This window comes from Arenibacter nanhaiticus, assembly GCF_900141935.1.
Taxonomy (GTDB): domain Bacteria; phylum Bacteroidota; class Bacteroidia; order Flavobacteriales; family Flavobacteriaceae; genus Arenibacter; species Arenibacter nanhaiticus.
This window is the reverse complement of record NZ_FQYX01000005.1, coordinates 115344-173014: the sequence shown is the minus strand read 5'-3', so window position 1 is coordinate 173014 and position 57671 is coordinate 115344. Positions and strand designations below refer to the sequence as shown.

At 39.4% G+C, this 57671-nt stretch carries 44 protein-coding genes (2 of these 44 cut by a window edge); 23 read left to right on the top strand and 21 right to left on the bottom strand.

The features are described from left to right. From ilvB to BUA16_RS05140, 5 genes are all read left to right on the top strand, one after another. Positions 1–576, top strand: partial view of a biosynthetic-type acetolactate synthase large subunit gene (gene ilvB / locus BUA16_RS05160; RefSeq protein WP_072763570.1) — the final stretch only. Its footprint begins 1158 nt before the window's first position; 576 of the gene's 1734 nt are visible here — the last part of the coding sequence; its start codon lies off the left edge, out of view; the stop codon is at positions 574–576. Between the two features lie 51 nt (positions 577–627). Beyond that, entirely contained in the window at positions 628–1152 is a 525-nt protein-coding gene (gene ilvN, locus BUA16_RS05155) for an acetolactate synthase small subunit (protein WP_072763601.1), read from the top strand. Between the two features lie 47 nt (positions 1153–1199). Further along, positions 1200–2675 (top strand): ketol-acid reductoisomerase, encoded by a 1476-nt coding sequence (gene ilvC / locus BUA16_RS05150; RefSeq protein ID WP_072763569.1) that lies wholly within the window; start codon positions 1200–1202, stop codon positions 2673–2675. Positions 2676–3060: 385 nt separating this feature from the next. Next, complete coding sequence (ilvA, locus tag BUA16_RS05145; RefSeq protein ID WP_072763568.1) at positions 3061–4314, top strand: threonine ammonia-lyase IlvA; 1254 nt, start codon at positions 3061–3063, stop codon at positions 4312–4314. Between the two features lie 164 nt (positions 4315–4478). Beyond that, positions 4479–6065 (top strand): NADP-dependent glyceraldehyde-3-phosphate dehydrogenase, encoded by a 1587-nt coding sequence (locus BUA16_RS05140; protein ID WP_072763567.1) that lies wholly within the window; start codon positions 4479–4481, stop codon positions 6063–6065. Between the two features lie 78 nt (positions 6066–6143). Here the strand turns inward: BUA16_RS05140 and BUA16_RS05135 are convergent, their stop codons facing one another. Together BUA16_RS05135 and BUA16_RS05130 are read right to left on the bottom strand one after the other, a co-directional pair. Beyond that, a complete protein-coding gene (locus BUA16_RS05135; RefSeq protein ID WP_072763566.1) occupies positions 6144–7901 on the bottom strand; it encodes a PAS domain-containing hybrid sensor histidine kinase/response regulator in 1758 nt (585 codons plus the stop codon). Continuing rightward, positions 7898–9025, bottom strand: a complete 1128-nt coding sequence (locus BUA16_RS05130; protein ID WP_072763565.1) for an FIST signal transduction protein — start codon at positions 9023–9025, stop codon at positions 7898–7900. Before BUA16_RS05130 ends, BUA16_RS05135 begins: the two co-directional genes overlap by 4 nt. 391 nt (positions 9026–9416) lie before the next feature. Here BUA16_RS05130 and BUA16_RS05125 point away from each other — a divergent pair, with 391 nt between their 5' ends. After that, positions 9417–10622, top strand: a complete 1206-nt coding sequence (locus tag BUA16_RS05125) for an MFS transporter (protein ID WP_072763564.1) — start codon at positions 9417–9419, stop codon at positions 10620–10622. A gap of 314 nt (positions 10623–10936) precedes the next feature. On the opposite strand, the gene leuB is transcribed toward BUA16_RS05125, so the two are convergent. The 5 genes from leuB to recG all read right to left on the bottom strand — a co-directional run bounded on the left by leuB (position 10937) and on the right by recG (position 18445). Beyond that, on the bottom strand, positions 10937–11992 hold the full coding sequence (gene leuB, locus BUA16_RS05120; RefSeq protein WP_072763563.1) for a 3-isopropylmalate dehydrogenase: 1056 nt from the start codon (positions 11990–11992) through the stop codon (positions 10937–10939). A 118-nt stretch (positions 11993–12110) separates the two neighbouring features. Beyond that, a complete protein-coding gene (locus tag BUA16_RS05115) occupies positions 12111–13628 on the bottom strand; it encodes an alpha-isopropylmalate synthase regulatory domain-containing protein (RefSeq protein ID WP_072763562.1) in 1518 nt (505 codons plus the stop codon). A 94-nt stretch (positions 13629–13722) separates the two neighbouring features. Then, positions 13723–14319, bottom strand: coding sequence for a 3-isopropylmalate dehydratase small subunit (gene leuD, locus BUA16_RS05110; protein WP_072763561.1), 597 nt, complete (start codon positions 14317–14319; stop codon positions 13723–13725). A gap of 78 nt (positions 14320–14397) precedes the next feature. Further along, complete coding sequence (leuC, locus tag BUA16_RS05105; protein WP_072763560.1) at positions 14398–15792, bottom strand: 3-isopropylmalate dehydratase large subunit; 1395 nt, start codon at positions 15790–15792, stop codon at positions 14398–14400. Between the two features lie 553 nt (positions 15793–16345). After that, positions 16346–18445: an ATP-dependent DNA helicase RecG gene (gene recG / locus BUA16_RS05100; RefSeq protein WP_072763559.1), complete on the bottom strand. Its 2100-nt coding sequence runs from the start codon at positions 18443–18445 to the stop codon at positions 16346–16348. A gap of 300 nt (positions 18446–18745) precedes the next feature. Here recG and BUA16_RS05095 point away from each other — a divergent pair, with 300 nt between their 5' ends. From BUA16_RS05095 to BUA16_RS05085, 3 genes are read left to right on the top strand one after another with little or no spacing between them, the layout of a single operon-like run. Next, complete coding sequence (locus BUA16_RS05095; protein ID WP_072763558.1) at positions 18746–20830, top strand: M1 family metallopeptidase; 2085 nt, start codon at positions 18746–18748, stop codon at positions 20828–20830. Then, entirely contained in the window at positions 20827–21753 is a 927-nt protein-coding gene (locus tag BUA16_RS05090; protein ID WP_072763557.1) for a patatin-like phospholipase family protein, read from the top strand. Before BUA16_RS05095 ends, BUA16_RS05090 begins: the two co-directional genes overlap by 4 nt. Then, a complete protein-coding gene (locus tag BUA16_RS05085; protein ID WP_072763556.1) occupies positions 21734–22630 on the top strand; it encodes a patatin-like phospholipase family protein in 897 nt (298 codons plus the stop codon). The genes BUA16_RS05090 and BUA16_RS05085 overlap by 20 nt, the downstream gene beginning before the upstream one ends. A gap of 4 nt (positions 22631–22634) precedes the next feature. Here the strand turns inward: BUA16_RS05085 and BUA16_RS05080 are convergent, their stop codons facing one another. From BUA16_RS05080 to BUA16_RS05070, 3 genes are all read right to left on the bottom strand, one after another. After that, positions 22635–23153 (bottom strand): DUF7935 family protein, encoded by a 519-nt coding sequence (locus BUA16_RS05080; RefSeq protein ID WP_072763600.1) that lies wholly within the window; start codon positions 23151–23153, stop codon positions 22635–22637. A 126-nt stretch (positions 23154–23279) separates the two neighbouring features. After that, positions 23280–24089 carry an OmpA family protein gene (locus tag BUA16_RS05075; protein ID WP_072763555.1) on the bottom strand — a complete coding sequence of 270 codons (810 nt, stop codon included), beginning with the start codon at positions 24087–24089 and terminating at the stop codon, positions 23280–23282. 78 nt (positions 24090–24167) lie between these two features. Continuing rightward, complete coding sequence (locus BUA16_RS05070) at positions 24168–25802, bottom strand: FMN-binding glutamate synthase family protein (protein WP_072763554.1); 1635 nt, start codon at positions 25800–25802, stop codon at positions 24168–24170. Between the two features lie 460 nt (positions 25803–26262). On the opposite strand from BUA16_RS05070, the gene BUA16_RS05065 reads away from it, so the two are divergent. Further along, positions 26263–28584: an ATP-dependent helicase gene (locus tag BUA16_RS05065; protein WP_072763553.1), complete on the top strand. Its 2322-nt coding sequence runs from the start codon at positions 26263–26265 to the stop codon at positions 28582–28584. A 327-nt stretch (positions 28585–28911) separates the two neighbouring features. Beyond that, positions 28912–29532 carry an L-threonylcarbamoyladenylate synthase gene (locus BUA16_RS05060; RefSeq protein WP_072763552.1) on the top strand — a complete coding sequence of 207 codons (621 nt, stop codon included), beginning with the start codon at positions 28912–28914 and terminating at the stop codon, positions 29530–29532. Positions 29533–30013: 481 nt separating this feature from the next. Here the strand turns inward: BUA16_RS05060 and BUA16_RS05055 are convergent, their stop codons facing one another. From BUA16_RS05055 to BUA16_RS05045, 3 genes are all read right to left on the bottom strand, one after another. Beyond that, positions 30014–30853, bottom strand: coding sequence for an OmpA/MotB family protein (locus BUA16_RS05055; RefSeq protein ID WP_072763551.1), 840 nt, complete (start codon positions 30851–30853; stop codon positions 30014–30016). 104 nt (positions 30854–30957) lie between these two features. Further along, positions 30958–31962 (bottom strand): glycosyltransferase family 2 protein, encoded by a 1005-nt coding sequence (locus BUA16_RS05050; protein WP_072763550.1) that lies wholly within the window; start codon positions 31960–31962, stop codon positions 30958–30960. Between the two features lie 222 nt (positions 31963–32184). After that, positions 32185–32634, bottom strand: coding sequence for a type I restriction enzyme HsdR N-terminal domain-containing protein (locus BUA16_RS05045; protein ID WP_072763549.1), 450 nt, complete (start codon positions 32632–32634; stop codon positions 32185–32187). Positions 32635–32660: 26 nt separating this feature from the next. Here BUA16_RS05045 and holA point away from each other — a divergent pair, with 26 nt between their 5' ends. After that, positions 32661–33659 carry a DNA polymerase III subunit delta gene (holA, locus tag BUA16_RS05040; RefSeq protein WP_072763548.1) on the top strand — a complete coding sequence of 333 codons (999 nt, stop codon included), beginning with the start codon at positions 32661–32663 and terminating at the stop codon, positions 33657–33659. 40 nt (positions 33660–33699) lie between these two features. Here holA and BUA16_RS05035 read toward each other — a convergent pair whose 3' ends face one another. The 5 genes from BUA16_RS05035 to uvrA form a co-directional block, all read right to left on the bottom strand. Continuing rightward, positions 33700–34077 (bottom strand): DoxX family protein, encoded by a 378-nt coding sequence (locus tag BUA16_RS05035; RefSeq protein WP_072763547.1) that lies wholly within the window; start codon positions 34075–34077, stop codon positions 33700–33702. Positions 34078–34236: 159 nt separating this feature from the next. Beyond that, the gene (locus BUA16_RS05030) at positions 34237–36648 is read right to left on the bottom strand and encodes an alpha-ketoacid dehydrogenase subunit alpha/beta (protein ID WP_072763546.1); all 2412 of its coding nucleotides are present in this window, start codon (positions 36646–36648) and stop codon (positions 34237–34239) included. A gap of 161 nt (positions 36649–36809) precedes the next feature. Continuing rightward, positions 36810–39605, bottom strand: a complete 2796-nt coding sequence (locus tag BUA16_RS05025; protein WP_072763545.1) for a gluzincin family metallopeptidase — start codon at positions 39603–39605, stop codon at positions 36810–36812. Between the two features lie 64 nt (positions 39606–39669). Beyond that, the gene (locus BUA16_RS05020) at positions 39670–40356 is read right to left on the bottom strand and encodes an LOG family protein (protein WP_072763544.1); all 687 of its coding nucleotides are present in this window, start codon (positions 40354–40356) and stop codon (positions 39670–39672) included. A gap of 92 nt (positions 40357–40448) precedes the next feature. Beyond that, complete coding sequence (uvrA, locus tag BUA16_RS05015; protein WP_072763543.1) at positions 40449–43283, bottom strand: excinuclease ABC subunit UvrA; 2835 nt, start codon at positions 43281–43283, stop codon at positions 40449–40451. Positions 43284–43406: 123 nt separating this feature from the next. Here uvrA and BUA16_RS05010 point away from each other — a divergent pair, with 123 nt between their 5' ends. After that, positions 43407–43934 (top strand): hypothetical protein, encoded by a 528-nt coding sequence (locus tag BUA16_RS05010; RefSeq protein WP_072763542.1) that lies wholly within the window; start codon positions 43407–43409, stop codon positions 43932–43934. A gap of 220 nt (positions 43935–44154) precedes the next feature. Here BUA16_RS05010 and BUA16_RS05005 read toward each other — a convergent pair whose 3' ends face one another. Together BUA16_RS05005 and BUA16_RS05000 are read right to left on the bottom strand one after the other, a co-directional pair. Continuing rightward, complete coding sequence (locus tag BUA16_RS05005; protein ID WP_072763541.1) at positions 44155–44868, bottom strand: TIGR03915 family putative DNA repair protein; 714 nt, start codon at positions 44866–44868, stop codon at positions 44155–44157. 2 nt (positions 44869–44870) lie between these two features. Continuing rightward, positions 44871–45059 carry a hypothetical protein gene (locus tag BUA16_RS05000; protein WP_072763540.1) on the bottom strand — a complete coding sequence of 63 codons (189 nt, stop codon included), beginning with the start codon at positions 45057–45059 and terminating at the stop codon, positions 44871–44873. Positions 45060–45238: 179 nt separating this feature from the next. On the opposite strand from BUA16_RS05000, the gene BUA16_RS04995 reads away from it, so the two are divergent. From BUA16_RS04995 to BUA16_RS04970, 6 genes are all read left to right on the top strand, one after another. Further along, positions 45239–46006, top strand: a complete 768-nt coding sequence (locus BUA16_RS04995; protein ID WP_072763599.1) for an XRE family transcriptional regulator — start codon at positions 45239–45241, stop codon at positions 46004–46006. A gap of 527 nt (positions 46007–46533) precedes the next feature. After that, the gene (locus tag BUA16_RS04990; protein ID WP_084668438.1) at positions 46534–48513 is read left to right on the top strand and encodes a tetratricopeptide repeat-containing sensor histidine kinase; all 1980 of its coding nucleotides are present in this window, start codon (positions 46534–46536) and stop codon (positions 48511–48513) included. Between the two features lie 21 nt (positions 48514–48534). Beyond that, positions 48535–49215 carry a metal-dependent hydrolase gene (locus tag BUA16_RS04985; protein ID WP_072763539.1) on the top strand — a complete coding sequence of 227 codons (681 nt, stop codon included), beginning with the start codon at positions 48535–48537 and terminating at the stop codon, positions 49213–49215. 912 nt (positions 49216–50127) lie between these two features. After that, positions 50128–51180, top strand: a complete 1053-nt coding sequence (locus BUA16_RS04980; protein WP_072763538.1) for an o-succinylbenzoate synthase — start codon at positions 50128–50130, stop codon at positions 51178–51180. Then, positions 51171–52112 (top strand): CPBP family intramembrane glutamic endopeptidase, encoded by a 942-nt coding sequence (locus tag BUA16_RS04975; protein ID WP_072763537.1) that lies wholly within the window; start codon positions 51171–51173, stop codon positions 52110–52112. Before BUA16_RS04980 ends, BUA16_RS04975 begins: the two co-directional genes overlap by 10 nt. Positions 52113–52119: 7 nt before the next feature. After that, positions 52120–53193, top strand: a complete 1074-nt coding sequence (locus tag BUA16_RS04970) for an AMP-binding protein (RefSeq protein WP_072763536.1) — start codon at positions 52120–52122, stop codon at positions 53191–53193. 19 nt (positions 53194–53212) lie between these two features. Here the strand turns inward: BUA16_RS04970 and BUA16_RS04965 are convergent, their stop codons facing one another. Continuing rightward, positions 53213–54841: an acyl-CoA carboxylase subunit beta gene (locus BUA16_RS04965; protein WP_072763535.1), complete on the bottom strand. Its 1629-nt coding sequence runs from the start codon at positions 54839–54841 to the stop codon at positions 53213–53215. A 73-nt stretch (positions 54842–54914) separates the two neighbouring features. Here BUA16_RS04965 and BUA16_RS19130 point away from each other — a divergent pair, with 73 nt between their 5' ends. From BUA16_RS19130 to ettA, 4 genes are all read left to right on the top strand, one after another. Then, on the top strand, positions 54915–55313 hold the full coding sequence (locus BUA16_RS19130; RefSeq protein ID WP_317045384.1) for a Gfo/Idh/MocA family protein: 399 nt from the start codon (positions 54915–54917) through the stop codon (positions 55311–55313). Between the two features lie 12 nt (positions 55314–55325). Next, positions 55326–55898, top strand: a complete 573-nt coding sequence (locus tag BUA16_RS19125) for a Gfo/Idh/MocA family protein (RefSeq protein ID WP_317045383.1) — start codon at positions 55326–55328, stop codon at positions 55896–55898. Positions 55899–55972: 74 nt separating this feature from the next. Continuing rightward, positions 55973–56155: a CAL67264 family membrane protein gene (locus tag BUA16_RS04955; protein ID WP_072763534.1), complete on the top strand. Its 183-nt coding sequence runs from the start codon at positions 55973–55975 to the stop codon at positions 56153–56155. A 220-nt stretch (positions 56156–56375) separates the two neighbouring features. Next, on the top strand, positions 56376–57671 hold the 5' portion of the coding sequence (gene ettA, locus BUA16_RS04950; RefSeq protein WP_072763533.1) for an energy-dependent translational throttle protein EttA. Its footprint extends 396 nt past the window's final position; the window shows 1296 of its 1692 coding nt (coding positions 1–1296); it begins with the start codon at positions 56376–56378; its stop codon lies off the right edge, out of view.

Here is a 57671-nt window from a genome sequence, read left to right as displayed (position 1 = left end):
GCCGAGGTGATAGAAGAAATAAATATTGCTTCCGATCATAATGCTATAATTGTTTCGGATGTAGGGCAACACCAAATGATCGCTTGCCGATATGCCAAGTTTAAGCAATCTAAAAGTAACGTTACTTCTGGTGGACTAGGAACTATGGGCTTTGCCCTTCCTGCGGCCATAGGCGCTAAAATGGGTGCCATGGATAGGGAAGTAGTAGCCATTATAGGCGATGGAGGGTACCAGATGACCATTCAGGAATTGGGGACCATTTTCCAAAATAAAACCCCAGTGAAGATCGTAGTGCTTAATAACGAGCATTTGGGAATGGTACGCCAATGGCAAGAATTGTTCTTTGAAAAGAGGTATGCCTCTACAGTGATGACCAATCCCGATTTTGTAAAAATAGCCGAAGGATACCATATCGAGTCCAAAAGAATAAGTGAACGAAAGGACTTAAAAGCAACTATCCAAGAAATGTTAGCTTCCAAAGATGCTTATTTTCTAGAGGTTTGCGTGGAAAAGGAAGACAACGTTTTTCCGATGATCCCTGCAGGCGCTTCAGTTTCCGAAGTACGGTTGAAATAAATAATAAAATAATTAAAGAAGCCATAGCAGCAAGCAATGGCGGAGAGGAATATGGAAAAAAAATGGTTTACGATTTCAGTGTACTCGGAAAACAATGTAGGGTTGCTGAATAGAATTTCGGGGATATTTTTAAAACGTCATATCAATATAGAGAGTCTAAATGTTTCTAAATCAGAAATAGAAAACGTTTCTAAATTTACCATAGTGGTCTATACCACTCCAGAATGGGTCCATAATATTGTGGGGCAGATAGAAAAACAAATTGAAGTGATCAAGGCTTTTAGCCATAGCGATGAGGAAACTATCTATCAGGAATCTGCGCTTTTTAAAATTGCTTCTTCTTTGTTGTTCGACGAAAGAAATATTCAGAACATTATTAAAGAAAGCAATGCTCAGATCGTAACGGTTTCTAGGGACTTTTTCGTATTGTCAAAATCGGGCAGAAGAAGCGAAATCGAGGAAATGTACGAACAGTTAAAGCCTTTTGGAATTATGCAGTTTGTGCGCTCTGGAAGGATTGCTGTCTCCAAAGCAGAAATGCAGATTTCGAAATTAATAAAAGAATTTAATCAATAAATTATAAACTCCGATCGCTATCGGAAATTAAAAAACGCGTTTAAAAAATGGCAAATTATTTCAATACACTATCTCTAAGAGAACAGTTGACCCAATTAGGGAAATGTAGGTTTATGGAATCTTCTGAATTTTCAGATGGTGTATCAGCTTTGAAGGGTAAAAAAATCGTTATCGTTGGTTGTGGGGCTCAAGGGCTAAACCAAGGATTGAATATGCGCGATTCTGGATTAGATATTGCTTATACTCTTAGAGAAGCGGCGATTAAAGAGAAAAGACAATCTTATTTAAATGCAACGGAAAACGGATTTACAGTAGGTACGTACGAGGAATTGGTGCCATCAGCAGACCTAGTGGTAAACCTTACTCCAGACAAACAGCATACAGCAGTAGTATCTGCAATTATGCCTTTGATGAAAAAAGGAGCGACCTTGTCGTACTCTCATGGTTTTAATATCGTAGAAGAAGGTATGCAGATCCGTGAGGATTTGACCGTCATCATGGTGGCGCCTAAATGCCCAGGATCTGAAGTACGTGAAGAATTTAAAAGAGGTTTTGGTGTACCTACCCTAATAGCAGTACATCCTGATAACGATCCTCAAGAAAAAGGTTTGGCCGAAGCCAAAGCATATGCAGTAGCAACAGGTGGCCATAAGGCAGGGGTACTAGAGTCTTCCTTTGTGGCAGAAGTAAAATCTGATTTAATGGGGGAACAAACCATTTTATGTGGACTTTTACAAACAGGATCTATTCTTTGCTTTGATAAAATGATCGAAAAAGGAATCGATGCAGGCTATGCTTCTAAATTGATCCAGTACGGATGGGAAACTATTACCGAAGGATTGAAATACGGAGGAATTACCCATATGATGGATCGTTTGTCGAATCCAGCAAAAATTAAGGCTTTTGAACTTTCAGAAGAACTAAAAGATATCATGCGTCCCTTGTTCCAAAAGCATATGGATGATATTATGGAAGGACATTTCTCTAAAACCATGATGGAAGACTGGGCAAATGACGATAAAAACCTATTGACCTGGAGAGCCGCCACTGGAGAAACGGCCTTTGAAAAGACAGCAGCCGGAAACGACGAAATTTCTGAACAGGAATTCTACGATAATGGTGTGCTTATGGTAGCCATGGTAAGAGCAGGTGTGGAATTGGCCTTTGAGGCAATGACGGAATCCGGAATTATTGCAGAGTCGGCATATTACGAATCTTTGCACGAAACTCCATTAATTGCCAATACCATTGCAAGAAAGAAATTGTTCGAAATGAACAGAGTGATCTCTGATACTGCAGAATACGGTTGTTACCTTTTTGATCATGCTTGTAAGCCTTTATTGGCCGACTTTATGACTACTGTAGAAACTGATGTTATAGGAAAGCCATTTGCCGACCCAAATAATTTAGGGGTAGATAACGCTAAGCTTATTGCCGTTAATAAAGCCTTGAGAGAGCATCCGGTAGAAGTTGTCGGAGCAAGACTTCGCGCATCTATGACAGCGATGAAGCCGATAGTGTAACACACTCTTGGAAGAAAAATTTAAAACCTGTCTTGTGTTCGTTACTCGACAGGTTTTATTTTTTTGAATGTTGATTTTAATGATTCCCAATACAATACAAGTACCACTACTGCAAGCGGTCTCTTTGATGGCCTTGGAACGGGGCTTTCTTGAAGAGCTACAATAAATTAGCTGGCAGCTTTAAAAGAGAAGGCGGTTTGACACGCCTGAGAATAAGAAAATTAAAAAAGACCGTCGCTGGTCCCTCCCTAAGTAATAAAAGCCTAAGAGGGAACAGCATGAAAGAGGGTGGTTTAATATAAACCTATAACACTGCGGTAGCCACTATTGCAAAAGCAATTCTTCACCGTTTTAACCTCTCAATACAAATACTAAAGAAAAGAATATGACCCCATATTTTCCCAATATAGAAGATGTCCGTAAGGCAGCAATAACCATTCGCCAAGTTGCAGACATTACCCCATTAACCCAAAGCATTCGCTATTCCAAAGAATTTGATGCTAATATTCTGCTGAAAAGAGAAGATTTACATCGTGTAAGGAGCTATAAAATACGAGGAGCCTTTAATAAAATCAGTTCCCTTTCCAAAGAAGAGCTAATTAATGGCGTTGTTTGTGCCAGTGCCGGAAACCACGCCCAAGGGGTTGCCTTTGCATGCAACCATCTGGGTATTCAAGGTACTATATATATGCCTGCCGTAACTCCAAAACAAAAGGTAGAACAAACCAAGTTGTTTGGGGGAGATTGGGTTACCGTTGTATTGGAAGGAGATACTTTTGACGATTCTTCAAAGGCGGCGATGAAATTTTGTGCCGAATATAAAAAAACCTTTGTCCATCCCTTCGACGATCCAAAAATAATTGAAGGCCAAGCGACCGTAGGGCTCGAAATATTAGAACAGGCCAAGACCCCAATAGATTACCTTTTCGTAGCCGTGGGCGGAGGAGGTCTTGCCTCGGGCTTATGTGGTGTGTTTAAAACCTTGTCGCCAAATACAAAAATTATTGGCGTGGAACCTCAAGGAGCACCATCCATGAAAACTTCCATGGAAAAGGGCGTCAATACAAAATTAAATCAAATTGATAAGTTTATAGATGGAGCCGCCGTGCAACGAGTAGGCGATTATACCTTTTCTATCTGTAAGGAGTACTTACACGATATGGTCACCGTGGCAGAGGGGAAGGTGTGCCAAACAATATTGGACCTCTACAATAGGGATGCCATAGTGGTAGAACCAGCAGGAGCGTTGACAATAAGTGTATTGGATGATTTTAAAGAAGAAATCAAAGGAAAAAATGTTGTTTGTATTGTCAGTGGAAGTAATAACGATATAACAAGGACCGCAGAGATAAAAGAACGCGCCTTGTTATTTGGAAAATTAAAGCATTACTTCATCGTTCGATTCCCGCAACGTCCTGGTGCCCTAAAGCAGTTTGTGGCAGAAATATTGGGACCTAATGACGATATTACCCATTTTGAGTATTCAAAAAAATCGAGTAAGGAAAATGCTCCGGCAGTCGTAGGAATCGAGTTAAAAAGCCCCGAAGATTTGGAGCCACTTGTACAACGAATGAAAGAGAAAAACTTTTTTGGGGAGTATATTAACGATAAGCCAGATTTGTTCCAATATTTGATTTAATCACATTTGATTCTATTTTTATTATAAAGTCAAAAACTAAAACGTTTTCGTTTTAATAATGCCTTTGCTCCCCTAATTTATATGTTAAAAGACAATCAGAATTACTAAATTAGCAATTAGAGCATTTTGGAATTAGGATTCCATCAAAAATTAAAAGATATATTATGAACAACACAGATATCGCCGAGGAATATAAAATCACCTCTCTTATTCACCAAAAATCTTATTTGGTCAATGGAGTGTTAAAACCATGGGAAGGAAAGTCTACTGAAGTGTATTCTACTATTTCATCGACAGAAGAGTATGCTCCTACACTTTTGGGATCTATTCCGGATATGGGTGAAGAAGAAGCCCTGGGAGCGTTGGATGCTGCCCTATTGGCATACAATAGAGGACAGGGAGCTTGGCCGACCATGAGAGTCAAGGAGCGAATAGAATGTATGGAGATCTTTGTGAAAAAGATGAAGACCAAACGAGAAGAAATCGTAAAGCTCTTGATGTGGGAAATAGGTAAATCGCTTCCAGATTCGCAAAAGGAATTCGATAGGACCGTAGATTATATAGAAGATACCATTGAAGATTATAAGCAGTTAGATAGGAATTCTTCCAAGTTTCAGAAACACGATGGCGTGTACGCCCATATAAAAAGAGGACCTGTTGGAGTGGTGCTTTGTTTAGGGCCGTATAACTATCCCTTAAATGAAACTTTTGCCCTATTGATTCCGGCTATCATGATGGGGAATACCACTATTTTTAAACCTGCAAAACATGGCGTTTTGTTAATAACCCCTCTATTGGAGGCTTTTCAGACTAGTTTTCCTAGAGGAGTCGTCAATATAATTTTCGGTCGCGGGAGAGCAGTCGCTAGCCCCATAATGAAAACAGGAAAGGTTGATGTATTGGCATTGATCGGGAACAGTAAATCTGCCAATGCCCTACAGAATCAACATCCAAAAAGCAATAGATTGCGATTGGTATTGGGCTTAGAGGCAAAAAACCCTGCTATTATTTTACCAGATGCAGACCTAGACCTTACTATAAACGAATGTATAGCCGGGACCTTGTCTTTTAACGGACAACGCTGTACGGCCTTAAAAATAATTTATGTACATAAGGATATAGCCAAAGAATTTAATAAGCGTTTTGCCAAAAAAGTTGATGCTTTGAAATTTGGAAACCCTTGGGAAAATGGAGTGCAGTTAACACCATTGCCAGAACCAGAAAAACCGGCATATATTCAGGAACTAATAGACGATGCCGTGGCCAAAGGGGCAACAATATTAAATGAAAGAGGAGGCCAGCGTTTTGATAATTATATTTGGCCAGCAGTACTATATCCTGTAACCAGTGACATGCGAGTGTATCAAGAAGAACAATTTGGACCCATAATTCCAATTGTGCCCTTTACGGATATCGAGGAGCCTTTAGATGATATGGCCGAATCTAATTACGGGCAACAGGTAAGTTTGTTCGGTAAGGATGTTTACGCCTTAGCACCCTTAATAGATACCTTGGTGAACTTGGTGTGTAGAGTAAACCTAAACAGCTCTTGCCAACGTGGACCAGATGTATACCCATTTACAGGAAGAAAAGACTCTGCCCAATCGACCCTTAGTGTACACGATGCCCTGCGGTCTTTTTCGGTCAGGACGTTTGTAGCCTTTAAGGATAACGAATTGAACACAGACACTGTAGAAAAGTTGTTAGATACTAAACTATCCAATTTTATAAGTACAGATTATATTTTATAAAAGTTACTGTCGACAGCTGTAATGTACAAGAATGCCCCTAATTCTTTTAAAAGAAAGAATCGGGGGCATTTTTTATAGTTACTTGTGTTGTGCTATTATTTGAGACAGGGTAGTGTTGAGTTTAAAGGGGTCGAAGGGTTTCAAGATCAGCCCGTCAATACCATATTTTTCGGTTTCTTTTTTGACATCCATACCAATAGAGGCCGAAAAAGCGTAGATAGGAGTTGTTTTGTTAGGTGTATTGTCTGTTTCCCGAATCAATTTACTGGCTATAAATCCGTTCAGTACCGGCATATGTAGATCCATTAAAATAAGATCATAGGGGTTTACTTTCGCTTTTTCCAAGGCAATCAGACCATTCTCTGCTGTATGGTAGTCGACACGCCATTTGGTCAAGAATTTTGAGAGCACCATCATGTTGATCTTATTGTCGTCTACCGCCAAAATCTTTATCCCGTCTAGGGAATGGTACTGTTCAAAACCTAACTGATACTGGTTGCCGATATTCTCAATTTCTTCGTTTGAAATTGCTTTCGGAAGTGTAAGCGCAAAACTAAAGGTAGATCCCTTTCCTAGCTGACTTTTCAAATGTATGCTACTGTTCATTCGCTCTAACAATTGTTTACAAATAGCCAGCCCTAAGCCTGTTCCGCCATATTTTCTTGTGGTATCGGAATTGGCCTGGGTAAAGGATTGGAATATTTTTTCCTGTTTAAGGGCGGGTATTCCTATCCCGGTATCTACGACCTTACATTCCAATACCTGAAAGTCTTCCGTATCCTGCACTACTTCAATGTCTAGGAGTACCTTTCCCTGCTCCGTAAATTTTATGGCATTATTGATCAGGTTCGAGAAAATTTGGGTAATCCTGGTGCTGTCCCCAATAAAACTAGGGGCCAAGGCACTGTCTTTCTTTATGTTGAGTCGTATTCCTTTGCTTTTGGCGATATTGTTAAAAATACTATGAATACCGTCCAAAAGGTGGTGAATGCTAAAATTGGCTTCCTCTAGCTCTAACACCCCCGATGTTATTTTGTTAAAATCTAAAATGTCGTTTACCAAACAGAGCAAATGGGCCGAGGAGTGTTTTAAGGTTTCCATGTTTTCCATTTGATCGGGTCTAGGGTTTTCTAAAAGCAAGAGATGGCTTATTCCTATTACCGCACTCAGGGGTGTTCTTATTTCGTGCGACATGGTAGACAAGAATTCGTCCTTAGCCTTGTTAGCCCTAGATTCCTTTTCTTTGGCTTCTGTTAAGGCTAGTTCTGTTTCCTTGAGCGTACTGATATCGACGATGGTTCCTATAAAACCTTCGGCCTTGCCTTTTTTAGAGGGAATGCTTTTTAATGAAAATTCGAGCCATTTTATCCGACCCTCCGCGGTTTTAAATTGTATGGTTTTAGCAAAAACATTGAGGCTTTCGCGATTAAATTCTATTAAGAGATCGTATGGTTTTCCCTCTTCGTCTTTTAGGTAATTAGTATAGGGGTGCCCCAAACAATCCTGTACTTTTAATCCGGTTAAATTTTCCCAAGCCGGATTGAGATAGGACCAATTTCCATCAAGGTCCATTTCAAAGATGATATCTTTTATATTCTCTGCAATTTTTGATAATTGCCCGCTAATGGTTTCAACGCTTTTTTTAAGCTGTTGATTGGCCTCAAATAGCTCTTGGGAACTCAGTTCAAGAATGTGCTCTGTATGAAGAATATCCTTGTCAAATTCTTTATAGGCCAGATCAATTTGGCCGAGTAAGGGGGTTATCCGCATTAGGGTTTGTTCATCTAAATCGGCCTTGGCTAACTGTCTTTTTAATAATCGGTGAAAGTCTTTCATTCAGAGAAGGTGGTTATGGTCATGGTTTGGTTGTGTAGCGCACAAGGTGTAAACTTATCAAAGGGCGCAATTTCCCCATAAGAATAAAAACCAGTGCTATAAACCGTATTTTCAAAGACGTCATTGACCGCTTCGACCTCCTCTTCTGCCAGTTGTTTCATTACCAGTCGCCGGCCAACACAACTAATTAGGAAAGCCAATTGCGGCTGTTTCCTAGCATTGGTCTGTGCTACACCGGCCGCGTGTTCTGCCCCGTTGATAATCCGATCTATATTGGCTTTCATGAGTCGTACATAAGACCCCTGAGGAATATTGCCGGCAAAGGTTAGACTTTTTGCTCTTTCATCGATTCCTAAAATGGTTCTGACCACTGGTGATTTGTTCGTCTCATCGCGCATACTTAAGGGAAATAATAATCCCGAACCTGGCAGTTCTTTTGCCTTTTCCCCTAAAAAGGTTTTATAAAGATCCAAGGCTGGTATACCATCCAATTCATAGAGGATGTTATGGTCAGATTTTGTGACCATACGCTCAATGCCAAAACTGTCCCAGCCCCCTTTAGAACTAAAACCTATAGTTAGGTCGTCACCATAAAAGCCCAAGGCTACAATCTTTTTGGATATTAGTCGGTCCTTACAGATAACAAAGGTTTTTTCAAAATTGGCACCATCGCCAGCCAGGCCGCCAGTAATGCTAACAGATGTGTCTAAAGGGGCTGTAAGTCCGTCGACCAATTCCGCACCATTGACAAAAAGACCGTCGCTGAGCACAAAAATATGTCGTAAGTTTTGTTCCGCTAAATTCTCGCTGAGCGCTTTTCCGGCTTTGAAACTATCCATTTCATAAGCATTTAGATCTATTGCTGAACATCGTAACTTTGTATGTTCAAAGCAAACAGCCGTCAAAGCTATAGAAGCATCAAAAATTTTGTTTCCTAGAATTTCTCCTGCTGTAGAACAACCAAAAAGGATGGCGGTGTCAAATTGTTGATGCAGTTGTTTAACAAATTCTTCGGCCTCTTTAAAAGACGGGGAAACAAAAAGAAAAAATACATCGGGTGTAAAATCCAACGCTATAGTTTCTATATCCGCAATACTCAAAACCTTATGTTGGTATATTTTCATGACATGCATTGATTACTAAATACTCCCCAAAAGAAGGAAGACGAACAATACCCCTTTAACAGGCTTAAACAATAAATATAAATCTTTTTCTATAGATTCGTCAATAGATAATGCCGTCTAGTAGTGTTGTATAAAATTCGTCTGCATAGCTGACCTCCTTGGTCCTTAGCTTCTGAGAGGCATTAAATATCTAATATAAACGGAAAAGACTTATATAAAATTAATCAATTTTTAGGAATCTATAAGATAACGTTTATTAATTGTTAAAAGTGCTATTAGTCCTTTAAAGCTTCCTAAATTTGCAGGTTTTTACTCCTACCAGCCTAGTAAAAGACTAGGGCTGAGAATTTCAACCAATTTTACCTTGGTTAAAAGATTAAATAAGGTACTTATGAAGAATGAAAATTACAATAAAAAAGCACTAATAGCCTTGGCAATGGGTGGTTTTGGAATAGGGATGACAGAATTCGTTATCATGGGGATTCTCCCCGATGTTGCCAAAGCCTTACAGATAACCATTCCACAGGCCGGACACTTTATATCTGCCTACGCATTGGGGGTCGTTGTAGGTGCGCCAACCCTAACCTTATTAAGCGGAAAGTGGCCGGCACATAAAGTGTTGCTCTTTTTAATGGGGTGGTTTACTGTTTTTAATGCCCTTTCTGCCTTTGCAACAAGCTATGAAATGCTGCTAGTTTCGCGCTTTTTATCGGGATTGCCTCATGGGGCATTTTTTGGGATCGGTGCTGTGGTTGCCACCAAATTGGCCAAAGAAGGGAAAACCGCACAAGCCATAGCTACCATGTTTACCGGCTTAACCGTTGCCAATGTAATAGGGGTGCCAATTGGGACCTATCTCGGACATCAGTACAACTGGGGACTATCCTTTATAATAGTCGGTGTCATTGGGGTACTGACCATGCTCAGCATCTATTTCTGGATGCCAAAATTAAGTCCTTCCTCTACCGGTAAATTTAAAAAAGATCTAAAGGTTTTTAAAAAATTGGAACTTTGGGTGATGGTTCTTTTGACAACCGTAGGTACTGGTGGGTTTTTTGCTTGGTACAGTTATATTGCCCCCCTGATCACAAAAGTTTCCGGGCATCCAGAAACAATCGTAAGCTATGCCATGGTATTAGCGGGATTAGGGATGGTTTTTGGAAATTTCCTGGGCGCTAAAATGGCAGAAATATTTTCGCCTATAAAGGCCGTAATGATAAGTTTATCCCTTATGGTGACCGTATTGCTGATCAATAGCGTTCTTGCCGTAAACCCCACCCTTATTTTAGTGTGGACCTTTGTGGTCGGTTTTATATCCTTCAGCGTATCTACCCCTATACAAATGGCGATCATTAAAGCCTCTAAGGGGTCGGAAATGGTAGGGTCGTCAATGAACCACAGTGCCTTTAATATGGGGAATGCTTCCGGGGCGTATTTTGCCGGCCTGCCTATAGCCTTAGGTTATGGTTTCACATCGCCGAGTATCGTAGGGGCCGCCATGGCAGGTACAGGGGTGTTTATCGCTATTATGATCATTCTCTTTAGGAAAAATAAAAAAGCAAAAGTCTCCAGAGAAATGGCGGTAAATACACAATAACCTTTTCTAGGACATGTCTGAAAGCTACAGTGAATTCCCAATAAAGTTAGGATGAATATCTTTATTCATAGGATGCTGATTTGGGCGTTCCCTCCTGCGTCGGGCGGGCCCTTGGCTATATCCCTTGCTTCGCTGCGGGGATGCCGCCGCGGTCCCTAACGCAGAAAAATTTGTCCGCTCGGAATAGGGAAGGGGCCATTGGTGTGCTGCCAACTCAGGATAATATTAATATGATAATAATAGAAAAGCCCTGTGCCGAAATTCGATACAGGGCTTTTATGAAGTGTATGGAAGTCTAAGCTTCCGAAAACCAGTTAAATATTGCTAGCTAACCAGTCTCCAATTTCACTTGTTTTATAGGCTTTTTTGCCTTCAGCTAAATCTTCGGAAACAATTCCTTCTACCAAAGACTTGTTTACTACATCTTTAATCGCTTGTGCTTCTTCCGTTAAATTGAAATCTTCAAACATCATGGCAGCCGATAATACAGTAGCCAATGGGTTGGCGATGTCTTTTCCGGCAGCCTGAGGGTACGACCCGTGAATAGGCTCGTATAACCTAGTTTTGGTTCCTAAAGAAGCCGATGGCATAAGCCCCATAGATCCTGAAATAACAGAAGCTTCATCGGTTAAAATATCTCCGAAAAGGTTTTCCGTGATAAGGACGTCATAAGAATTTGGCCACTGTACCAAACGCATGGCAACGGCATCTACAAACTCATAAGAAACTGTTACTTCTGGATATTCTTTTTCTAAACCTTGTACCGTTTCTCTCCATAATCTAGAAGTTTCCAGTACATTGGCCTTATCTACACAACATAATTTTTTAGATCTGTTCATGGCCAATTCAAATCCCTTTCTTGCCAAACGCTCTACCTCTACTCGTGTATAGGTGCAAGTGTCATAGGCAGTATTGCCATTGTCTTCTCTTCCTCTTTTGCCAAAATAGATGCCCCCTGTAAGCTCTCTTAAAAACACTAAATCGGTACCTTCAATACGCTCTCTTTTTAAAGGCGATTTATCTATTAAAGAAGGGAAGGTAAAAGTAGGGCGTACATTGGCAAACAATCCTAATTTCTGGCGCATTTTTAACAATCCCTGTTCTGGACGAACCGTAGCAGACGGATCGTTGTCAAATTTAGGGTGTCCTATAGCTCCAAATAAAACAGCATCTGCCGCTTCACAAACCGCGTGGGTGTCGTCTGGATAAGGTTCTCCAACGGCATCAATAGCCGCAGCACCTGTTAGGGCAGGAGTCCAGTTTATTTCATGATTGTATTTTTTAGCGATAGCATTCGATACTTTTACCGCTTGGTCAATGACTTCAGGGCCTATTCCGTCTCCGGCTAAAAGGGCAATGTTTAATTTCATTATGTTTGTGTTTGTTAGTATAGTTACTGCACTATAAAGGCAGTGCTAAAATTTATCTATGGTTTCTAAATTAAATTACTGTGTATCAATCCGGGTAATCTTAAGGGCTTGCTGTCTTCTATATAATATTCAGCATTTTTTCCGTGGCTTTAATAGCAGACACGGTTTGGTCAGAATCCAATCCCCTCGAAATAAATTCCTTTCCGTTGCGCTCCCAGGTAATAATGGTTTCGCAAAGGGCATCAGAATTACTTCCGGGCGGAATCCTAACGGCATAATCTACCAAGGTAGGCAAGGCTAGATTCTTGGTAGCATATACTTTTTTTAGGGCATTCATAAAGGCATCGTACTGACCATCCCCTTGGGCATGGGTCTCAATAAGTTCGCCATTGATTTCTAAGGCCAAGGTAGACGAAGGCATTAGTCCTTTAGAATGGGTAAGTACGTACGATTTTATAAATACCTTTTGTTGAAAGGTGTCGCTATCTAAAACATCAGAAATAATAAAAGGTAAATCTTCCTTGGTTACTTTTTCTTTTTTGTCGCCAAGTTCAATGATTCTAGCCGTTACCTTTTTTAATTCGTCATCATTAAGGGTCAGCCCTAATTCCTGTAAATTCTTTTGGATATTGGCTTTTCCGGATGTTTTTCCAAGAGCGTATTTCCGGATTCTGCCAAAACGCTCTGGCATTAAATCGTTAAAATACAAATTCTTTTTACTATCCCCATCTGCATGTATGCCCGCAGTCTGAGTAAATACGTTATCGCCTACAATAGGTTTGTTCGCCGGAATTCCGAAACCGGTAAATGCCGAAACCAATTTACTGACCTTATGAAGGGAAGTTTCATTGACTCCTACTTCTACATCGGTGAAAAAGTCGTTTAAAACGGCTACCGCACTGGCCATAGGGGCATTTCCCGCTCTTTCTCCCATTCCGTTGACCGTAAGGTGAAGCCCGTGGCAACCAGCCTTTACCGCTTCCATGATATTGGAAACACTTAGGTCATAATCGTTATGGGCATGAAAATCTATATGCAGATTTGGATAACGTTGTACAATTTCTGAAATATAATCGAATGTTTCCGAATGGGTAAGGATTCCCAAGGTATCTGGTAACAAGACTCTCTTTATAGGTTGCTTGGAGAGGAAATCTAGAAATTCGAAAACATAAGATTTAGAGTTTCGCATCCCATTACTCCAGTCCTCTAAATAAACATTGGTAGCGATGCCAGTGGCAGTAGCTGCCGTTATAGCCATGTCTATCTCCCTAAAATGCTGTTCCGGTGTTTTTTTTAACTGATGGGTCAAGTGGTTCATAGAACCCTTCGTTAAAAGGTTCTGTACTTTTGCACCAGCCTTTTCCATCCATTCCAAGGATACGCCGCCATCGACAAAGGTCAATACTTCTACACGATCTAGATAACCTTTTGTATTGGCCCATTTCGTAATTTGCTGCACCGCCGATAGCTCTCCTTCGGAAACTCTGGCCGAGGCCACTTCAATCCTATCTACCTGTAATTCATCTAACAATAATTTTGCCAGAGTAAGTTTTTCGGACGCTGAAAAGGACACCCCAGAGGTTTGTTCCCCATCTCTAAGGGTGGTGTCCATTATTTCAATTTTTCTTTTCTTCATGAGTGTCTAGCCACTAATTATTAAGGGTTCATTTTGGTGGTTTTGTAGGGCCACAAAGCGTTGATTGACCAAAAATTGCCCAGACTACAAATTGCTATAGAGGAGCGTTAAGGGCAAATTCCCTTATGTTTTCCTTTATATTCAAGAGGTAGTCAATATCATCGAAACCGTTGAGCATGTTTTCCTTCTTGTAATCGTTGATATCAAAATGCTCTTGTTCCCCAGTAGTGGTCAGGGTGATAGTTTGCTCGGGCAAATTAACTTCAAGAAGCGTTTCTGGATCTGCTTCGATGGCAGCAAAAATATTCTCCAAAAATTCAGGGCTTACCTGTACCGGAAGCACACCTATATTAAGACAGTTGTTTTTGAAAATATCGGCAAAAAAGCTAGAAACTACACATCTGAAACCGTAATCGTACACCGCCCAAGCAGCATGCTCACGAGAAGAACCAGATCCGAAATTTTTCCCGCCAACCAAAATTTTACCACTGTATTTTGGATTGTTCAAGGCAAAATCTTCTTTTGGGGTATTGTCTGGATTATAACGCCAGTCGCGGAAAAGGTTATCTCCAAACCCTTTTCTTTCCGTCGCTTTTAAGAAACGGGCAGGTATAATTTGATCGGTATCCACATTTTCTATAGGAAGTGGGACAGCGGAAGTTTTAAGTATATTGAATTTATCGTATGCCATTTTTTGTAATAATTAAAAGTTAAACATCATAGTGACAAAGAGTAGGGAACTGCGTAAAAGCTACCCGCCTCCTTATTGCTATAGGAATTCCCTAGGGTCGGTGACTTTTCCGGTTACCGCAGCGGCGGCAGCGACTAACGGGCTGGCCAACAGTGTTCTAGAGCCAGGTCCTTGTCTGCCTTCAAAATTCCGGTTAGAAGTACTTACTGCATATTTTCCTGCAGGTACCTTATCGTCGTTCATTGCCAAACATGCAGAACATCCTGGTTCGCGTAATTCAAAACCTGCTTCGTGTAAAATGTCTAAAATTCCCTCTTCCTTAATAGCGGCTTCTACCTGATGCGATCCTGGAACCAGCCATGCCGTTACATTGTCGGCCTTTTTTCTGCCTTTTACAATAGATGCGAAAGCTCTGAAGTCTTCGATACGGCCATTGGTACAACTTCCTAAGAAGACAAAATCAATCGGTTTGCCAATCATATCCTCTCCTTCGGAATAGTTCATATAATGAAGCGACTTTTTGTAAGTAGCTACACCACCTTCCACCGCTTCGGCCAAAGGAATACCCTTAGAAATTCCGATACCCATTCCTGGATTGGTTCCGTAGGTAATCATAGGTTCTATGTCAGAAGCATCAAAACTGATCTCCTTGTCAAATACGGCACCTTCATCGGTACTTAATGTTTTCCAATATTCTTGGGCTTTTTCTAAATCTGCACCTACTGGCGTAAATTCTCTCCCTTGGATATAATCGAATGTTTTTTGGTCTGGAGCAATCATTCCCCCACGGGCACCCATCTCTATGCTTAAGTTACAAACCGTCATTCTGCCTTCCATAGACATATTGGTAAAGACGTCCCCAGCATACTCTACAAAGTATCCTGTAGCACCGGAAGTGGTTAGTTTAGAAATGATGTATAAGGCAACATCCTTAGGAGTAACCCCTTTGTTCAGTTCACCATTTACATTGATTCGCATCGATTTGGCCTTTTGCTGCATAATACATTGCGTAGCCAATACCATTTCTACCTCCGAGGTACCGATACCAAAAGCAATTGCTCCAAAGGCACCATGGGTAGATGTGTGGGAATCTCCACAAACAATAGTAGCCCCAGGCTGGGTAATTCCGTATTCCGGACCTACTACGTGTACAATACCGTTCTTTTCATGACCTAGGCCCCAATAAGAAATGCCGTGTTCCGCAGCGTTTTCTTCCAAGGCTTTAAGCTGGTTGGCAGAAAGGGGGTCCGAAACAGGTAAATGTTGGTTTATGGTAGGTGTATTGTGATCTGCAGTGGCAAAAGTACGGTTTGGGTACATAACAGGAATGCCTCTTGTCTTTAATCCAATAAAGGCAACCGGACTCGTTACTTCATGTACCATATGACGGTCTATGAATAGAACATCAGGACCATTTTCAATCTTATGAACCACATGGGAATCCCATACCTTGTCAAATAGTGTCTTTTTCATTTCTTGTAATAAATTTTATATTTTATTAAGGATACTTCCAAGCCAAATAGCTTTTGGTAATTCATTCTCCTTATAGCCTCCCAAATTTATTAATAAACTTATAAAATAGAAAGGTATACTCTGTTAGAATTACGATGTTCAACCATAGAATTGTGACTTTTGTTTTAATAGTTCTCAGAGGAAGAATGGAATAGCCTAACTATAGAAGATGACAGCTAATTCTTTAGTATGCTGTAAAAATGCCACTTGTTTTTCATATTTGGCCTATGCTAAAGGATAGCAGTTAGCCACTCATTTTTCCCGCCTTAATTCCTAAATCAAAACGGAATATTTTAAATAGAGGAATAAACGGATTAGCGTCTTTTTTTATAAATCTAATTTGAGAGAGGCGATATAATGGACTTTAAAAAGTTTGATTTAAACTGTTTTATAAAAACATTAGAGATGGTTCGGTTAAGGGTACCCCTAATGCGGGTTCGGACCTTCTTTAAACCAAATTCCCAGAAAATTAACTTTCCATATTGCTAAGTACTTGCCGGTGTGCTTATGTAGTTTAACTTATGTAGTTCCAGATGTTTTTATGTTTGACCAATTGTTCATAGGCGTGTTTGATAACCGGATTCTGAGATAGGTAAGGATCTTCCTTTAAGAATTTTTGAGCATAATGTCTGGCCATTTTTAAAAGATCATTATCCTTGATGATATCGGCAATTTTTAAATTGAGCACTCCACTTTGTTGGGTTCCCATTAAATCGCCAGGGCCTCGAAGTTTTAAATCTACCTCTGCAATTTCAAACCCATCATTGGTCGCTACCATGGTTTCTAAACGGGTTTTAGAATCGGCAGAAAGTTTGTGACTGGTCATTAGGATGCAAAAACTCTGATCGGCACCACGCCCTACTCTTCCTCTTAACTGATGGAGCTGGGATAAGCCAAAGCGCTCCGCACTTTCTATAATCATCACCGAAGCATTGGGCACGTTTACCCCCACCTCAATTACAGTGGTGGCTACCATGATCTGGGTTTCCCCCTTGACAAACCTTTCCATCTCGTAATCCTTGTCCGCGGGTTTCATTTGTCCGTGAACAATAGAAATCTGGTAGTCCGGTAAAGGGAAATCTCGGGCGATACTTTCGTACCCGTCCATTAAATCCTTGTAATCCATCGCCTCCGATTCTTGGATTAATGGATACACCACATAAACTTGCCTGCCCTTTTTTATTTCATCCCTGACAAATTGAAAAACTTTTAACCTGTTCGAATCAAACCGGTGAACTGTTTTGATAGGTTTTCTGCCCGGAGGCAATTCATCTATCACCGAAATATCAAGATCACCGTACAGACTCATTGCCAAAGTTCTGGGAATAGGGGTGGCGGTCATGACCAAAATATGGGGGGGAATATTGTTTTTATGCCATAGTTTAGAGCGTTGGGCAACACCAAACCGATGTTGCTCATCTATTATGGCCAATCCCAAATTTTTATACTGCACCTTATCTTCCAATAAAGCATGGGTGCCTATAATAATATGTAATTCCCCGTTTTCTAACTGTTCATGGATGATATTTCTAGCCGACTTTTTTACCGATCCTGTAAGTAGGGCAATATTGATGCCCATATCTTTTAGCAGCTCTTTAATACCTATATAATGTTGGTTGGCCAATATTTCGGTTGGCGCCATCAGGCAGGCTTGATACCCATTATCGATGGCCAATAACATGGTCATTAATGCCACAATGGTCTTTCCAGACCCCACATCTCCCTGTAATAATCGGTTCATTTGGGCATTGCTCCCTAAATCGGCCCTAATTTCTTTGATCACCCTTTTTTGGGCATTGGTCAGTTCAAACGGTAAATACTCACTATAAAACTCATTGAAACGGGTGCCGACTTGGTCAAAAGTAAACCCTTTTATCTTTTGTTTGTGTTGCGCGTTTTTAGCGATAAGCTGTAATTGAATATAAAACAACTCCTCGAACTTTAATCGATACTGGGATTTGGCCAACAATTCCTGACTTTTTGGAAAATGTATATTAAACATGGCCTCGCTCTTGGAAATAAGATTCAATTCCTTCAAAAGGCTAGGAGAGAGGGTCTCGGAAAACCTCCCCTTGGTCTCCATGAACAGCTGTTGGATTAATTTGTTGGTGGTCCTATTGGTGATTCCCGTATTGCCCAATTTCTCGGTGGAAGGATATACCGGTTGCATGCTGACCTTTAGGCCACCCTGGTGTTCAGAAAGCAATTCCATTTCTGGATGTGGCATGGAAAAAATGCCGCTGTACCAATTGGTTTTGCCAAATATAACATAGGGAGTGTTTAATTTAAGGTTTTCCCGAATCCATTTTTGTCCTCTAAACCATACCAATTCCATTTCTCCGGTCTCATCAACGAATCTGGCCACCAATCGTTGGCCCTTCTTTTGGGCGACCGATTTTATATGGGTTATTTTACCGATTACTTGTACATCGGCGCTATTTCGCTGTAATTGATTTATTTTATAATATTGGGTTTTGTCTATATACCTGTTGGGAAATAAATTGATCAAATCCTGATAGGTATGTATACCTAACTCAGTTTTAAGCGTTTCGGCCCGGTTGGGACCTACACCTTTTAAATATGCAATGGGTGTTTGAAGTACATTGGTGTTCATGGGACTAAAATAGGGCTTACGGCATACAACTGCAATAATCTAAAATGCTAAATTTGAAAAAGATTTTATTGGTCCAACGTCAAGAGGATGGGACTAATATAGAAGATTGGTGCTTTAGTGAAAAGGGGCTCTACTACCGTTAAAACAAAGGGTGTTTCCCGTTAAAAAAGTTTATTTTTAGGAAATGAAATGACCATACTCGATATTTGGACACAAAGACGAATTCAGCTATGCGAATTAGATACCTGTCCTGAGCCCATCCGAAGTACGATCGCTAAAAAAAACAATGTTTGTCTACATATGAAACACCTATTGTATATAGTATTCCTGCTCGTTGTATGTATAGTCCATGGGCAGCATCAAGATAAGGTCAATTTTATTAAAGGGAAGATTAGTCTAGGGATTCATCCCAAAAATAAAAGTATTCAGGGATCTGTAAACTATTCCTTTACCGCTTTGGAAAAGGTAGACAGCGTTTTTTTGGATGCTAAAAACATGACTTTCTTATCGGTTTTGTTAAATAATAAAAAAGTTAAATTCAAGGCCGATGACCAAAGGTTGATACTCTATAAAAAGCTTAAAAAAAATAAAACTTATACCCTGGATCTGAACTATAAGGTACAACCAAAACAAGCGGTTTACTTCATAGGATGGGACAGCAACTTGCCCAATAAACAGGTGTGGACCCAAGGACAGGGGAAGTATACGAGCCATTGGCTCCCTAGTTTTGACGACATGACCGAGAAAGTGGTTTTCGATATGGAGATTCGTTTCGATAAAGATTACAAGGCAATAGCTAATGGGGAGTTACAGGATACCCTAACAGTCGATGGTATTAAAACATGGCGCTATAGCATGGATAAGCCAATGAGCAGTTATTTGTTGGCCTTTGCTATTGGAGATTATGAGAAAAAGGAATTGTTTACGGCGACTAAGGTTCCTGTAGAACTCTATTATTATCCCCAAGACAGCGCATTGGTAGCTCCTACCTATAAATATACCCAGGAAATTTTCGATTTTTTTGAAAAAGAAATAGGGGTGCCGTATCCTTGGGGAAATTACAAGCAAATTCCGGTCCGTGATTTTTTATATGCCGGGATGGAAAATACGTCGGCTACTATTTTTTCTGATGCTTATATGATTGATAGCATTGCTTTTAATGACAGAAACTTTGTCAATATCAATGCCCATGAAATGGCACATCAATGGTTTGGCAATCTGGTCACTCAAGAGAGTAGTGAAAGTCACTGGTTGCACGAAGGGTTTGCTACTTATTATGCTTTGCTCGCCGAGAAGGAAATTTTTGGTGCCGAATATTATTATTGGAAATTATATGAATCCGCCAAACAGCTTGCAGAGCTATCGGCGAAGGGTCAAGGGGAGTCTTTGTTAGATCCCACAGCCAGTAGTCTGACCTTCTATGAAAAAGGAGCGTGGGCCCTTCATATTATAAGAGAAAATATAGGGGAAACAGCTTTTAAAGAAGGAGTGAATCAATATTTGAGGAAAAACAGCTTTAAAAACACCAATATCGAAGCCTTTTTAGCAGAAATGGCTTTGGTAAGTGGGAAAGATTTAAGCTTGTTTAAGGAACAATGGTTACAAGAAAAAATATTTCCCTTTAGCGTGGCAAAAGGAAGCCTTAAAAAAGGATCCGAATCCCTGTTAGAACTTTTTAACCTAGAACAAGAGTTAATCACTAGTCAGGTCAATCGTTCTATTGCTATCCAAAAGTATTGGAATAAAACAGCAGTGCCCCAATTTAAATCCCATTTGGTAAAAACCTATTACAAATCGCTTCCCCAAGAATTAATAAAAGAGATTTTTGATAGTAATGATATAGTGCTCCGACAAGCTATAGCCATCGCAGCCCCTGAGGTTCCTGTCGGATTAAAAGATGAATTTGAATCCCTTTTAGAAGACCATAGCTATATCACTATAGAGCATGTGCTCTATAAATTATGGATCAATTTTCCACAAGACCGGTCAGACTATTTGTTAAGGACCAAAGAGGTTGTTGGTTTGCCCAGTAAAAATGTACGTATTCTATGGTTGACATTGGCCTTGTTGACCAAGGATTTTGAGCCCCATAATAAGGCGGTGTATTTTAAGGAGCTCAGCGGGTATACCGCACCCGAATTTGGGATGGAAGTCCGCCAAAATGCCTTTCAGTTATTGTGGGATACCATAGGTTTTTCCGACAACAACCTTTTAGATCTGATCAATGCCTCCCAACACCATTCTTGGCAGTTTAAAAAGTTTTCCCAAACCATGTTAAAAGAGCTTATGGGGCATAAAGAATACAGAAAAAGAATTATCGGTTTGTCGGAAAAACTAAATGAGGCAGAAAAACGTTATATTAAAAATAATTTAGGAGCTGAATGAGAGCAATGGTAATTTCTGGAGGTGGTAGTAAAGGCGCATTTGCTGGGGGTGTTGCACAATATCTGATGCAAGAATTGCACCATCAGTACGATCTTTTTATAGGAACTTCTACAGGAAGCTTGCTCATCACCCATTTAGCGTTGGGAAAAATAGAAAAAATAAAAAAAATCTACACCTCGGTAAATCAAGACAATATTTTTAACAACTGTCCATTTGTGGTGCGAAAAAAGCACGGAGTCGATAATATTGGGATACATCACTTTAATGTCTTAAAAAATTTCGCCAAAGGCAGTAAAACTTTCGGGGAGAGCAAAAATTTACTCCAATTGATCAAGGATACCATTACGGAAAAAGAATTCGATTTGATAAAATCCCAAGCTTTGGAGCTTGTGGTGACCGTTTCTAACTTATCCCTGAATCAAGTAGAATATAAATCCGTTCAGGACTATTCTTATGCGGAGTTTTGTGAGTGGATTTGGATTTCGTGCAATTATACCCCATTTATGAGTTTGGTGAAAAAAAATGGCTGCGAATATGCCGATGGAGGCCTAGGTTCCATGGTGCCTATTGAAGAAGCCATAAGACGGGGGGCTACCATTGTCGATGCTATTATTTTACAGACAGAAGTTACCCAAATAAACCGTATGCCGTCCCGTAATGTGTTTTCCTTATTGACCAATATGTTTGCTTTTATGCTCGATCGGATTGAAAAACAAAACATACGGATCGGTAAATTCGTAGCCAGCCATAACAATGCCATCATAAATTTTTATTATACCCCTACCGTATTAACTACTAATTCACTTATTTTTGATAAGGAAAAGATGGGGCTTTGGTGGGAAAGCGGATTTTCTTTTGCACAACATAAAAACAGTGAAACCAACCAGATTGAATTAGATACATATGAGAGCATTAGTGATTAGCGGAGGCGGAAGCAAAGGGGCTTTTGCTGGAGGCGTTGCCCAATACCTTATGGAAGTAGAAAAACGGAAATACGATATTTTGGTAGGGACCTCTACAGGGAGTTTGTTAATTCCACATTTGGCCCTAAACAATGTTGGAAAACTATATGATGTTTTTACCAATGTCCATCAAAGTACAATTTTTAGCCTAAATCCTTTTGTAGTGCGTAAAAAGGAGGGTAGGGAATATGTGTCCATTAATTTTTTGACCACCTTTTTACAGTTTGTAAAAAGAAAGCGAACCTTTGGAGAGAGCAAGGCCTTGCACCGGACTATTAAAAGAAATTTTACCAAAGAAGAATTTAAGGCTATAAAGAGTAGTGAAAAGGAGGTAGTCATTACCGTATCTAACCTGTCTAAAAATAGAATAGAATATAAATCTATTCGAGATTTTACCTATGAAGAGTTTTGCGATTGGATTTGGATCTCCTGTAATTATATCCCTTTTATGTCCTTGGTCAAAAAGGATGGATTTGAATATGGTGATGGGGGCCTAGGATGTGTTGTCCCTATTCGCGAAGCCATTAGGCGAGGAGCTACTGAAATCGATGCCATAGTATTGGAGTCGGAAAATATGGAGCACAATAAAGTTTTGGGGAAAAATCCGTTTTCTTTAATGTTGAGTATTTATGGTTTTGTGTTAGATCAGATAGAATATCACGATATATCCGAAGGCGTATTGGCGGCCAAACACAATGGGGTACAATTAAATATCTATTACACGCCCACCAAACTCACGGAAAATTCTCTGGTCTTTAATAAAAAATTGATGGCCGAATGGTGGCAACAAGGCTTTTCCTATGCCGAAGAAAAGTTTTCGACCGTATATATGGATTAAGCGCCTACCAAAGTGCACTTATTTCCTTTTTTAAATACGATAAGGCCGTTGCCGATGGCGATTGCTTGTCCATCGTTAAGCTAAGGATGTCTTCACGAAGCTTGTCCGCGGTATCCGATTCGCTCATTCCTGCCTTTCGGATCATTTGAATGGTAGCGCTTTTTGCGGCTTTGATAATATTCCAACAGTCATCGCTCAGGTAAATTTGTTGGGCTAGATTATGCTCAAATTCAACCTCAATACTTTTGATCAATAAGTTTTCATAATCGTTTTTGTTGCTCGTTTTAGGGGCAACTCTGACGACCAAACTAGGAATGGAGATCCTTTCTAAGAATAAGACCATTCTTTCATACGCCTGAAGACGAACGGGAAGGGTGGTTGTTTGGGTGTCCTTATGCAAAAGATAGCGTCTTCTGCCTTCCTCATTGTTAGTGTGCAATCTAAAAAAATAAAAGGACACCAGACCCGTAACTAAAGCAGGTAAAACGTAAGCAAATAATTGAAATATTTCTTGTGTAGTCATTTTAATGATCATTTGGTTAGAACTTACTAGCATCTAGAACGTCCTAATGATTTAAAAATTATGGAAAGATTCTAATTTTGTCGCCGAAAACCTAAGTGCTTTCTATAGTGTCCTTTTATCCTAAACTTAGTTCTTTATGTTTTCCTTTACCAATTTGAAGAAATTATAAAACGCTGGCTGGATAATGATCTGGGTTTTGGTTTCAATACTGTCAAAACCTAATTCGCTTTTTCCTTTAGCCTGAATTCTACTGGCATCGATCTGGTATTTTTTTTGTAAAACCTTAGCGATGGCAGCGGCTTGTTGGGTACTTATTTCCCAATTGTCCAATTTGTTTTCCTTAGTCTCTACAGCATTGCTATTGCTGACAACTTCTATTTTTAATTCCGGTTGCGCCTGTAAAGCTGAGGCAATTTTGCTCAAAAGCATATCGGCCTTTTCAGAAACCTTAAAGTTTTTTGTATTCTCGCCAAATATCATAGTATTAGGTAAGGAGATGGCCAAGGCTCCGTGACTTAGTGACATAGATAGCTCATTGCCCAATACTTTTTTAAAGTTGGTCAGGGTAGCTAATGTCAGGGAATCGTGATGGCTAATAGCGTCGCTAATAGTTCTTAGTTGAATTTCCTTTTGACGAAGGCTTTCTAAAGTGCTCCCTATATTTTCCGATTTTTTGGTCGAAGCTTCTAAAAATCCATTCAGATTGCTAAGAAGAGAGGCATTGGTTTGTTTTAAATGGCTGATCTGCGTTTCATAAGCACTTAGCTTGGCCGAAGCGATTCTGTTTTCCTGTCTTGATTCTGCCAAAGCTACTTCGGTATCTTGAATTTTAGTCTTAAGGCCGTCAATTTCCTGTACTAATTCTCTTTTGCTCTGGGCTGTAGAAAAATGAAGGGTAAATAATAAAATTAGAACTGTAATTGTATTTCTTTTCATTGATAATATAGATTAATTAAGGAAGATTGATTGGCCTCCCGTACATTCAAGGACAAAAATAACATCCCTTTCGGGTTATTAAAATTTTTGTGGCTCCAATACTGTTTTATTTAATACTTCTTTGGAGGTATTTTGTTCTTTTTGTATATCTGCGACATAGGCCTTGCCTCCTAAATAAGGGCAGTCTAATAAATGCTGCATACCTTTAAAGGGAACAGCGTTTTTATTGTAGACATAGGTAGCCGACAGCGCCCTGTTAAGGTCATTGTCATCTACGTTTACTTGGGCATCGTCCATGGTAAACTGACATGGGTGTTCGTATCCCGCCGCATGGGTGATTTCAATCAATTCTTTTCTGAACGTTTTAAAATACTGTGCCAACCGGTCCGATTTTAAAGGAACATCAATACCTCTTTGCAACCATTTGCTCTGGGTGGCTATCCCGGCCGGACAACGGTTGGTGTGGCATACCTGGGCCTGGATACAACCGATACTCATCATGGCTTCACGGGCTACATTAATACAGTCTACACCCATAGCAAAGGCCATGGCCGCTTTTGCCGGGAAGCCTAGTTTGGCACTGCCGATAAAAACAACTCGTTCCGTGAGGTTGTATTTGTCAAACAATTTGTACAAGCTCGAAAAGCCGTAGGTCCAAGGCAAGGAAACGTGATCGGCAAAACTAGGAGGTGCTGCTCCGGTACCGCCTTCCCCACCATCGATGGTAATAAAGTCTGGTCCCTTCCCCGTTTTAACCATTATTAAAGCCAATTCCTCCCACTGGTCCAATTTTCCAATAGCTCCTTTTATGCCCACCGGAAGCCCTGTGTTTTCGGCAATGTCCTCTATGAATTTGATTAATTCGGGGATATTGCTGAAGGCAGAATGTGTGGCAGGAGACAATACGTCAATGCCTAATTCTACCCCTCTTATTTCTGCTATTTCAGGGGTTATTTTAGCCCCTGGCAAGACTCCTCCTTTCCCGGGTTTTGCCCCTTGGGAAAGTTTTATTTCGATAGCTTTTATACAGGGATTATCGGCAACCAATTGGCGCATCTTTTCCATAGAAAAGTTTCCCTCCTTATCGCGTACCCCAAAATACCCCGTGCCAAAGTGAAAAACAACATCGCCGCCTTGTTTGTGGTAAGAAGATAAACCTCCCTCTCCAGTATTGTGAAAGGCACCCGATTTCATCACCCCTCGGTTCATAGCCTCTACTGCAGCCGCAGATAGGGAGCCAAAACTCATGGCCGATACATTGATGATAGAAGCTGGCCTATAGGGTTTTCTGCGGTTATTGTAAGCCCCCATTACCTTGGCACAAGGTATAAAGGAAGGATCTATATTGTTAGGATGGTCCGTTGGGTTTTTATACGCCAACATTTGGTTTTTAATAAATATATGCTGATGCGCATAGATATCCCTATCGGTGCCAAAACCTTCGTAATTATTTTCTCTTTTGGCAGAAGCGTAAATCCACCCTCTTTCTATTCTATTAAAAGGAAGTTCTTCCCTATTGTTGGCCACAAAATACTGTCGCATTTCCGGCCCAATGCTTTCTAACCAATATCGCAAATGGCCTACTACCGGGAAATTGTGTGAAATGGTATGCGCTCTTTGGACAAAAATGTCCCTAATAGCTACCAGTACTAAAAAAAATAAGACCCAGGTCCACCAGGGAAAACCCCATAAAATGTTTAAAACCGATTCCATGAATTTTTATCTAAAATTTAGGCATAAAGGTCTTTATTGTTTTTAGATTTTCCTAGTTAATATTCGTTAACTAATAGGCTAAAAAATCAAGGAATATTTCTGAAAATAACTTGACTCCCAACATCATTTTTCAAGCGTCAATTATAAAATGGATAGGGTGAAGGTGATGAAATAACAGCTAGTTTTTTGTTATTCGATAACTCCTTGTAATACTTAAAATTACTAGGCCCTAGAGATGTTAATTTTAGGATTGTAGGGAGAGCAAAGGTTCTTTCAAGGCGTTGGAAGCCCTGAAGAAAACAAAAACCGAGAATATTTTAAAGAATTAAATATTAATAAGATTATATAAAATACCCTTATTAATAGTTTTCTTTGTGTATAATTAATAAACCATCGGCTTTTAGTTAAGCCTATTTATGGTTAATTTCACCGTTCCGTAGGAACTAAATTATAAGACGCTTTGGAAAAATTTATAAATGAGTTGAATGAGGCCCAAAAAGCTCCCGTATTACATAAGGATGGGCCTTTAATGGTGATTGCCGGAGCTGGTTCCGGAAAGACCAGGGTATTGACGTATAGAATAGCATATTTAATGAATCAGGGCGTAGATGCCTTTAATATTCTTTCCCTCACCTTTACCAATAAGGCTGCTAGGGAAATGAAACAACGTATTTCAGATATCGTAGGGGCGTCTGAGGCAAAAAATTTAATGATGGGAACCTTCCATTCTGTTTTTGCCAAGCTTTTGCGCTTCGATGGCCACAAATTGGGCTTCCCAAGTAACTTTACCATCTATGATACTCAAGATTCTCAACGCCTTATTTCTGCTATTATAAAAGAAATGGGATTGGATAAGGATATCTATAAGTACAAACAGGTTCAAAACAGAATATCGTCCTTTAAGAATAGCCTAATTACCGTGAAAGCTTATTTTAACGATCGTGATTTGATAGAAGCCGATGCCATGGCAAAACGTCCTAGAATGGGCGAGATTTATCAGAACTATGTAGATCGATGCTTTAAGGCTGGAGCGATGGATTTTGATGATTTGTTGTTAAGAACGAATGAGTTACTGACCAGGTTCCCAGAAGTTTTGGCAAAATATCAGGATAGGTTTCGGTATATTTTGGTAGATGAGTACCAAGATACAAACCACTCCCAGTATTTAATTGTAAAGGCACTTTCGGACAGGTTTCATAATATTTGTGTTGTTGGTGATGATGCCCAGAGTATTTACTCCTTTAGAGGGGCCAATATTAATAATATTCTTAATTTTCAAAAGGATTATGAAAACGTAGGGATGTACCGCTTGGAACAGAACTACAGGTCTACCGGAAATATCGTAAATGCAGCCAACTCTATTATTGCTAAGAATAAAAACCAGCTAGAGAAAGTCGTGTGGACCTCTAATGACGACGGTCCTTTGATAAAAGTACACCGCAGTCCTACAGATGCGGAAGAGGGTAGGTTCGTAGCAGGGTCTATTTTTGAGAATAAGATGGAAAATCAAATGGATAATGGCGATTTTGCGATTCTTTATAGAACCAACTCCCAATCGAGGGCCATGGAAGATGCCTTAAGGAAAAGGGATATTCCCTATCGGATTTATGGTGGACTTTCATTTTATCAGCGTAAAGAGATTAAAGACGTCTTGTCTTATTTAAGACTGATCATAAACCCTAAAGATGAAGAGGCTTTAAAACGGGTTATTAATTTCCCGGCCAGGGGAATTGGACAGAGTACTATTGACAAACTTACGGTTGCTGCCAACCACTATAACCGCTCTATTTATGAGGTGATGGAAAACTTGGATAGGGTAGATTTGAAAATTAATGCTGGAATAAAACGGAAACTAACCGATTTTGTGACCATGATCAAGAGTTTTCAGATCATGAACGAAACCTCCGATGCCTTTACGCTTTCCGAGCATGTGGCCAAAAAAACAGGGGTTTTATTAGAATTTAAAAAAGATGGCACTCCAGAAGGTATTGGGAAAATGGAGAATATCGAGGAGCTCTTAAATGGTATTAAGGATTTCGTCGAAGGTCAAAAGGAATTGGCAGACGCTACGGGAGGGCTGGGCGAGTTTTTAGAAGATGTTGCCCTTGCTACCGATTTGGATAAGGATACCGGAGATGATGATAGGGTTGCCCTTATGACCATACATTTGGCCAAGGGATTAGAGTTTCCCTACGTGTACGTCGTAGGTATGGAGGAAGATCTTTTTCCTTCGGGCATGAGTATGAATACAAGAAGCGAACTGGAAGAAGAACGGCGCTTGTTTTATGTAGCGCTGACGCGGGCCGAAAAACAAGCCTACCTCACCTTTGCACAGAATAGGTACCGATGGGGGAAACTGGTCGATGCGGAACCTAGTCGGTTTATTGAAGAAATAGATGATAAATATATAGAAAACCTAACCCCAATACAGAATTATCGATACAAGCCTTTGATAGATTCAGATATCTTTGGAGAGGTAGATAAGAGTAAGCTCCGGCAGCAGAAACCAGTTCAGGGATCGCCTCCGAGTTCTATTAAGCCAAAAGAAAGTCAGCTTCGGAAACTTCGTAAGTTAAAACCAGAATTGAGCACGCCGGTGGGTAACACCAATGTGTCCGATCCTAATTTAACAGAGGGCTCCCTAATCAACCACACTAGGTTTGGTAGGGGGCAAGTGATAAAAATAGAGGGAGTAGGGAATGACCGTAAAGCCGAAATAAAATTTGACAAAGGAGATATCAAAAAACTGTTGCTCCGTTTTGCCAAATTAGAGGTGTTGTAACACCTCATAATTCAGGAGCAAGCCACAGCCAATAGTATATTTGTTGTGGTTTGCTTTTTCTACGAGCTGTTCTTTGGCCTAATATCCGACAGTTTCATTTTTAAGTCTCTATTTTTTAGGCTAAAACAACGGTCATTAATCGGTTATCCGTTCTCTTCTTAAAAATATTCTTTATTTTCATGGTGGTAATACGGCTCGCAGCTTTAAGGTAAGGTTTAAGAGAAGTACTTTTATAGCAGGCAGAATTCCATTTTAAGTAGGTGAGCTTGCCCCTACATCATAAATTTATTGTTTACTTTGTTATATTGTTAATTTTCAAGTTATCATATGTCTGAAATTATTAAAATATATCCGGAAAATCCCAACCCTAAAGAAATAAAAAGGATTGTCGATATTTTGCGAAAAGGAGGATTGGTTATATATCCCACAGACACGGTATACGGTTTGGGCTGCGATATTACCAATACGAAGGCATTGGAGAAAATAGCGCGAATAAAAGGCGTTAAATTGGCCAAGGCCAATTGGTCTTTTATCTGTGCCGATTTAAGCAATCTTTCGGATTATGTTAGGCAGATAGATACCGCAACCTTTAAAATATTAAAACGAGCCTTACCAGGGCCTTATACCTTTATTCTTCCTGGAAATAACAATTTGCCAAAAGAGTTTAAAAAGAAAAAAACCGTAGGGATACGTGTTCCTGACAATTCCATAGCCCGAGCTTTGGTAGAAGCCTTGGGGAACCCGATCGTTTCTACCTCTATTAGGGATGAAGACGATGTATTGGAATATACTACGGATCCAGAATTGATCTATGAAAAATGGAGAAATTTAGTCGATGTAGTGATCGATGGGGGGTATGGTGATAACACAGCTTCGACGGTGATAGATCTATCGGAAGACGAGCCTATTGTTATAAGGGAAGGCAAAGGAGATATAGATATATTTTAACAGGGTGTTTTTGTAGCCTTTAGAGCTGTCTTATATGTTATAGGTGGGCCCCTGTGATAGTTTAAATGAGATAGGTATACTGCTAAATAAATAGTAGGTTGCTAACCATTTGTGGTGGTTATTATCGAATAAAGCTCGCTCTAAAGGAGCTTCATTTTTAAGAAGGTTGCTGGAACCATCGTAACCTTAGAACCTCTTTTATAATTATGAAGCCCCACAGTTACATTCTGGCAATCATTTGCGTTAGGGACCGCGGCGGCATCCCCGCAGCAACGCAAGGGATATAGCTAAGGGCCCGCCCGACGAAGGAGGGAACGCCCATACTATAATACCAAGAAGAATGGGGATTTCGCAGAGATTATGCTATAATTTGTATCCGCTTCTTTTTATAAAAAACGTCCAAAGCGACATTTTTAAAAAAGTATAGAAATAAAAAAAGCGACCCATTAGGTCGCTTTTTCTCTTTTAAAAAAGATATGTCTTAGTTGATCTTAGGATCTTTCATTCCTTCTTCGATCATGCTGTAGAATTGGTCGATTTTAGGAAGAACAACGATACGGGTTCTTCTGTTTTTAGCCTTATCAGTAGCAGATACAGGGATGTATTCAGATCTTCCAGCAGCAGTCATACGCTTAGGATCTACACCGAATTCATTTTGTAAGATACGAACAACAGAAGTAGCACGTTTTACAGAAAGATCCCAGTTGTCTTTAATGACAGCGTTGCTCTTGTAAGGTACAGTGTCAGTGTGACCTTCTACCATAAATTCAAAATCTGGCTTGTTGTTAACTACCTTGGCAACTTTTCCTAAAACTTCCTTAGCCTTTGAAGTTACATTGTAGCTTCCGCTGCTAAATAATAATTTGTCAGAGATAGAAACGAATACAACTCCTTTTTCTACGCTGATTTCAATATCTTCATCATCCAAGTTTCCAAGAACACCTTTTAAGCTCTGAACTAAAGATAAGTTCACAGAATCTCTTCTTGTGATAGCATCGTTTAATTTTCTGATAGTAAGGTCTTTTTCTCTCAGGCTCTCTAAAGACTTCTCTAAGTTGGCAGCCCCTTTGCTTGTTAGGGTAGTTAAATTACCCATGTTGTTGATTAACTCTTGGTTGTTAGCTTTTAAGAATGCGTTTTGCTCTTCTAAAGTTTGCATTCTAGAAGTGTTAGCTAAACAAGTGTTTAATTTAACCGTAGCTGAATTTAATAAATCTTGTGTTTCTTTTTGTTTGGCCTCTAGATTAGCGTATTTTTTTGATGATACACATGAGGATAACAAAAGGGTCACTCCTAAACAGCCTAAAATGATTTTTTTCATAATTATTTAAATAGTGTTAATAGTTTAAAATTTTGGTTCTCTATAAGTTTCCAAAAGTAAGGGTAAAAATATATAAAAAGAAGGGTCTTACTAGTGCTTATTCGTTAATATTTTACTAAAACGTTAAAGTTTTTCACATGATATACGTAGTGTGCCCATACAATAGACTTGGTTATGAAATAATTAGTAGTAAAATTGTCTGTTTCTCTTTTCTTTAACATTTTTGGAAAATGCTTGTAAAAACTCAAATGAGCCCTAAAAATGGCCCAACAATGGTCGAATTTACCCTGAAAAACATAGTTCATCCCGGCAATTCCGTCGAGTAAAAGCCGTAAAAATATAATGAGTAGGGACTTTTTTAACGGTAGATTCTTCAGGATTGAGAATAAAGAGTTCCTGAAATTGTACATCGTTTTATTGGGATTCATAGTATCTAGGGTCGATCCGCCTACGTGATACACCTGTGAGGTCCCTACATAAAAGACTTTGTACCCATGGTTTTTTGCTCGCCAACATAGGTCTATTTCTTCCTGATGGGCAAAATAATCCTCATCGAAGCCCCGAAATTTGTGAAAAACCTCGCTTCTTATAAAAAAACAGGCGCCAGAGGCCCAAAATATTTCTTTAAGGTCATTGTATTGTCCCTTATCCTGCTCTATTTCCTGGAATATTCGGCCCCTGCAAAAAGGATATCCTAACTGATCCATAAAGCCACCTGCTGCGCCGGCATATTCAAACAAATGTTTTTGGTTGTAATCCAATATTTTTGGCTGCAGTATAGCCGCTTCAGGGTTACGGTTAAATTCATTTTCTATCGGGAGCAGCCAGTTTGGGGTGACTTCTACATCTGAATTTAACAGGCAATAAATTTCCGCCTTTACATGTTTTAAGGCGTCGTTGTATCCCTTAGCATAACCGCCGTTTTCTGTGTTTTGAACGATTTTTATCGACGGGAAGTTTGCTTTGATAAAAGGAACAGATGTATCGGTTGATGCATTGTCGGCTACATATATATCTGCGCCCTTGGAATATTTGATTACGGAAGGGAGAAATTTTTCCAAAAGAACTTTTCCGTTCCAGTTAAGTATAACGATTGCTATTTTTGACATCTATGTGAGTCCCGAATATTATGGCGATTCGGGTTTTTGATTAAACTTTGGTTAAGAGGGCAATTTAAAGATTTATTTTCTAATTCCACTCCTATATATGATTAGGGGTCGCTGCACCGCCATTATTAAGGAAATAGAAAAATGCGCGTGGATCTATATAATGGCAAAGGTGAGCTTAGAGGTAAATGTCCTTTCTCTTTTGTGATAGAGGACAGCCTAGTCTTACCGGACCTTGTAATCGGGGATGTCTCTTAAAAAATTATATTGTTCATTCTCAAAGTCCATTTCACAAAAAAAATGATCTAAGCCATTGGTAACGATCAAATACTTCGCTTTTAATTGAAGATTGTACCTGGCAATTTGATCAAAGACCTGCTGAGTGATGACTACTTTTGGTGCTTTGCACTCCACGAGGACTTCAATAGTCCCGCTAGGGTTGAAAATAACCACGTCATACCTTTTTTTTAATTTATTGACAGTGAGTTGTTTTTCGACATTGATATGGCTGATGGGGTATTTTTTTTCGGATACCAAGTGTTGTACAACATGTTGCCGTACCCATTCCTCGGGTTGTAAAACCACAAATTTTTTGCGGACGGCATCAAATATATAGACTTTATTTTCCCTATTTTTGAATCGAAAGTCATATGCGGGGTAATTTAATGGCTGCATAGGGCAAAGTTGATGAATTTTTTTAAATGGATGAAGTAAAACTGATTGTTGGCAATATAAAAAAAGGAAATATAGCACCAATATATTTTCTGACCGGAGAGGAACCTTATTTTATAGATAAGATTTCCGAGTTCATAGAAAAAAGTATTCTATCAGAGGAAGAACGTGGGTTTAACCAAGTGGTGCTATACGGGAAGGACGTCACTGTCGAAGATGTTGTAGGGAACGCCAAAAGGTATCCTATGATGGCAGAGCGGCAGGTGGTAATTGTGAAAGAAGCACAACATTTGTCTCGTACCATAGAAGGGTTGGCAGCATATGCCGAACAACCACAACCTTCTACAGTTTTGGTTGTATGCTATAAGAACAGTAAACTAGATAAAAGAAAAAAGCTCTATAAGGAAATTCAAAAAAAAGGTGTCTTTTTTGAGAGCAAAAAATTATATGAAAACAAGGTCGCAGACTGGATTAAAAAGGTGTTAAAGGTTAAAGGCTATGGGATAACCCATAAAGCGGCCGAATTATTGGTAGAATTTTTAGGGACAGATTTAGGAAGGATCGATAAAGAGCTGGATAAATTGTGTATGATGGTTCCAAAGGGTGTAGAAATTACGCCAGAAGCAATAGAGCTTAATATTGGGATTAGTAAAGATTACAACAATTTTGAATTAAAAAAAGCCGTTATAGAACGCGACTTTGTAAAGGCGGCTAGGATAGTGAATTACTTCTCGCAGAATCCTAAGGACAACCCCTTTGTGTTGACCGTTTCCTTGTTGTATTCTTTCTTTATTCAGTTGTTGGGGTATCACGGTTTAAAAGACCATTCTAAAGCAAATGTTGTATCGTCCCTTGGGGTTAGACCTTTTTTGGTTCCTGAAATTCAGTTAGCGGCAAAAAATTATCCTATGAGAAGGGTGAGCGAAATAGTGTCGCATTTAAGGCAATTAGATGTAAAAGGAAAAGGAGTAGGGGCCGGAATGACTCAACAAGATCTTCTAAAAGAATTATTGATAAGAATATTTTAACTACCAATGGGTGATTGTAACACCCATTGGTATCTTTAATTTACTTTCTGTCCAAACTATATTTTCCTGGTCCCAATACTAAAATGGTAATGAAGATAAGGGCATATAAAAGTGCCATCTCTTTTGTTTTAAACGGGTCGGAAGCATGCACTATCAAACCAGCGACCAACATGGTAATTACAACTGGTACGCTAGCCAAACGCGTTTTAAATCCTACAAAAATTAGAATGGGACATACGAACTCGGCTAGTACCGTTAGTATTAAGGAAGGTGTACTTCCAATACCAATAGGGTCAGCAAATTGAAGATTTCCGCTGACGAGTTTTTGAAATTTAGGCAATCCGTGGGTGATCATCATGGCAGCGGCACCCATCCGTAAAAACGCAAGTCCAATGTCTTTTAAAATGGAATTTTTCATGTAGTAATTTTATCTTTTTAAGGCTAAAATAACCATAATTTTATGTGTTTCTATTTAAATGAAAAATAAAAAAAAGACACCTCCGATTATTGTGGAGGTGTCTTTTTATGTGATATGTATCTTAAACAAGGTAAATCTTTTTCTTGTTTTTACCCTGCTTTAGATAAAGGCGGGAAAACTTTTGGGATCCGACTCATGCATAATGCTGTACACTTTTTCAAAAATATCCTCGAGGTTAGGCTTGGAGAAATAATCACCATCCGTTGCATAGGCAGGCCTGTGCGGTTTAGAGGTGAGTGTTTGCGGGGCGCTATCCAAATACTTGTAAGCGCCTTGTTTTTCAACAACTTCATGCATTAAATAAGCAGAACAAGCACCGGGCACATCCTCGTCTATAATTAACAATCGATTTGTCTTTTGAACACTTTTTACAACATCGTGCTTAATATCAAAAGGCAATAAGGATTGAGCGTCAATAACTTCTGCGTTGATTCCTACTTCTTGTAATTCCTTTGCTGCCTGTAAAACAATCCTAAGCGTAGAGCCATAAGAAAGCAAGGTAATATCTTCTCCTTCTCTTACGGTTTCTACGACCCCGATTGGAGTACATAGCTCCCCTAAGTTATTGGGTAGGGGTTCTTTTAGGCGGTATCCGTTTAGACTTTCGATCAATAATGCGGGTTCATTTCCCTTCATTAAGGTATTATAGAATCCAGCTGCTTTGGTCATGTTTCTAGGAACTAGAATATACATGCCTCGTAATAGGTGTATTAGGCCTCCCATCTGGGATCCAGAGTGCCATATTCCTTCTAAACGGTGCCCACGGGTCCTAACGATCAAGGGGGCTTTTTGCTTCCCTACGGTTCTGTAAAGCAGGGTCGCTAAATCATCGGTCAAGGTATAAAGTGCGTAGAAGATATAATCTAAATATTGAATTTCAGCTATTGGACGCAGTCCTCTCATAGCCATCCCTATTCCTTGTCCTATTATGGTGGCTTCTCTAATGCCGGTGTCGGCAACCCTTAACTCCCCATATTTTTTCTGCAGCCCTTCCAGTCCTTGGTTTACATCGCCTATCGCTCCTGTATCTTCTCCGAAAATTAAGGCTTCTTTATGTCTTTCAAATAAGAGGTCAAAATTGTCCCTTAAAATTACTCTGCCATCTATTTTCTCGGCATCCGCATCATAGGTGGGTTTTACCTCAGGAACATTAAGGGCATTATTATCCAATTCATTGTATAAATGTGAACTGAATTTTGATTGTGAATCCGCTAAAAACTGCTGGGTCCATTTGACCAAGGCTTCTTTTTCGACGCTGTTTTCACCTATCAAATAGCGTATTGCTTTTCGCGCTTTGGAAGCCAAGTCTTTCTTGATAGGTTCCTCGATCGCTATCAAATCGTTTTTAAGTTTGATAATGAAATTTTTGTTGGCACTGCCATTGGAAACATTATCCAATAATTGTACAAGGGCTTTTTTCTGCGCTTTATGAGGTGCTAAAAATTCTTCCCAGGCTTCTTTTTTCGCTGTCCTTATTTGTTTTTTTATGTTTTTTTCGAGAATTTTTAAGTCCTCTTCTGTGGCAATTTTATTTTCTAAAATCCACTCCCTGTAGCGTTTGTTGCAATCATTTTCCCTTTCCCATTCCAGTCGTTTTTCACTTTTATAACGCTCATGCGATCCTGAAGTGGAGTGCCCTTGGGGCTGGGTAAGTTCCGTTACATGGACAAGCACGGGAACATGTTGTTCCCTAGCGATATCCGCGGCGTTTTCATAGGCGTGAATCAATGCGGTATAATCCCATCCCTTGACTTTAAGGATCTCGAAACCGGCTTTTTCCTTATCGCGTTGAAATCCACTTAAAACTTCAGAAATATCTTCCTTGGTTGTCTGGTGTTTTGCATGTACCGAAATTCCATAATGGTCGTCCCAAACACTGATGACCATAGGCACTTGCAATACCCCCGCAGCGTTGATGGTTTCAAAAAAGGCACCTTCACTAGTACTGGCATTTCCAATGGTACCCCATGCAACCTCATTTCCGTTGACCGAAAATTTGTCCCCTTTTAAACCCTTGACATTTCTGTATATTTTTGAAGCCTGTGCCAATCCTAGTAATCTTGGCATTTGGCCAGAAGTACAAGAAATGTCCGAGCTGCTATTTTTTTGTTTCGTAAGATCTTTCCAACTACCATCTTCGTTAAGGCTAAAGGTAGAAAAATGCCCTCCCATTTGCCTGCCGCCGCTCATAGGGTCCTTGGTTAAATCCGTAGTAGCGTATAGTCCGTGAAAAAAGTTTTTGGGAGTAAGGAGGCCTAGCGCCATCATAAAGGTTTGGTCGCGGTAATACCCACTTCTAAAATCTCCATTGCGGAAAGAACGGGCCATGGCCAATTGCGGCAATTCTTTGCCATCGCCAAAGATTCCGAATTTTGCCTTTCCTGTTAAGACTTCCCTTCGCCCTAATAGGCTACATTCTCTACTGGTGACAGCTATTTCGTAGTCTTTCAGTATTTGTACTTGAAAATCATCGAAAGAGATGTCATTGCTTACTTTGGAGTTTATATTCATTATAGAACAAATGGTTTCTCACAAAAATATCAAATCAGAATGGTTTTTGCAACCTATAGAAAGCTATAATGATGAATAATGTTTAAAGAATAATCCTTAGATTTTTCTAAAATAACAATATGATAAAAAATACACTACAATTCTAGGAATATAATAATTGTTTAAAACCATTTCCTAGTAAATAGGCCAGTTAGGGTTCTTGGGCTAAAGGTTATAACAAATCTAATTTTTTGATCGTACTGTGATTGGGCTATTTCCCAACCGTTATTGGAGTATAAAGGCAGGTATAATTCGAAATAATCGGTCAATAGATTCAGGCGAATTCCAGAATCGTATACCATTTTAGGTGAAATCCCTTTGTTTTTTACAAAGCCAAAGTCCCCGTAGAGCTCAATCCACCGCCAAATATTTATGCTCGAATTAACAGTTGTCATCCAATCGTTGGCGTAGGGGTAGGCTAACTTTGACTTAAAGCCACCTTCGGCAATAATTATTTGTTGGCTATAGATGCCCTCGCCTTCTGATCTTCCTAAGAATTCATAATCGAAAAGGTAGTCGGTTGGCCGGTCTAATGCAAAACTGAAAAAATCCGTCGATCCTGCAGTTTCGTTGCGTAAAAATTTCCCGGCAAAGAATCGGAAATTAAACTGTCTGTTGTTTTGAAACAGTTTACGGTATTCCAATTCGTAGGCTACTTTGCTAAATTTATTAGAATATTGGGCGTCTACGGACCAAGATAAATAGTTTAAAATGTTGTTGGAAGTATTGGTGTATTTGATATTAAAAACGCTGTAATCTGGTTCTGTTTCCAAATCGGTTTCTTTTAAATTTGGATCGAGATCCCTGAAAACGTTGACGGAACGCAATACTAAGGAAGATCTTTTGTTAAGCAATAAATTGCTTGGTCGCCATCCAAAGCCTACGGCCGGGCTTATAGTGCTGTATCGAGAGTTTTTTTGGAAATGAGAGGTGTATCCTGTTAAAGAATAGTTGGTTACGTATAATCCGCTTTTGCCGTGATAATCCCTGAAATTGAATTTCCCGTACCCAACTAAAGATTTTTCAGAAGTGGCATAGGAGGGCGAAAAATCGAAAACAAAGGGCCTCTCTAAAAGGGTTTTGTTGTGAAGGCGCAATCCTGGGGTCAATCCGTCGTATAGGTTGAAGGCCAAAACTGGGACATAAAAAACCTGATAGTAATACGGGTCTTCGGCATCCTTAAAAAATTGGAATTTTATTTTTTTATTGCTCGAGAAAAATCCGTTTAAAGATTTCCAGTTATCTCTTTGGTTGTATTCTGGAATGGTTTGGTCATAGTTTAATACTAAACGTTCTTCTCCGCTTTTTGGGATCACAATAGTCCTTTCCGAAGTGATGTTGGTAAACCAATATTTAGAAACTACAGTGTCGTTCTTGATGCCAAATAGCGAAATAGGAACATTGGTTCCTTGTTTGTTCTTTAAAGTTACTTTTAAAGAATCGGTTGTCTTCTCAACATTCTTGATCTTAAAATCTATTTTTTTTGTGGTTGATACATATTCGTCAAAAAACCAGTTTACATCCTTATTGGATCCTTCAACAACCATAAACTTAAAGTCTGCTTCGGTCACAGGTTTTAGCTGGTAGTTTTTGTAAAAAGCTCTGATGCTATTATCAACCTGATGGGTGCCAGTGTAGTCTGCCAAATACGCTAATCCTAAGCCTGCTTTGTACCTGTTGGCTATTTTTTGGTTGAATTTTATTAAAGAATCATTTTCCGTCCTTAAGGACTGATCCGAATTTCGACGGGCCGATAACATCTGCAATAAGGGATATTGCTCGTTGAAATCCATTTGGGCCAGATGAAAATTTCGCACCCCCCATAGCGAGGATAATTTCCCTAATAATTTTTGATCTGGATAATACTCCTCCACAAAGGCAATCATCAGGTAGTTTACAATGGCGTCTGTAACCCATTTTTCCTTTCTTGGATTTAGGAATAAAGTTTCTTTAACAATGCTGTTAAGCGCGGTTTTTAAAACCTTCATTTCAAATTGAAACTGCTCTTCATAAGGCCTGATAAAAGATGGTAACTGGTTGATACCGTACAAGGGGTCTTTGTTGTAATTTATTTCACTGACTAGTAACTGTGGATGTGGATAATCGCCCAGGTTTTTTTGAATAAAATCTGCAATTCTATTTATTGAAATTCCCGATGATATCGGATCATATCGGAAGGTTTCCAAGTCCGTAACCAGGTTAAGGCTAGGGGTTTGGTGTTTGGTGAAACGATTTACAGGGGCTAGGATAATTTCACAACTCTTTTGCTTGATGCCGGTCAAAGTAATGTGTTTTCCATGAGATAGTGTGACCTTATGGGTTGTAGAAAAATTGGAGGCTATAAACAGGTCCTTGGGAATAAATAGGTTGATGGTGGTATTGGTTATGCCTGTATATAAATCTTCTAGGTTTTTATTGGAATATAAATGCCAGGTACCATCATAGACGGCTGGAGTAAGGTACCAGTCTTTTAAATAAAAATTCCTTCTATTGTCATATCCGTAAGGGGTGAATTTATTAGGAGGAAGCTTTACTTTGTAGGTCAAGAAGATTTTTGCCGAGCTTCCTGGAAGCAAGGGTTCCTTTAAATCTATTTTAACTATATCACGTCCCGAAGTATAATTCCAGACTAATCCCTGATAATCATTGTCTACGACGCTAACAATCTTTGTATACCCTCGTTCCTCATCTTTGGCCAAGTGCAGGCCTTTTTTAAACTCCTCGGAAAACCGCTTTGCCAAAGCCGTATTTTTATCGGCATACGCATTGGCCCAATCGTTAAAATATAGCAACAACAAGGTGTCCCTAGAGTCGTTTACATATTCTAGGGCTTGTTGAATGCTGATCTCTTTATTCTCTTCGGTCAATGTTGCGGAAAGCACGTTGGTATGCTGGGCTATACCTTTGCCGCATGTCATGACAACTACGAGGAATAAAAAACGAATGAATAGGTTGGTTTTGGTTTTCAAATAATGGTATTAATTAAAAATTTGGACTGAGAATGTTTCCTTTATAAAAGGCATCGATAATTTCTACAACCTCTTCCTCGGTATCTACGATTTTTATCAGATCTAAATCTTCAGCACTTATGTTTCCAATGGTCAGCATTGTTTTCTTAATCCATTCCATTAAGCCTTCCCAAAACTCGGTACCTACCAAAATAATTGGGAACAATTCTATTTTATGGGTTTGGATCAGGGTAATGGCTTCAAATAATTCATCAAGTGTACCAAAGCCTCCTGGCAAAACAACAAAGCCTTGTGAGTATTTGACGAACATTACTTTGCGAACAAAAAAATAGTCAAAATCTAAACTTTTGTCATTGTCTATATATGGATTGTTATGTTGCTCAAAAGGCAAATCTATATTGAGTCCAACCGATGTTCCGCCAGCCAAATGGGCTCCGCGGTTACCTGCCTCCATTATTCCAGGGCCACCACCTGTTATAATACCATATCCGGCTTCTGAAATGCTTTTAGAAATACTTGTGGCTAATTCATAATATTTATCTCCTGGTTTTGTCCTTGCCGATCCAAAAATGGAAACACAAGGGCCAATAGCGCTCATTTTTTCAAATCCATTGACAAATTCACCCATAATCTTAAAAAGGGCCCAAGAATCATTAGTTTTTATTTCGTTCCATCCTTTATGATGTCTTTCTTTTCTCATTCGTTTCGATGGGATTTTAAGTATTAATTAACCAAAAATTTTTGTAAGATAATATTCTACTAATTAACATATTTTTGAAGTTATAACCACTATTAGAGGCTTAATTCTTTCCTAAGAAACTTGGAAGTATAGCTTTTTTTGTCTTTTGCTACTTCTTCGGGAGTGCCTTTGGCTACTATCATACCACCCCCACGGCCACCCTCATAACCAATGTCTATGATATAATCTACTGTTTTGATAACATCTAAATTATGTTCTATGACAACAACGGTGTTCCCTTTGTCAGCCAGTTCGTTAAGTACGCCCATCAACACCCTAATATCTTCAAAATGAAGACCTGTAGTGGGTTCGTCTAAAATATAAAAAGTGTTTCCGGTGTCTCTTTTAGAAAGTTCCGTGGCCAATTTTATACGCTGGGCCTCTCCTCCCGATAAGGTTGTCGATTGCTGCCCTAAAGAGATGTAGCCTAGGCCTACATCTTGTATTGTTTTTAGTTTTCTGTATATTTTTGGGATGTTTTCGAAAAATTTCACCGATTCGTTGATGGTCATTTCCAACACGTCGGCGATAGATTTTCCTTTGTACCTAATTTCTAGGGTTTCTCTGTTAAAGCGTTTCCCGTTACAGGTTTCACACTCTACATAAACGTCGGGGAGAAAATTCATCTCAATAACCCTAAGACCTCCTCCTTGACAGGTTTCGCATCTACCGCCCTTTACATTGAAACTAAAACGCCCTGGCTTGTAGCCCCTTATAGCAGCTTCCTGGGTTTTGGTGAACAGGGAGCGGATTTCGCTAAACACTCCAGTGTAGGTAGCGGGATTAGAACGGGGTGTTCTTCCAATTGGAGATTGATTGATGTCTATTACCTTATCGATGTGTTCAAGGCCGGTAATTTTTTTATACGGCATGGGTTTCTTCACCCCGTTAAAATAATAGGCATTCAGAATAGGGTATAGGGTTTCATTGATTAAGGTAGATTTTCCACTGCCCGAAACACCGGTAATTCCAATCATTTTTCCTAAAGGAAGGCTAACCGAAACATTTTTTAAATTATTACCGGTACAGCCTGTTAAAACAATGTTTTTTCCATTGCCTTTTCTTCGAGTCTTGGGGACTTCTATTTGTAATTTCCCAGTAATGTAATCTGCCGTAAGCGTGTGTTGCTTGATCAGGTCGGCCGGTTTTCCTTGTGAGATAATCTCGCCACCGTGTTTTCCGGCCCTTGGGCCTATATCGATCACATGGTCTGCGCGTTCTATCATATCGCGGTCATGTTCTACAACTAATACAGAGTTCCCTAAGTCGCGCAAAGCTTCCAAAGACTTTATCAGGCGTTCATTATCTCTTTGATGCAGTCCAATGGAAGGTTCGTCTAAAATATAAAGAACCCCTACCAGTTGTGAGCCTATCTGTGTCGCTAGTCTGATCCGCTGGGCTTCCCCACCAGAAAGGGATTTGCTGCTGCGTCCTAAAGAAAGGTAATCCAAGCCTACATCTAATAAAAACTGAATCCTAGACCGAATTTCTTTTAAAATTTCTTCTGCAATTTTTAGTTGGGTGCTATCCAGTTCTTTTTCAAGTCCATTAAAAAAATCGGCCAATTCCCTAATATCCAAATTCGAAAGTTCGGCAATATTCTTTTCGGAAATTTTAAAATTTAAAGAGGCTTTTTGTAATCGGCTGCCATGGCAGTTCGGACATTCAATTTTGTCCATATATTCCTTGGCCCAACGTTTAATAGTGGTTGAGCTAGCTTCGTTAAACTGGCTTTTTATAAAATGGGCAATGCCTTCGTAGTCTATTTTGTAGGTACGCTTAACACCAAGAGTCTTGGAATCTACCTCAAAGCTTTCCTTTCCGCCATAAAGCAATATTTCTATCGCCGCTTCGGGGATTTTTGAGATAGGCTCGGCCATGTCAAAGTTGTAGCGTTGCGCTATGGTTTCGATCTGCTTAAAGGCCCATGATTTTTTGTAAGCTCCCAAAGGAGCAATGCCACCACTGCTAATGGAAAGTTTTTTGTCGGGGAAAATTTTGTGCTCATTAATTTCAAAAACATGGCCCAGACCATTACAATCCGGACACATTCCTTTTGGTGAGTTAAAAGAAAAGGTGTTGGGCTCAGGGGATGGGTAAGAGATACCAGTGGTAGGGCACATTAAATCCCTGCTAAAATATCGCGGCTCATCTCGGCCTTCCTCCAAAACCATCAAAACATTATCGCCACTGTACATCGCCGTATTGATAGTTTCGGAAATGCGTTTGTCCAAGTCTGAATTTTCAATGATTTTAAGGCGATCAATGACAATTTCAATATCATGGGTCTTATAACGGTCCACTTTCATGCCTTTTACAATATCCTTGATTTCACCATCTATCCTTACCTTGACAAACCCTTGTTTTGCGATTTGTTCAAAAAGTTCGCGGTAATGCCCTTTCCTAGATTTAATCACTGGGGCCAATACATTTATTTTTTTGCCTTTGTACGATGATATGATCAATTCTTTGATCTGTTCATCGTTATAACTGACCATTTTTTCTCCAGTATTATAACTGTAAGCATCTGCGGCACGAGCATACAATAGCCTTAGGAAATCGTAAATTTCGGTGATGGTACCAACAGTGGAGCGGGGCGATTTAGAGGTGGTTTTTTGCTCAATAGCAATTACCGGAGAAAGTCCGTCTATTTTATCCACATCCGGTCGCTCCAAGCCTCCTAAAAACTGACGGGCATAGGCAGAAAAGGTTTCTATATACCTACGTTGCCCTTCGGCATATATGGTGTCAAAGGCTAAAGAGGACTTTCCACTGCCCGATAGTCCAGTGATCACAACGAGTTTCTCCCTAGGAATGGTAACATCTATATTTTTAAGGTTATGTACGCGAGCACCTTTAACCTCTATATTTTCTTCGTAATTAATCATGGGCTTTCGTAAAGATGCGAAGTTACGATATTGACCTCTAATTATGAAGTTGAGCCTCTGTAGAATTTTGTGGTTTAAATGCTTAGCGATACATTAGCGATTCAAATTTTAAAATTAAAATAGATGCAGCTTTTAGGAATCGGTTCGCGCATACAGCACAAGGAATTTGGTAAAGGAGTAGTTACCAATGTAACCTCTAAACATTATTGGGTAACCTTTATTGAAAACGGTTTGGAGACAATTGATTTAAATGCCGATTTTGAAATTGTCGAAAGTGTTGAAGACGCGGTAGATACCATTAGTTTTTCGGAAGTAGAGCAGTCATTAATTTCTATCTTAAGACGGTGGAGCGACACGAGTGCGATAACCCCGATAGCAGATAAGTGGAAAGGAGGTTCCCTGATTTTAAAACCTGGAGACGCCAAGTTGTCCGAAAAGGAAATTCCATTGGATGCCTTCTTTCATAAAATTGTAATGGTACGCGACAGGATAAGGGTAATGGAACAGAAAATAAATAGCAGCAAGAATTTAAACGATCAGGAAAAAGTAGATCTTCAACAATATATTACCCGCATCTATGGTAGCCTCACGACCTTTAATGTGCTTTTTAAAAACCCGAGTGACAATTTTGTAGGAGAAAAAAGTAAGTAAGCCCAGTTGGGATTTCGGTTTTAGGTCTTGAAGGGCCAAATAGAGTAGTACTAAAAACGGAGATAAATTGGTCCGAATTGCAGCGCTAATGGCAGAAGAGGTCTATAGCGAGGTTATAATGAGACCTGTTTATTACGCTTCCTGTCCCTAAAAAAATAACCGCTAAAAATTATGGAAGAATAAGATTTAAAAATTACAAAAGGCTCAAGTTTGACCAAATTTATACCGCGGCTTTTTGATTTGAATTTTTGAAATTCGCTCTTCTAGAAAATGGATAGGGGACCGTTTTTGTAATCAACGGTTTGAGTGGTTTTGAGGAAGATTGTGTTTTGAAAAAATCAGTCGGAATTTCCATAGAAATGTGGCTTATGGTGAGCAGATTATAAAAAAGGGCATATTTTCTTTTATTATCGTAGATAAGGAATTCTTTGCCTGGAAATTTTGACCGGTAGTATCTCGATAACAAAGGGAGAACATCGTGGTAAGGGGTAACTGCCGTGTAGTGAATTTGATCTTGGGAATCTTTAAAGGTGGCAATTGCCTCAATACGGTGCTTTTCTCTTGCCACCATGCCAGCATATTGGTGTAGTTTTAAAAACACATCCTTTATGGCTTCGGAAGATATCTTTGCCTCACCAAAAAACATGTGGTGGATATATTGGTAAAGCAGAAATTCTATGCCTGTTTTTTCACTTAAATATGCAAAGTATATGGTCTTTAGGGCAGTCCTGTCCTTTTTTTGAATTCCGTCCCAAACACGTTTGGCCTTGTCTGACTGCAATTGGACCGTTTCTGTTTCTGAAAAAAGGCCTTTTTGGATATCGCGTTGTTTTTGGATATCGGAAACATTTAAATTTTCTTTAAAAGACTTAAATATAACGGTTAAAAATCCGTTAAAACCTCCTTCGTACATTAAAGTTTTTGCCTTTTCCATAACTAGTCGAATAAATTAAGCTGTATGCTATCTTTTTTTGTTGCCTTGCTAATAGTGCTCTTACTTCTTGGCTTTTTGGCGGATTGTATCTCTTTTTTGGATGTAGAAACAGCTTCTGACGAATTGTTTTCGTCCTGCATTCCTGAAAATACCAAGAAGTTTAAAGTTTGTTGAATATCATTACAAGTCATAAGGCATAATTTGTAGATAATCCAAATTTATGGAAAAATTCCGAATAATGGATATAGTCCAAAATTATTTTTGGATTATATCCAAAAGATGTATATTTGGGCAACGGATGATTAGAAGTAACAAGCTTGTAAATTGGCGCAAAGGGGTGTCGATAAACTGGCATAAAATTATATATGGTATGAATGACGATATGGAAATTGCAATAAAACGATTCTCTGAAATCCGAAGGGAATTGGGATATACACAGGCTGAATTTGCAACATTACTGGGAGTTTCCAATACTACTGCCGATATAGAACGCGGGCGAACCAAGCTGTCGGGAAAAGTGGTGGCCGAATTGTTGAAGCAATTTAAAATTAATCCCCTTTGGCTTTTTGGAGAAAACACCCAGAAATATTTAGCTACTTCAACAGTCAGTTTTATACCAAAAGTGGTAACCGTAGATTCCTCTGAAAAAGAAAATATAGTCTTGGTGAACGCTAAGGCAGCAGCAGGATATCCTCAAAATATACAGGATGTAAGTTGGTACCGGCAATTACCGGCTTTCGATATCCCTTTACCAGAATTCCGAAATGCTTCTTATCGGGGTTTTCAAATAGAAGGCGATAGTATGTTACCAAACCTAAGGCCGGGTGAATGGGTGCTGGCCAAAGCAGTAGAAGGTTTGCAGGCTATCAGTGCCAATAAAATGTATGTCGTGGTCCTACATGATGCTGTATTGGTGAAAAAAATAGAAAAAACGCCCAACCCTATGGAGATTTCCCTGATTTCCCTAAACGAAAACTATCCGCCCTACAGTATTAAAATCGATCAGATACAAGAACTTTGGCAGGTTAGTAGTAAAATAACCTTCGGAGTAGATGCCACTTCCGAAAGAGGACTGTTGAAACAATTGCAGGAATCTATGGAGGAGCTAAAAAATCAACTGAAAAACGTCAAAAATTAGCCCAGTAACCTGTTAAATGATAAGGGGGGCATGTATTTAAGAATAAAAGCGCTGTTTTTATGCAAATTATGGTCAAGATTGGCTAAAGACACTATCGATGAAATACATATAAATTCGACTAAAATATCTTTCGGCCCGAATTCTTCCTTTTTTACCACAATAAATGGTAATTATACAACAATATGAAGCACTTATAAGATCTAGTTTATATTTTTAACTCGAATTGGATTCCCAAAATCTTGTCAAAAATTAAAAAGTGGTTTCTATTGAAGTGTCTTTTTAATTTCTACTTATGCTCCATAGCAGCAGTTTCTGTAGGTTTATAGAAACCTATAGAGCAACTATATAGAATTATAGTTGTTCGGACTCAATGCAAAACCTGATAAGGGTTGGATTAAACCTTTCTTTTGCAATAAATTGTCTTGGAGCTGGTTTTATACGTATCGGTAATTTGGTTTACTGATATCTTTTTTGGTGTGACTGCTGGTTTTGTAGGTCATTACCACTAATTATGTAGAAATTAATTCATGGACAACAACGGTAGGGTAAATGTTGCTTTTAGAAAAGTATTGAAGAGTATGCTCTTTTTAATACTGGCTATGAGCTATTCCTATGCTCAAGTCTCTATCCCAGAACAAAGCCTAATTCAAGAATTTCAGAACATTACCACCCCAGAAAAAAGATTGCAGTTTTTCTTTAATATCCCAAACCGCTATTCAGAGAATTCAGCCTATGATTGGCAAGCCAAAGTAAATGTATACCACACTAATTCACTGAAGGTAAATGACAGCCTAGGCACAATGAAGTATGAGCTTATGCATGCCCAACTTTTTTACGATATTGGCGATTATAGCAAAAGTGTTGCCATAGCCAAAGACCTCTATAAAAACAAAGCGCATTTTGATGAGCCTACCAAAAGTATCCTTCTGGATTTAATAGATCATAATTATGCCAAATTAGGGCTTTACGATAGGCAGTTCGAAATAAGAGAGGAGAAACTAAGGCTGGGGCTTACCGATAAAATTGTTTTTTATGATATCTATTCCAATTTGGGTCTCCATCGAAAGGCTATGGAAGATTACATTAAAGACATGCTGAAAACCGTTCGGGAAGGTGACTATTATGCCCAGGCCGAATATTTGAACAATATAGGGACCTATTTGCTTTTAGATATGTCTACAGCGGTTGCCTTGACCAATTTTAAACAAGCAAAAGGATTTATAGATGTGTATTTAAATGATATAAGTCGACAAAAGTCCGAACAAGAACTTATTAAGGGCAACTACCTTAAGGGGATTATAAAAGGAAATATAGGCAAGTGTTACGCCCGGTTAAAAGAATACGATATCGCTGCCCTAGAGCTAGAGAGTGCCATAGCTATTATTGGGGAATATAGTTCCAATAAATATTCTTCCGAAAAAAATGAGAACTCCTTAGAATTGGCGGATGTCTATTTGCAGCAAGAGGAATTTGAAAAAGCCAAAAAACTTCTTTTATATGGCGATTATCCTGTAAAAGTTCAAAATATTATAAAAAGGAATCGACTCTTGGCGGCGTATTATGATAAAATCGGCGATTTTAAAAATGCTACAGAGTATCTAAAAAGAACAGTAAAAATACGGGATTCCCTAAACCAAAGTGATGCTGGTCTAAAAAAACAACAATTGGCTGCGGTAGCAGGACAGGAAATTGAGTATTCCAAAAGGTTAATGGATGAGCAGAAAATTGCCCTTGAAGAATCTAGAAGCGAAATGCAGGCAAAGGACGAACGTATAAATATTGTATTTATTTCTTTGGTGTTTACCTTATTGGGGTTTGCTGCTGTGGTGTATGCCTATCTAAAAAGTATAAAAACACAACGCCTGATTGCAGAACAAAAACAAATAATAGAATCGGCCCTGATAGAGAAGGATTCACTGTTGAAAGAAATTCACCATAGGGTAAAGAACAATCTTCAAATGGTTTCTAGTTTGTTGAGTCTGCAAACCAAAAACACCAAAAGCAAGGCCGCTATTCAAGCTTTGGAAGAAGGGAAAACAAGGGTGAAAGCCATGGCCTTAATACACCAGAAACTATATCAAAACGATGATCTTTCGGTCATCGAAATGCAAGAATATATCGAAAGCCTCATCAATAGTGTGCAATCGGTATATAAAAAAGGGGGTCATAATATAAATATATTTATAGACGCAGAAGGGGTCGAGTTAGATATTGATAGAGCTATTCCGTTTGGACTTATATTGAACGAACTTGTTTCTAACTCCTTTAAATATGCCTTTCCTGATAATGATGAGAACGGCAAAATTCATATCCATTTAAGTAAAAACGGTGAGAAGGGGTATTTTGAATATACGGATAACGGAATTGGTTTGCCAGAGGATAGTAGTGAAAGAGCTAATTCCTCTATGGGGATAAGGCTTATGAATCGTTTGGTAAATCAATTACAGTCTACACTAAACATCGATAAAACTAAGGAAGGAGTTCGTTTTTGGTTCAATTTTAAATAACTTTGAGGAAAAACAAATTCTATGAAAATTACCTTTCTAGGACATGCCTCCCTAATGATTTTGGCCGATGGTAAAAAATTATTGGTAGATCCATTTATTTCTGGCAACGAAAAAGTGGCCGGAAAAGTAACGCTCGATGATTTGGACCCGGATTATATTCTGGTAACCCATGCCCATCAAGACCATACCTTGGATGTAGAACAGATCGCTAAAAATACGAACGCCGTGGTCATTAGTAACTACGAGATTGCTACCCATTACGGGAATAAAGGAATTAAAGTACATCCTATGAACCATGGGGGTAGTTTCGATTTTGATTTTGGAAGCCTTAAGTACGTTAATGCTGTCCATACTTCTTCCTTTCCGGATGGATCTTACGGTGGTCAGCCAGGCGGATTTATAATTTCTTCTAAAGGAAAACAGCTCTATATTGCTGGAGATACGGCATTGACCATGGATATGAAATTAATTCCATTGTCCCACAGCTTAGATTTGGCAGTGCTGCCTATTGGGGATAATTTTACGATGGGTATTAAAGATGCCGTGATGGCATCGGACTTTATAGAATGCGATAAGGTTTTAGGGTACCATTACGATACTTTCGGGTACATTGTCATAGATCAAAAAGATGCCCTAAAACAGTTTTCTGATGCCGGAAAAGAATTGCTGTTACCAAAAATAGGGGAGTCCGTGATGGTGTAAGAAAGATTTGGTTTAAGGTATAACACAGATCAGGAGCAAAATCTGGTTCTTAATGAAGATATCATTTTATTATATTTGAAATGAGCATGACCGTAACTGGTCGTAAATAGGACTTTAGTTATGCGAATTTTATATGACCGCTAAAAAGCAATAAACGTCTGTATATGAATATCTGATAGATGACAAAGTCAATACCCTTGTTTACCGTTTATTGGCTGCTTTTTTGGGCGTTCCCTCCTTCGTCGGGCGGGCGCTTCGCTATATCCCTCGCTCCACTTCGGGGATGCCGCTGCGATCCCTAACGCTTTTCAGTGAACAGCTAACAATAATCAATTAAAAATAAATAATACTTGGGAAACCAAGGGGGAAAAAGGATCAAGGAAAGCTGTTTGCAAAGCAGGGGGCAGATAAAATTCAGGCCCAACCTGTAAGCTAGATGCTATAGGGATGTTTAATTTTATAAGGCTACCCTACCACACTTCTTTGTAATTTATAGGATGCCCTTATGTTAAAGACCATTTTATCACGTCAATAACATAAGGGCATACCTTTTTTTTGTTGGATTCCAGCAATTGAATACCCTGAATCTGTTGGTAACTATGATCGACTAAAAAAGCTAAAAAAAGTTTTTTTTAAGCACCAGGTAACAATGTCACTTGACATAGATAATGGCATAAAAAGGGCTGTCGTAGGGTCTTGGGGATTCTTGCTTTAATAATGCTTCTTTCCTTCTTTGTAAGAATTAAAATATCCCTAAATTTGGCTTTTATAGGCCTTTCAGAAATCTATATAACTAAGATGCGGAACAAGAAACAGCTTCATGGGAAATGAACATGACCTAAGACTTGTGGCAAAAGACAATTTTAGCTATGTAAATTATATATGACCGTTAAAAAACAATAATAGCTCCATATGAAAGCTAGTTACAAAAAATACGTTTTAAACTTTAAAAATCCCAGTGGTACTTCTAGAGGAATATTGGTACAAAAAGAAACCTGGTTTATTATTCTTCATAAAAATGGAAAATTCGGCATTGGGGAATGTGGTCTATTAAAAGGCTTGAGTGCCGATGACCGTCCAGAGTATGAGGAGGTTTTGCAATGGACCTGTGATAATGTGGACTTGGGAAAAGAAGCGCTTTGGGATAAGTTGCTCCCTTATCCAAGCATTCAATTTGGGGTAGAACAGGCTTTCTTGTCCCTGAATGCTGCTAATCCTTTTCTATTGTTTCCTTCAGAATTCACCGCTAAAGAAAAAAGTATTCCCATAAACGGTCTCATATGGATGGGAGATGAAAAGTTTATGCACCAACAAATACAGGAGAAACTGAAACAAGGTTTTAACTGTATAAAGATGAAGGTGGGGGCTATTGATTTTGAGCGTGAACTATTGCTTTTACAAGCGATAAGAAAAGAATATAGCGAGCAAGAAATTTCCCTTCGGGTCGATGCTAATGGCGCCTTCTCGCCAGAAGAAGCCTTGGGGAAATTGCAGCGCCTGTCCAAATATAATTTGCATTCCATAGAACAGCCTATAAAGGCGGGAAACCCTCTTGCAATGAGGGAATTATGTGAAAACTCACCATTGCCTATTGCTCTGGATGAAGAACTTATAGGGGTTTCCGATGTAACAAAAAAGGAAGAACTGCTACAAACCATTCGGCCTCCCTATATTATTCTAAAACCTAGTTTGGTTGGGGGTTTTAAAGGCAGTGAGCAATGGATAGATATAGCAGAAAAACTAGGAATTCAATGGTGGGTTACCAGTGCACTGGAAAGCAATATAGGGCTAAATGCCATTGCACAATGGACCTACACCTTAAAGAATACTTTGCCGCAGGGATTGGGGACCGGCAGCCTGTACACTAATAATATAGATAGCCCTTTAACAGTTGGGAATGGGGCCATCAGTTACGATAAAAATAAAAATTGGAACACAAAATTAATAGAGGAAATATGTATATAGAACAAGGGTATAAAGGGAATCACGAATCATGGCGCTACATTGTAGGAGTGCTCCTTGTATTTTTAGGGTGGCAGGTTATAGGGGCTATACCTCTTGTGGGTGTTGTAATTTTTAAATCTTTGGGTGGTGATGAGATACCGATGGATCTCACTCAGATGTCCCAAGTTATCGGTACCAATCTATTTTTGTTTTTAATGCTGCTTTCCTTTGCCTTTGGCCTGGTAGCAACCTTTATTAGTTGCAAATTTTTGCACAACCAAAGCTTGGTGTCCCTGACTACTTCTAGGAAAAAAGTAGATTGGAAAAGAGTATTTTTTGCATTCGGACTCTGGGCCGTGATTACAGTAGTGATTATGGGTGTTGATATTTATTTGTCTCCAGATGATTATACCTTTAATTTTGAATTACAGCCATTTTTGATACTCCTAGTAATATCAGTGCTGCTGATTCCGATCCAAACAAGTTTTGAGGAATATTTTATGCGAGGATATCTGATGCAAGGTCTGGGCTTAATAGCCCGGAATAGGTGGTTTCCCTTGGTGATTACCTCTTCTGTTTTTGGATTGCTACATCTATTCAATCCCGAAGTAGAAAAACTAGGTATTGGAATTATGGTGTATTATATAGGGACGGGGTTTTTTCTAGGCATTTTAACTCTAATGGATGAAGGCTTGGAGTTGGCCATAGGTTTTCATGCCGCCAATAATTTAATAACAGCCTTATTGGTCACGGCCGATTGGACAGCCTTCCAGACCAATTCTATTTTTAGGGATATTTCAGAACCGGAACTGGGATGGGACGTGTTTGTGCCTGTATTGGTAGTGTATCCTATTTTACTCTTTGTTTTTTCTAAAAAATACGGTTGGAACAATTGGAAAGAGCGTCTTACTGGAAAAGTGATGCCACAGGAGCAATTCTTAACAGAAAATTAATCAGATCATGGCCTACCATATGGTTCATCCGAAATTTAAATTTAACGGCCACGCTTGTAAGGGGGCCGATTTAAAAGAACTAGGCTATTCCTTGGTAAAAGAAGGAGCGGACTTTGAAAAGGTTATAGGTGATTTTTTATTGGATTGGTGTGACGGTTCCCCAATGATTCCAGTACATACCTCGGGATCTACCGGGGCACCTAAAAAAGTTTTCCTTGAAAAAATAAAGATGTACAATTCTGCCATGGCTACCGGAGGTTTTTTTAATCTAGGACCGGGAACAAAGGCATTGCATTGCATGCCAAGCAGTTTTATAGCAGGTAAAATGATGCTGGTAAGAGCCATGGTGTTGGGTTGGGAAATAACATGTGTTCCGCCAAGTTCAAGACCGCTGATTCCCAGTGGTGTATATTATGATTTTTCGGCTATGATTCCCTTGCAATTGGAGAATTCCTTGGATAAAATAAGCCAAATAGGAGTTGTGATTATTGGAGGGGCACCGATGTCGATAGAACTGAAAAACAGTGTTCAATACATCAATACCCATATCTATGAGACTTATGGGATGACCGAGACCATAACCCATATCGCGGCAAAGAGAATCAATGATACGGCCAGGGAAGGCAGTGGTAATTTTATAGCCCTTCCACAAGTGTCCTTGGCAACGGACAATAGAAATTGCCTGGTGATCGATGCGCCCCAAATATCCAACGAAAAGGTGATAACAAATGATGTGGTGCACCTTGTTTCGGATACCGAATTCCAATGGTTGGGAAGATTCGATAATATAATAAATTCAGGGGGAATCAAATTGGTGCCAGAGCAAATAGAAACCAAATTGTCCGAATTGATATCGTCAAGGTTCTTTGTGGCCGGGATTCCAGACAAAACTTTGGGTCAAAAATTAGTGCTGGTAGTAGAAGGGAATAGGGGTGTCGAAGCGCTTTGGCAAGGAATTAAATCGCTGCACACACTTACCAAATTTGAAATACCCAAGGAGATTTTTTCCGTCCATGAATTTGTAGAAACAAAAAATGGCAAGGTGCAAAGGGTAAAAACCTTGCACCTTGCCATGGCTTAAGTGGTTCTAAAAAGGTGTGTTACACCTGAAGAACCCCCATATTAAATGGCTTTTCGATTGGCGCATGGTTCGCTGCTTCAATTCCCATGGAAATCCATTTCCTAGTGTCCAAAGGATCAATTACGGCGTCTGTCCATAGACGGGAAGCCGCGTAATAAGGAGATATTTGGTGATCATATCGGGCCTTTATCTTGTTAAAAAGTTCTGCTTCTTTTTCCGGAGTAATAGTTTCTCCCTTTTTCTTAAGAGAGGCAGTTTCTATTTGCAACAATACCTTGGCGGCCGAATTTCCGCTCATTACGGCAAGTTCGGCACTGGGCCAAGCTACAATAAGCCTAGGATCGTACGCCTTGCCACACATGGCATAATTTCCTGCGCCATAACTGTTGCCTACCACAATGGTAAATTTAGGTACTACAGAGTTGCTTACAGCGTTGACCATCTTGGCTCCGTCCTTAATAATGCCACCATGTTCGCTTTTACTCCCTACCATAAACCCCGTTACATCTTGTAAAAACACTAATGGTATTTTCTTTTGGTTGCAATTGGCAATAAAACGGGTTGCCTTATCGGCAGATTCAGAATAGATAACCCCCCCAAAGCGCATTTCTCCCTTGGTAGTTTTCACCACCTTGCGTTGGTTGGCCACAATACCCACGGCCCAGCCATCTATACGGGCGTAACCGGTGAGTATGGTTTTTCCATACCCTTCCTTGTATTGTTCAAATTGGGAATCGTCTACCAATCGCTTAATAATTTCGAGCATATCATATTGGTCCGATCGAGACTTAGGGAGGATACCATATATGTCCTCCTCCTTTAAAGCAGGTTTTATAGCCGCCTTTCTATTGTAACCTGCCTTGTCAAAATCGCCTATTTTGTCCATTATATTTTTAATGGTATCCAGGGCGTGTTTATCGTCCTTTGCCTTGTAATCAGTTACCCCGCTAATTTCGCAATGGGTACTTGCCCCACCAAGGGTTTCATTGTCTATGACTTCCCCAATGGCGGCTTTCACTAAATAACTGCCCGCTAAAAATATACTGGCAGTTTTGTTTACGATCAAAGCCTCATCGCTCATAATTGGCAGATAAGCTCCACCGGCAACACAACTGCCCATGACGGCCGAAATTTGCGTAATACCCATACTGCTCATCACGGCATTGTTTCTGAAAATTCTTCCAAAATGTTCCTTGTCCGGGAAAATTTCATCCTGCATAGGAAGGTATACCCCAGCACTGTCTACCAAGTAAATGATAGGCAGGCGGTTTTCTATGGCAATTTCTTGAGCGCGTAGGTTTTTTTTTGCAGTAATAGGGAACCAAGCGCCGGCTTTAACCGTAGCATCATTGGCAACCACTATACATTGTTGGCCCTTGACAAAGCCTATTTTTATCACTACACCGCCAGAAGGACACCCACCATGTTCCTCATACATACCATCACCAACAAAGGCACCTACCTCAATAGAATCCCTGTCCTTGTCTAGTAGGTAATCTATTCGCTCCCTTGCTGTTAGCTTGCCAAGAGCGTGTTGTTTTTCTATGCGGCCCTTACCGCCGCCCATATATACCTTTGCTAATTTTTTATTAAGTCCCGAAAGAAGAAGTTTATTGTGATCTTCGTTTTTATTGAAGTTGATATCCATTCTTATTATAGTTTCTATAAGGCAATAAAGATAAGGAGTAATATTGATTAACTTTGACAAAATGAATTGCAAAATGGGACAAAAAATACGTTGGGGAATTATTGGTTTAGGTAATATAGCACATAATTTTGTGAAGGACCTTGCCATGGTGAACGATGCCGAAATTATCGCAGTAGCATCGAGAAATATAGAAAAGGCAAACCAGTTTGCTTCCCAATATCATGTAAAACAGGCTTTTGGGAGTTATGAATCTTTATTGCAGTGTGAAGAAGTAGATGTGGTATATATTGCGACTCCCCATACCTTCCATGTCAGTGTTGCACTCATGGCCATGAACTACAAAAAGAATGTACTTTGTGAGAAACCATTAGGGGTAAATAAGGATGAAGTAGAAAGGATGATTGCCTGTGCCAGAGAAAATAAAGTGTTTTTAATGGAGGCTCTTTGGAGTAGGTTTAACCCTGCTATTTAGAAAGTAAAACAGTTGGTAGACAACAAAGAGATAGGCGATATTGCTTTTGTACATGCCGATTTTGCCTTTTATGCCATGGATCGGGATTTAAAGGGAAGGGTGATGAATCCAGAACTGGCCGGTGGCTCTCTTCTTGATGTTGGAATTTATCCTGCTTTTCTATCCTATATACTACTTGGTGTTCCGGAGGAAGTCTTGTCAACCTCTAGTTTTCATGAGAATGGTGTGGAAGTACAAACGTCCATGATTTTTAAATATCCCCAAGCACAGGCCATATTGTATTCGGGTTTTAATAGTAAATCTTCTATGAAAGCCGAAATTTCTGGAGAAAAAGGTGTTATCTGTATACAGCCCAGATGGCATGAGGCACAGGGGTATAGCGTAGAAAAAAATAATGAGATAGAAGTTTTTCCAATACCAACCGAAGGAAGAGGGTATTATTATGAAATCATGGAGGTAAACGATTGTATTAGGCAGGGAAAATTGAAGAGTGACCTTTGGAGTCATCAAAATAGTTTGGATTTAATAGGGATATTGGATTTGGTGCGCAGCCAAAGCGGAATCGTCTTTCCTTTTGAACGCTAAAGTTTTCGTTTTAGAAGGATGTTATTATCTAAAAATTACGATATTTGAACGCTACAAATTAAACCAATTAAAAGATGGGAATGAATAAGAACACAGTACTTGCTTGGGCAACCTTTATTATGATAGTCGTAGGTCTGGCACTTATTGCCTTAGGGGCTTTTAGATACGATGATGTCGCAGGATGGGGATTTGCCTCGGTAGGCATTGGTTTCTTTGCAATTGCTTGGGTTTTTAATGCGCTAAAAGGAAGAGTGTAAGTACAGGGTGCAATTTCCGGTCTAAGGCAATTAGGTGCCTACTAGGTATGCGTTAATAGTTCCAGAAGTAAGGAGTTTACCACTTCTATTCTGTGGAGATCGTGCTATGGCCAGAAATTAAATCCATAATGATATGCCATTACTGTCCTAAGTGTTAAAACTATAAATGAGTAATTTCAAAACGAACAAAACAAAATTAAAATTTTAAACAACTAAAATTATGTCAGACGACAAGAAAGTGATTTTCTCCATGTCTGGGGTTACGAAAACGTATAAGACTGCGAATACTCCAGTATTAAAGAATATATATTTAAGTTTCTTTTATGGCGCCAAAATTGGAATTTTAGGACTTAACGGTTCTGGTAAATCCACCTTGTTAAAAATTATTGCCGGGGTAGACAAAAACTTCCAAGGTGATGTCGTTTTTTCGCCAGGGTATAAAGTAGGGTACTTGGAACAGGAGCCCCAATTGGACGAGAACAAGACAGTATTGGAAATAGTCAAAGAAGGTGTTGCCGAAACCGTTGCTATCTTGGACGAGTACAACAAGATAAACGATATGTTTGGCCTGCCCGAAGTTTATGAGGATGCAGATAAAATGCAAAAACTTATGGACAAACAGGCAGAACTGCAGGATAAAATTGACGCCTCCAATGCTTGGGAACTCGACACCAAGTTAGAAATAGCGATGGATGCCTTGCGTACGCCCGATGGAGATAAGAAAATTAGCGTTCTTTCTGGAGGGGAAAAAAGACGTGTGGCCCTTTGTCGATTGTTGTTGCAAGAGCCAGAAATATTATTGCTCGATGAGCCTACCAACCACTTGGATGCCGAGTCGGTACATTGGTTAGAGCATCATTTGGCGGAATATAAGGGAACGGTAATTGCCGTAACCCACGATAGATACTTCTTGGATAACGTTGCTGGTTGGATTTTAGAATTGGATAGAGGCGAGGGTATTCCTTGGAAAGGAAATTACTCAAGCTGGTTAGATCAGAAATCTAAGCGTATGGCCGAAGAGAGCAAAACAGCTTCTAAACGCCAGAAAATCTTGGAAAGAGAGCTCGATTGGGTACGTCAGGGAGCAAAAGGACGCCAAACCAAACAAAAGGCCCGTTTGCAGAACTATGACAAATTAATGAGTCAGGATCAAAAACAATTGGATGAGAAATTGGAGATTTATATCCCCAATGGCCCAAGATTGGGAACCAATGTTATTGAAGCCGTAGGGGTAAGTAAGGCCTATGACGATAAATTGCTCTATGAAGATTTGAATTTTAAACTTCCACAGGCGGGAATAGTAGGGGTTATCGGACCTAACGGTGCTGGTAAGACAACTATTTTTAGAATGATAATGGGAGAGGAGACCCCTAATAAAGGTGAGTTTATCGTGGGTGAAACAGCTAAGATAGCCTACGTAGATCAGAGCCATTCAAATATTGATCCTGAGAAAACTATATGGCAGAACTTTAGCGATGAGCAAGAGCTGATTATGATGGCTGGTAGACAAGTGAAC

Coding starts and splice junctions, on each gene's coding strand:
- BUA16_RS04990 (WP_084668438.1), top strand. CDS start 46,534: ATGGACAACAACGGTAGGGTAAATGTTGCTTTTAGAAAAGTATTGAAG.
- BUA16_RS04985 (WP_072763539.1), top strand. CDS start 48,535: ATGAAAATTACCTTTCTAGGACATGCCTCCCTAATGATTTTGGCCGAT.
- BUA16_RS05090 (WP_072763557.1), top strand. CDS start 20,827: ATGAGAGCAATGGTAATTTCTGGAGGTGGTAGTAAAGGCGCATTTGCT.
- BUA16_RS05070 (WP_072763554.1), bottom strand. CDS start 25,802: ATGGAATCGGTTTTAAACATTTTATGGGGTTTTCCCTGGTGGACCTGG.
- ilvA (WP_072763568.1), top strand. CDS start 3,061: ATGACCCCATATTTTCCCAATATAGAAGATGTCCGTAAGGCAGCAATA.
- BUA16_RS05060 (WP_072763552.1), top strand. CDS start 28,912: ATGTCTGAAATTATTAAAATATATCCGGAAAATCCCAACCCTAAAGAA.
- BUA16_RS05125 (WP_072763564.1), top strand. CDS start 9,417: ATGAAGAATGAAAATTACAATAAAAAAGCACTAATAGCCTTGGCAATG.
- BUA16_RS05055 (WP_072763551.1), bottom strand. CDS start 30,853: ATGAAAAAAATCATTTTAGGCTGTTTAGGAGTGACCCTTTTGTTATCC.
- BUA16_RS04995 (WP_072763599.1), top strand. CDS start 45,239: ATGAATGACGATATGGAAATTGCAATAAAACGATTCTCTGAAATCCGA.
- leuC (WP_072763560.1), bottom strand. CDS start 15,792: ATGAAAAAGACACTATTTGACAAGGTATGGGATTCCCATGTGGTTCAT.
- BUA16_RS05095 (WP_072763558.1), top strand. CDS start 18,746: ATGAAACACCTATTGTATATAGTATTCCTGCTCGTTGTATGTATAGTC.
- leuB (WP_072763563.1), bottom strand. CDS start 11,992: ATGAAATTAAACATTGCCCTTTTAGCCGGAGACGGAATAGGCCCTGAA.
- leuD (WP_072763561.1), bottom strand. CDS start 14,319: ATGGCATACGATAAATTCAATATACTTAAAACTTCCGCTGTCCCACTT.
- BUA16_RS05130 (WP_072763565.1), bottom strand. CDS start 9,025: ATGAAAATATACCAACATAAGGTTTTGAGTATTGCGGATATAGAAACT.
- uvrA (WP_072763543.1), bottom strand. CDS start 43,283: ATGATTAATTACGAAGAAAATATAGAGGTTAAAGGTGCTCGCGTACAT.
- BUA16_RS05080 (WP_072763600.1), bottom strand. CDS start 23,153: ATGACTACACAAGAAATATTTCAATTATTTGCTTACGTTTTACCTGCT.
- BUA16_RS05050 (WP_072763550.1), bottom strand. CDS start 31,962: ATGTCAAAAATAGCAATCGTTATACTTAACTGGAACGGAAAAGTTCTT.
- recG (WP_072763559.1), bottom strand. CDS start 18,445: ATGAACACCAATGTACTTCAAACACCCATTGCATATTTAAAAGGTGTA.
- BUA16_RS05000 (WP_072763540.1), bottom strand. CDS start 45,059: ATGACTTGTAATGATATTCAACAAACTTTAAACTTCTTGGTATTTTCA.
- BUA16_RS05035 (WP_072763547.1), bottom strand. CDS start 34,077: ATGAAAAATTCCATTTTAAAAGACATTGGACTTGCGTTTTTACGGATG.
- BUA16_RS04965 (WP_072763535.1), bottom strand. CDS start 54,841: ATGGATATCAACTTCAATAAAAACGAAGATCACAATAAACTTCTTCTT.
- BUA16_RS05020 (WP_072763544.1), bottom strand. CDS start 40,356: ATGAGAAAAGAAAGACATCATAAAGGATGGAACGAAATAAAAACTAAT.
- BUA16_RS05010 (WP_072763542.1), top strand. CDS start 43,407: ATGCAGCTTTTAGGAATCGGTTCGCGCATACAGCACAAGGAATTTGGT.
- BUA16_RS05115 (WP_072763562.1), bottom strand. CDS start 13,628: ATGAAGAAAAGAAAAATTGAAATAATGGACACCACCCTTAGAGATGGG.
- BUA16_RS05140 (WP_072763567.1), top strand. CDS start 4,479: ATGAACAACACAGATATCGCCGAGGAATATAAAATCACCTCTCTTATT.
- BUA16_RS05135 (WP_072763566.1), bottom strand. CDS start 7,901: ATGAAAGACTTTCACCGATTATTAAAAAGACAGTTAGCCAAGGCCGAT.
- BUA16_RS19130 (WP_317045384.1), top strand. CDS start 54,915: ATGGGACAAAAAATACGTTGGGGAATTATTGGTTTAGGTAATATAGCA.
- BUA16_RS05075 (WP_072763555.1), bottom strand. CDS start 24,089: ATGAAAAGAAATACAATTACAGTTCTAATTTTATTATTTACCCTTCAT.
- BUA16_RS05030 (WP_072763546.1), bottom strand. CDS start 36,648: ATGAATATAAACTCCAAAGTAAGCAATGACATCTCTTTCGATGATTTT.
- BUA16_RS04955 (WP_072763534.1), top strand. CDS start 55,973: ATGGGAATGAATAAGAACACAGTACTTGCTTGGGCAACCTTTATTATG.
- BUA16_RS05005 (WP_072763541.1), bottom strand. CDS start 44,868: ATGGAAAAGGCAAAAACTTTAATGTACGAAGGAGGTTTTAACGGATTT.
- BUA16_RS05085 (WP_072763556.1), top strand. CDS start 21,734: ATGAGAGCATTAGTGATTAGCGGAGGCGGAAGCAAAGGGGCTTTTGCT.
- BUA16_RS04980 (WP_072763538.1), top strand. CDS start 50,128: ATGAAAGCTAGTTACAAAAAATACGTTTTAAACTTTAAAAATCCCAGT.
- BUA16_RS05045 (WP_072763549.1), bottom strand. CDS start 32,634: ATGCAGCCATTAAATTACCCCGCATATGACTTTCGATTCAAAAATAGG.
- holA (WP_072763548.1), top strand. CDS start 32,661: ATGGATGAAGTAAAACTGATTGTTGGCAATATAAAAAAAGGAAATATA.
- ilvC (WP_072763569.1), top strand. CDS start 1,200: ATGGCAAATTATTTCAATACACTATCTCTAAGAGAACAGTTGACCCAA.
- ilvN (WP_072763601.1), top strand. CDS start 628: ATGGAAAAAAAATGGTTTACGATTTCAGTGTACTCGGAAAACAATGTA.
- BUA16_RS04975 (WP_072763537.1), top strand. CDS start 51,171: ATGTATATAGAACAAGGGTATAAAGGGAATCACGAATCATGGCGCTAC.
- BUA16_RS04970 (WP_072763536.1), top strand. CDS start 52,120: ATGGCCTACCATATGGTTCATCCGAAATTTAAATTTAACGGCCACGCT.
- BUA16_RS05025 (WP_072763545.1), bottom strand. CDS start 39,605: ATGACATGCGGCAAAGGTATAGCCCAGCATACCAACGTGCTTTCCGCA.